This is a genomic window from Comamonas kerstersii (genome assembly GCF_002056725.1).
GTDB classification, from domain to species: domain Bacteria; phylum Pseudomonadota; class Gammaproteobacteria; order Burkholderiales; family Burkholderiaceae_C; genus Comamonas; species Comamonas kerstersii.
The window spans coordinates 2,698,833-2,756,503 of record NZ_CP020121.1 but is presented as its reverse complement, the minus strand read 5'-3'; the positions used below and the strand labels follow the sequence as shown (position 1 = coordinate 2,756,503).

The 57,671-nt window shown below is 58.4% G+C and carries 51 protein-coding genes and 1 other annotated feature; of the genes, 19 read left to right on the top strand and 32 right to left on the bottom strand.

What is annotated here, in order from left to right:
• Nucleotides 1-277: 277 nt before the first annotated feature.
• The 7 genes from B5M06_RS12980 to B5M06_RS12950 form a co-directional block, all read right to left on the bottom strand.
• Entirely contained in the window at nt 278-1,735 is a 1,458-nt protein-coding gene (locus B5M06_RS12980) for an efflux transporter outer membrane subunit (RefSeq protein ID WP_054066319.1), read from the bottom strand.
• Nucleotides 1,732-4,893 (bottom strand): efflux RND transporter permease subunit, encoded by a 3,162-nt coding sequence (locus B5M06_RS12975; RefSeq protein WP_058880585.1) that lies wholly within the window; start codon nt 4,891-4,893, stop codon nt 1,732-1,734. The genes B5M06_RS12980 and B5M06_RS12975 overlap by 4 nt, the downstream gene beginning before the upstream one ends.
• 24 nt (nt 4,894-4,917) lie before the next feature.
• Nucleotides 4,918-6,207, bottom strand: a complete 1,290-nt coding sequence (locus B5M06_RS12970; protein WP_114070914.1) for an efflux RND transporter periplasmic adaptor subunit — start codon at nt 6,205-6,207, stop codon at nt 4,918-4,920.
• A 229-nt stretch (nt 6,208-6,436) separates the two neighbouring features.
• Nucleotides 6,437-7,351, bottom strand: a complete 915-nt coding sequence (locus B5M06_RS12965; protein WP_054066315.1) for an SDR family oxidoreductase — start codon at nt 7,349-7,351, stop codon at nt 6,437-6,439.
• An 83-nt stretch (nt 7,352-7,434) separates the two neighbouring features.
• Nucleotides 7,435-8,451 carry an NADP-dependent oxidoreductase gene (locus B5M06_RS12960; RefSeq protein WP_054066314.1) on the bottom strand — a complete coding sequence of 339 codons (1,017 nt, stop codon included), beginning with the start codon at nt 8,449-8,451 and terminating at the stop codon, nt 7,435-7,437.
• A gap of 96 nt (nt 8,452-8,547) precedes the next feature.
• Nucleotides 8,548-8,988: a PaaI family thioesterase gene (locus tag B5M06_RS12955; protein WP_054066313.1), complete on the bottom strand. Its 441-nt coding sequence runs from the start codon at nt 8,986-8,988 to the stop codon at nt 8,548-8,550.
• A 127-nt stretch (nt 8,989-9,115) separates the two neighbouring features.
• Nucleotides 9,116-9,901, bottom strand: coding sequence for an SDR family oxidoreductase (locus B5M06_RS12950; protein WP_054066312.1), 786 nt, complete (start codon nt 9,899-9,901; stop codon nt 9,116-9,118).
• A gap of 188 nt (nt 9,902-10,089) precedes the next feature.
• On the opposite strand from B5M06_RS12950, the gene B5M06_RS12945 reads away from it, so the two are divergent.
• The gene (locus B5M06_RS12945; RefSeq protein ID WP_054066311.1) at nt 10,090-10,410 is read left to right on the top strand and encodes a hypothetical protein; all 321 of its coding nucleotides are present in this window, start codon (nt 10,090-10,092) and stop codon (nt 10,408-10,410) included.
• A 246-nt stretch (nt 10,411-10,656) separates the two neighbouring features.
• Here the strand turns inward: B5M06_RS12945 and purL are convergent, their stop codons facing one another.
• Nucleotides 10,657-14,667 (bottom strand): phosphoribosylformylglycinamidine synthase, encoded by a 4,011-nt coding sequence (purL, locus tag B5M06_RS12940; RefSeq protein ID WP_054066310.1) that lies wholly within the window; start codon nt 14,665-14,667, stop codon nt 10,657-10,659.
• A 239-nt stretch (nt 14,668-14,906) separates the two neighbouring features.
• Between purL and map the strand changes: the two genes are divergently transcribed.
• The gene (map, locus tag B5M06_RS12935) at nt 14,907-15,722 is read left to right on the top strand and encodes a type I methionyl aminopeptidase (RefSeq protein ID WP_054066309.1); all 816 of its coding nucleotides are present in this window, start codon (nt 14,907-14,909) and stop codon (nt 15,720-15,722) included.
• 326 nt (nt 15,723-16,048) lie between these two features.
• Here map and ompA read toward each other — a convergent pair whose 3' ends face one another.
• Nucleotides 16,049-16,684, bottom strand: coding sequence for an outer membrane protein OmpA (gene ompA, locus B5M06_RS12930; protein ID WP_054066308.1), 636 nt, complete (start codon nt 16,682-16,684; stop codon nt 16,049-16,051).
• Between the two features lie 240 nt (nt 16,685-16,924).
• Here ompA and gyrA point away from each other — a divergent pair, with 240 nt between their 5' ends.
• The 10 genes from gyrA to B5M06_RS12880 all read left to right on the top strand — a co-directional run bounded on the left by gyrA (nt 16,925) and on the right by B5M06_RS12880 (nt 29,427).
• Nucleotides 16,925-19,606 carry a DNA gyrase subunit A gene (gene gyrA / locus B5M06_RS12925; protein WP_054066307.1) on the top strand — a complete coding sequence of 894 codons (2,682 nt, stop codon included), beginning with the start codon at nt 16,925-16,927 and terminating at the stop codon, nt 19,604-19,606.
• 118 nt (nt 19,607-19,724) lie between these two features.
• Nucleotides 19,725-20,831, top strand: a complete 1,107-nt coding sequence (gene serC, locus B5M06_RS12920; RefSeq protein ID WP_054066306.1) for a 3-phosphoserine/phosphohydroxythreonine transaminase — start codon at nt 19,725-19,727, stop codon at nt 20,829-20,831.
• 120 nt (nt 20,832-20,951) lie between these two features.
• Nucleotides 20,952-22,055: a prephenate dehydratase gene (pheA, locus tag B5M06_RS12915; RefSeq protein WP_054066305.1), complete on the top strand. Its 1,104-nt coding sequence runs from the start codon at nt 20,952-20,954 to the stop codon at nt 22,053-22,055.
• A 9-nt stretch (nt 22,056-22,064) separates the two neighbouring features.
• Nucleotides 22,065-22,961, top strand: coding sequence for a prephenate dehydrogenase (locus tag B5M06_RS12910; RefSeq protein ID WP_054066304.1), 897 nt, complete (start codon nt 22,065-22,067; stop codon nt 22,959-22,961).
• Nucleotides 22,962-22,972: 11 nt separating this feature from the next.
• Nucleotides 22,973-25,012 (top strand): bifunctional 3-phosphoshikimate 1-carboxyvinyltransferase/cytidylate kinase, encoded by a 2,040-nt coding sequence (locus B5M06_RS12905; RefSeq protein WP_054066303.1) that lies wholly within the window; start codon nt 22,973-22,975, stop codon nt 25,010-25,012.
• A 156-nt stretch (nt 25,013-25,168) separates the two neighbouring features.
• Nucleotides 25,169-26,851, top strand: a complete 1,683-nt coding sequence (gene rpsA / locus B5M06_RS12900) for a 30S ribosomal protein S1 (RefSeq protein ID WP_054066302.1) — start codon at nt 25,169-25,171, stop codon at nt 26,849-26,851.
• Between the two features lie 103 nt (nt 26,852-26,954).
• The gene (locus B5M06_RS12895; RefSeq protein ID WP_077345057.1) at nt 26,955-27,263 is read left to right on the top strand and encodes an integration host factor subunit beta; all 309 of its coding nucleotides are present in this window, start codon (nt 26,955-26,957) and stop codon (nt 27,261-27,263) included.
• 78 nt (nt 27,264-27,341) lie between these two features.
• On the top strand, nt 27,342-27,647 hold the full coding sequence (locus tag B5M06_RS12890; RefSeq protein WP_054066300.1) for a LapA family protein: 306 nt from the start codon (nt 27,342-27,344) through the stop codon (nt 27,645-27,647).
• Nucleotides 27,637-28,794, top strand: coding sequence for a lipopolysaccharide assembly protein LapB (gene lapB, locus B5M06_RS12885; protein ID WP_054066299.1), 1,158 nt, complete (start codon nt 27,637-27,639; stop codon nt 28,792-28,794). Before B5M06_RS12890 ends, lapB begins: the two co-directional genes overlap by 11 nt.
• Before the next feature lie 123 nt (nt 28,795-28,917).
• Nucleotides 28,918-29,427: a flavodoxin family protein gene (locus B5M06_RS12880; protein WP_054066298.1), complete on the top strand. Its 510-nt coding sequence runs from the start codon at nt 28,918-28,920 to the stop codon at nt 29,425-29,427.
• Here the strand turns inward: B5M06_RS12880 and B5M06_RS12875 are convergent.
• Entirely contained in the window at nt 29,424-30,638 is a 1,215-nt protein-coding gene (locus B5M06_RS12875) for an MFS transporter (protein ID WP_054066297.1), read from the bottom strand. The two genes, B5M06_RS12880 and B5M06_RS12875, sit on opposite strands and share 4 nt — an antisense overlap.
• A gap of 172 nt (nt 30,639-30,810) precedes the next feature.
• Between B5M06_RS12875 and B5M06_RS12870 the strand changes: the two genes are divergently transcribed.
• Both B5M06_RS12870 and B5M06_RS12865 read left to right on the top strand, forming a co-directional pair.
• Nucleotides 30,811-31,725 (top strand): DMT family transporter, encoded by a 915-nt coding sequence (locus tag B5M06_RS12870; protein ID WP_054066296.1) that lies wholly within the window; start codon nt 30,811-30,813, stop codon nt 31,723-31,725.
• 131 nt (nt 31,726-31,856) lie between these two features.
• The gene (locus B5M06_RS12865) at nt 31,857-32,234 is read left to right on the top strand and encodes a GntR family transcriptional regulator (protein WP_162777406.1); all 378 of its coding nucleotides are present in this window, start codon (nt 31,857-31,859) and stop codon (nt 32,232-32,234) included.
• Nucleotides 32,235-32,565: 331 nt separating this feature from the next.
• Here the strand turns inward: B5M06_RS12865 and B5M06_RS12860 are convergent, their stop codons facing one another.
• A complete protein-coding gene (locus B5M06_RS12860) occupies nt 32,566-33,123 on the bottom strand; it encodes a hypothetical protein (protein ID WP_162777405.1) in 558 nt (185 codons plus the stop codon).
• A 130-nt stretch (nt 33,124-33,253) separates the two neighbouring features.
• On the opposite strand from B5M06_RS12860, the gene B5M06_RS12855 reads away from it, so the two are divergent.
• Nucleotides 33,254-34,012, top strand: a complete 759-nt coding sequence (locus B5M06_RS12855) for a methyl-accepting chemotaxis protein (protein WP_080025238.1) — start codon at nt 33,254-33,256, stop codon at nt 34,010-34,012.
• A 115-nt stretch (nt 34,013-34,127) separates the two neighbouring features.
• Here the strand turns inward: B5M06_RS12855 and B5M06_RS12850 are convergent, their stop codons facing one another.
• Both B5M06_RS12850 and B5M06_RS12845 read right to left on the bottom strand, forming a co-directional pair.
• A complete protein-coding gene (locus B5M06_RS12850) occupies nt 34,128-34,982 on the bottom strand; it encodes a GNAT family N-acetyltransferase (protein WP_054066292.1) in 855 nt (284 codons plus the stop codon).
• 28 nt (nt 34,983-35,010) lie between these two features.
• Nucleotides 35,011-35,940 (bottom strand): alpha/beta hydrolase, encoded by a 930-nt coding sequence (locus tag B5M06_RS12845; RefSeq protein WP_054066317.1) that lies wholly within the window; start codon nt 35,938-35,940, stop codon nt 35,011-35,013.
• 273 nt (nt 35,941-36,213) lie between these two features.
• Here B5M06_RS12845 and selD point away from each other — a divergent pair, with 273 nt between their 5' ends.
• Together selD and B5M06_RS12835 are read left to right on the top strand one after the other, a co-directional pair.
• Complete coding sequence (gene selD / locus B5M06_RS12840) at nt 36,214-37,290, top strand: selenide, water dikinase SelD (RefSeq protein ID WP_054066291.1); 1,077 nt, start codon at nt 36,214-36,216, stop codon at nt 37,288-37,290.
• Nucleotides 37,291-37,440: 150 nt separating this feature from the next.
• Nucleotides 37,441-37,854 carry a peptidase associated/transthyretin-like domain-containing protein gene (locus B5M06_RS12835; RefSeq protein WP_054066290.1) on the top strand — a complete coding sequence of 138 codons (414 nt, stop codon included), beginning with the start codon at nt 37,441-37,443 and terminating at the stop codon, nt 37,852-37,854.
• A gap of 119 nt (nt 37,855-37,973) precedes the next feature.
• Here the strand turns inward: B5M06_RS12835 and B5M06_RS12830 are convergent, their stop codons facing one another.
• The 18 genes from B5M06_RS12830 to B5M06_RS12745 form a co-directional block, all read right to left on the bottom strand.
• Nucleotides 37,974-39,047, bottom strand: coding sequence for an alkene reductase (locus tag B5M06_RS12830; RefSeq protein WP_054066289.1), 1,074 nt, complete (start codon nt 39,045-39,047; stop codon nt 37,974-37,976).
• A gap of 168 nt (nt 39,048-39,215) precedes the next feature.
• Complete coding sequence (locus B5M06_RS12825) at nt 39,216-39,536, bottom strand: hypothetical protein (protein WP_054066288.1); 321 nt, start codon at nt 39,534-39,536, stop codon at nt 39,216-39,218.
• 281 nt (nt 39,537-39,817) lie between these two features.
• Nucleotides 39,818-41,044, bottom strand: a complete 1,227-nt coding sequence (locus tag B5M06_RS12820) for an IS256 family transposase (protein ID WP_080025237.1) — start codon at nt 41,042-41,044, stop codon at nt 39,818-39,820.
• A 448-nt stretch (nt 41,045-41,492) separates the two neighbouring features.
• On the bottom strand, nt 41,493-42,068 hold the full coding sequence (locus B5M06_RS12810; RefSeq protein WP_054066559.1) for a sigma-70 family RNA polymerase sigma factor: 576 nt from the start codon (nt 42,066-42,068) through the stop codon (nt 41,493-41,495).
• A gap of 11 nt (nt 42,069-42,079) precedes the next feature.
• Complete coding sequence (locus B5M06_RS12805) at nt 42,080-42,592, bottom strand: DoxX family protein (protein WP_077345063.1); 513 nt, start codon at nt 42,590-42,592, stop codon at nt 42,080-42,082.
• Complete coding sequence (locus B5M06_RS12800) at nt 42,543-42,827, bottom strand: HvfC/BufC family peptide modification chaperone (protein WP_077345064.1); 285 nt, start codon at nt 42,825-42,827, stop codon at nt 42,543-42,545. Before B5M06_RS12800 ends, B5M06_RS12805 begins: the two co-directional genes overlap by 50 nt.
• Entirely contained in the window at nt 42,800-43,582 is a 783-nt protein-coding gene (locus tag B5M06_RS12795) for an MbnB/TglH/ChrH family RiPP precursor modification enzyme (RefSeq protein WP_077345067.1), read from the bottom strand. The genes B5M06_RS12800 and B5M06_RS12795 overlap by 28 nt, the downstream gene beginning before the upstream one ends.
• A gap of 12 nt (nt 43,583-43,594) precedes the next feature.
• On the bottom strand, nt 43,595-43,828 hold the full coding sequence (locus tag B5M06_RS12790) for a hypothetical protein (RefSeq protein WP_054066560.1): 234 nt from the start codon (nt 43,826-43,828) through the stop codon (nt 43,595-43,597).
• Between the two features lie 535 nt (nt 43,829-44,363).
• Nucleotides 44,364-44,873 carry a hypothetical protein gene (locus tag B5M06_RS17495; RefSeq protein ID WP_240183926.1) on the bottom strand — a complete coding sequence of 170 codons (510 nt, stop codon included), beginning with the start codon at nt 44,871-44,873 and terminating at the stop codon, nt 44,364-44,366.
• 300 nt (nt 44,874-45,173) lie between these two features.
• Nucleotides 45,174-45,491 carry a hypothetical protein gene (locus B5M06_RS17490; protein ID WP_240183925.1) on the bottom strand — a complete coding sequence of 106 codons (318 nt, stop codon included), beginning with the start codon at nt 45,489-45,491 and terminating at the stop codon, nt 45,174-45,176.
• A 291-nt stretch (nt 45,492-45,782) separates the two neighbouring features.
• Nucleotides 45,783-46,406: a hypothetical protein gene (locus B5M06_RS12780; RefSeq protein WP_054066561.1), complete on the bottom strand. Its 624-nt coding sequence runs from the start codon at nt 46,404-46,406 to the stop codon at nt 45,783-45,785.
• On the bottom strand, nt 46,406-46,753 hold the full coding sequence (locus B5M06_RS12775) for a hypothetical protein (protein ID WP_054066562.1): 348 nt from the start codon (nt 46,751-46,753) through the stop codon (nt 46,406-46,408). The genes B5M06_RS12780 and B5M06_RS12775 overlap by 1 nt, the downstream gene beginning before the upstream one ends.
• A 459-nt stretch (nt 46,754-47,212) precedes the next feature.
• Nucleotides 47,213-48,444, bottom strand: a protein-coding gene (locus tag B5M06_RS12770; RefSeq protein ID WP_114070926.1) for an IS3 family transposase whose coding sequence is annotated in 2 segments (ribosomal slippage) — nt 47,213-48,153 and nt 48,153-48,444 — 1,233 coding nt in all. Because the reading frame shifts where the segments join, the coding sequence is not laid out codon by codon here.
• Nucleotides 48,050-48,166: a sequence feature (AL1L pseudoknot), on the bottom strand. (Overlaps the previous gene by 117 nt.)
• Nucleotides 48,445-48,544: 100 nt before the next feature.
• Nucleotides 48,545-50,332 (bottom strand): sensor histidine kinase, encoded by a 1,788-nt coding sequence (locus tag B5M06_RS12765; protein ID WP_080025236.1) that lies wholly within the window; start codon nt 50,330-50,332, stop codon nt 48,545-48,547.
• Nucleotides 50,329-52,476, bottom strand: coding sequence for a PAS domain-containing sensor histidine kinase (locus tag B5M06_RS12760; RefSeq protein WP_240183924.1), 2,148 nt, complete (start codon nt 52,474-52,476; stop codon nt 50,329-50,331). Before B5M06_RS12760 ends, B5M06_RS12765 begins: the two co-directional genes overlap by 4 nt.
• Nucleotides 52,473-53,282 (bottom strand): ABC transporter substrate-binding protein, encoded by an 810-nt coding sequence (locus B5M06_RS12755; protein WP_054066564.1) that lies wholly within the window; start codon nt 53,280-53,282, stop codon nt 52,473-52,475. The genes B5M06_RS12760 and B5M06_RS12755 overlap by 4 nt, the downstream gene beginning before the upstream one ends.
• Entirely contained in the window at nt 53,279-54,028 is a 750-nt protein-coding gene (locus B5M06_RS12750; protein WP_240183923.1) for an HD-GYP domain-containing protein, read from the bottom strand. Before B5M06_RS12750 ends, B5M06_RS12755 begins: the two co-directional genes overlap by 4 nt.
• Before the next feature lie 8 nt (nt 54,029-54,036).
• Nucleotides 54,037-54,423, bottom strand: coding sequence for a response regulator transcription factor (locus B5M06_RS12745; protein WP_054066566.1), 387 nt, complete (start codon nt 54,421-54,423; stop codon nt 54,037-54,039).
• A 72-nt stretch (nt 54,424-54,495) separates the two neighbouring features.
• Here B5M06_RS12745 and B5M06_RS12740 point away from each other — a divergent pair, with 72 nt between their 5' ends.
• Both B5M06_RS12740 and B5M06_RS12735 read left to right on the top strand, forming a co-directional pair.
• Nucleotides 54,496-55,122 (top strand): response regulator, encoded by a 627-nt coding sequence (locus B5M06_RS12740; protein ID WP_054066567.1) that lies wholly within the window; start codon nt 54,496-54,498, stop codon nt 55,120-55,122.
• Between the two features lie 2 nt (nt 55,123-55,124).
• A complete protein-coding gene (locus tag B5M06_RS12735; RefSeq protein ID WP_054066568.1) occupies nt 55,125-55,865 on the top strand; it encodes an Hpt domain-containing response regulator in 741 nt (246 codons plus the stop codon).
• Nucleotides 55,866-55,887: 22 nt separating this feature from the next.
• On the opposite strand, the gene B5M06_RS12730 is transcribed toward B5M06_RS12735, so the two are convergent.
• Nucleotides 55,888-57,627 (bottom strand): methyl-accepting chemotaxis protein, encoded by a 1,740-nt coding sequence (locus tag B5M06_RS12730; RefSeq protein WP_240183922.1) that lies wholly within the window; start codon nt 57,625-57,627, stop codon nt 55,888-55,890.
• Nucleotides 57,628-57,671 lie beyond the last annotated feature (44 nt).

Here is a 57,671-nt window from a genome sequence, read left to right as displayed (position 1 = left end):
CAGCAGCATTTTTTGCGGCGCAACATGCACACTTACAGCCATGGAAGCAGCGCCTACCGGAGTTGTTGAAAGCCATTTCATCGCCACGGCCGATTACCGTCAGCCCGCAGCCATGTGACCCCAGCCATCGCAAGCTTTATGCAAAAAGGCCGATCTGCCATACCCCCTGCAGATCGGCCTTTTTGTTTGCAACCGGCTACAACGTGCTTGATGCTTCGTTGCCAAGTCTTGGCTCAAACGCCCATCTCCGATGGGCTGTCCGCTGTACACGGTTGTGTTATGAATTGCTGTTGGAAACGACAGCAACCGTCTCCTGCCCGCCCAGCGTCTTCCAGAGCGTGACACGGTTGATCTGCTCTGCCAGTCGCAGCGCAATCAAGTTTTGCTGGGCCGCATACAGGCTGCGCTGGGCGTCAAGCACGGTCAGGTAGTCATCCACACCTGCCTGAAAGCGTGCTTCCGACAGCTCAAACGCTTTTTGTGTGGCTTGCACCATGCCGTACTGGGCCCCCAGGCGGGCGCCCCACTGTGCGCGGTCAGCCAGTGCATCGGCCACTTCCTTGAAAGCGGTTTGCACGGCTTTTTCGTACTGCGCCAGCGCAATGCGCTCATTGGCCTTGGCAACTTCTACCCCTGCGCGCAGGCGACCACCATCAAAGATAGGCAGCTTGATCTGCGGCATAAAGCTCCAGGTGCCAGTGCCACTGCCAAAGAGTTGATCCAGTTCACGGCTGCCAGAGCCCACACTGCCTGTCAGAGAGATGCTGGGGAACAGCGCTGCCCGCGCCGCGCCGATATTGGCATTCATGGCACGCAGGTTGTGCTCTGCAGCTTGTACATCCGGGCGCTGCAGCAGCACGCTGGATGGCAGATTTTCCGGCACAGGCAGCAGGCCCAGATTGCTGGACGTATCCACCATCAGCGTCTGAGCTTCAGGCAGCAGCTCGGCAGGCACACTGCCGCCGACCAGCAACTCCAGCGCATTGCGGCTGCGCTGCACCTGAGAGGTATAGGCCGCCACATCGCCGCGTGCAGTCTCGACAGTCGACAAATTTTGCGCCAGCACCAGCCCGGAAGTGGCGCCCAGCTCATACATCCGCCTGGTCAGTTCATAGGCTTTTTCGCGGCTCTCCAGTGTGCTTTTGGCCAGCGCCAGACGTGCCAGATCAGCCGCCAGATTCAGCCAGGCATTGCTCACCTCGGCAATCAGCCCAATCTGTACATTGCGCTGGTTGGCCTCAGACTGCAAAAAGGCCTGCAGACCTGCTTCACTCAGGTTGCGAATACGGCCCCAGAAATCAATCTCATAGCTGGCAAAGCCCAGCTGTGCGGTGAACTGCTCGCTCACCGTGGATTGACCGTTGCTCAAGTCCGCACTGTTGCGGCTGCGCGTACCTTGCGCCTGTGCGGTAACGCTGGGCAGCAGATCCGCACGCGTAATGCCGTACTGGGCACGCGCCTTCTCCATATTGGCCACGGCCACGCGCAGGTCGCGGTTATGACTCAATGCCAGCGCCACCACCTGTCGCAGCTGTGGGTTAGCCACCCAGTTCAGCGCCTTGGCGGTGTCAAGCGCACTTTCGCTGGCCTCTATGCTGCGAGCAGCACCGGCAGCGATGCTGTCTGGCACAGCCAGTGCAGGCTGCTCATACTTGGGTGCAAGGTTACAGGCAGACAGCCATACAGCTGCCAAGGCAGCGGCCACCACGGGCCGCAGTGTCATTGTCTTCATCATGCGGCTTTTTCCTGTGTGTTGGCGGGAGTGTCATCGTTGCGCGAACGGCTCTTGAACCAGCTGCGAATCAGCAGGAAGAACACGGGCACCATGAACAGGCCCAGCACGGTAGAAGCCACCGTACCACCCAGCACTGCGGTGCCGATGGAATTGCGGCCACCCGCTCCAGCACCCGTACCCAGTGCCAGCGGAATCACACCGAAGCCAAAAGCCAGCGAAGTCATCAGGATAGGACGCAGACGCATGCGCACGGCTTCCACCGTCGCATCAAACAGGTTTTTGCCTTGCTCCTGCAGCTGCACGGCAAACTCCACGATCAGGATGGCGTTCTTGGACGCCAGGCCCACCGTGGTCAGCAAGCCCACCTGGAAGTACACATCGTTGGTCAAGCCACGCGTGTAGGTCGCCAGCAGCGCCCCGACGACACCCAGCGGCACGGCCAGCATGACGGACAGCGGCACGGTCCAGCTTTCGTACAGTGCGGCAAGGCACAGGAATACAAACAGAATCGAGATGGCATACAGCAGCGGAGCCTGTGCACCCGACTGACGCTCCTGCAGCGAAGCACCCGTCCACTCATAGCCAATGCCAGGAGGCATGTCCTTAAGAATGTCTTCCACGATCTGCATGGCCACACCTGAGCTCACCCCCGGCGCTGCATTGCCCACGATTTCAAAGGCTGGAGAGCCGTTGTAGCGCAGCAGCTGCGGAGAGCCATAGGCCCAGTACGTGGTCGAGAAAGCGCTGAAAGGCACCATCTCGCCGTTCTTGTTGCGCACCGTCCATTTCGCAATATCTTGCGGCAGCATGCGGTGTGGCGCATCACCCTGAATGTAGACCCGCTTGACGCGGCCGTTGTTCAGGAAGTCGTTCACATAGGTACCACCCATGGCGCTGGAGAGCACGCTGTTGATGTCGCTGTATGACAGGTTCAGCGCTGCGGCCTTACGGTCATCAATATCCAGGCGCAGCTCTGTGGCGTCGTCCAGATTGGTGGTGCGCACACTGGCCAGCTCCGGATGCTTGCGCGCTTCGGCGAGGAACTGGTCTTTGGCTGCCAGCAAAGCATCATGACCCAGGCCATTCAAGTCCTTGAGCATGAAGTTAAAACCAGCGTTGGAGCCCAGACCGCGCACGGCAGGCGGCAGCATCACAAAAATGCGTGCGTCACGAATCTGGGCAGACAGCTCCTGTGTGGCACGGTGTGCAAAAGCACCTGCGCCCTGCGACTCCAGGGGACGCTGATCCCAGGGCTTCAGGCGTACAAAGCCGCGTGCCGAGCTCTGGTCACCGCTCAGACCAGAAACCTGGTTAAAGCTCACCACATCAGGCTGCGCAGCAAAGTATTCACGCACCTGATCCAGCACTTCCTGCAAACGGGCATCGGCTGCGCCAGCAGGCAGATTCACGTTCACATACACAAAGCCTTGGTCTTCATCGGGCAGGAAGGACGTGGGCAATCGACTCATCAACAGCCACACGGCCGCCAGAATCACCAGAAAAATCAGCATCATGCGCTTGGCTCGGCGCAGCGACCAGGCCACAGCGTTCTGGTAGCGCACGGCGGTCGCATCAAAGTGGTGGTTGAACCAGCGGAAGAACCTGTCATTGATGCCCAGCAGACCACGGCGCACCATCTTCTCACCACCATGATTGGAAGGTGCTTTGAGAATGGTGGCGCACAGTGCAGGCGTGAGCGTCAGCGCTACAAACACTGAGAAAGCCATGGCAGCCACGATGGTGATGGAGAACTGACGGTAAATCACACCGGTGGAGCCGCCGAAAAAGGCCATGGGCACGAATACGGCAGACAGTGTCACACCGATACCAATCAGCGCTGAGGTGATCTCCCGCATGGACTGGCGTGTTGCTTCCTTGGGTGACAAGCCGGTTTCGTGCATCACCCGCTCAACGTTTTCCACCACCACAATGGCGTCATCCACCAGCAGGCCAATGGCCAGCACCATGGCAAACATGGTCAGCGTGTTGATGGAATAGCCCGCAGCAGCCAGCACGCCGAAGGTGCCCAGCAGCACCACAGGCACGGCAATCGCAGGAATCAGCGTGGCACGGAAGTTCTGCAGGAAGATGAACATCACGATCACCACCAGCACCATGGCTTCCACCAGCGCCTTGACCACCTCCTGAATCGATGCACGCACAAAGGGCGTGGAGTCCGAACTCACAAAGTAATCAATCTCATTGGGAAAGAACGGCTTGAGCTCGGCCAGTTTGGCAGATACCGCATCGGCCACATCCATGGCGTTAGCACCGTCAGCCAGCACAATACCCAGGCCTGCACCTGCCATGCCATTGAGCTTGGCTTTGACGGTCAGGTTGTCCGGGCCCAGCTCCACACGCGCCACGTCCTTGATGGTCACCACCGAGCCATCGGGTGAAGCCTTGAGCACCACATCTTCAAACTGCTCCACCGTCTGCAGCTTGGTACGTGCGGTAATGGTGGCATTGAGCTGTTGCCCCTCGACAGCAGGCAGTGCACCCAGCTGGCCGGCAGAAACCTGTGCATTCTGGGCATTGAGCGCCGAGATCAGGTCCGCAGGCATCAGCCCGTACTTTTGCATCAGTGCCGGATCCATCCAGATACGCATGGCGTAACTGGTGCCAAACACATTCACATCACCCACGCCATCAATGCGGCCAATGATGTCCACGATATTGGAGTTCAGATAGTCACCAATATCCACCTGCGTCATCGCAGGGTCAGTGGAATAGAAGCTGTAGGTGACCAGAAAGTCCTGGCCGCCCTTGTTGACGAATACACCACGGCTCTTGACCGCATCTGGCAGCCGGTTCATGGCCGCCTGCAGCTTGTTCTGCACCTGCACCTGGGCCACGTCAATGTCCGTGCCTGGCGCAAAGGTCAGTGTGGTGCGCGAGCGGCCAGAAGCATCCGACGTAGAGCTCATATAGAGCATGTTGTCGATGCCCTTGAGTTGCTGCTCAATGATCTGGGTGACGGAGTTCTCCACCGTCTCAGCCGAGGCCCCCGTGTACTGCGCCGTGATGGTCACGCGTGGCGGGGCAATATCCGGGTATTGCTCCAGCGGCAAGGTAAAGATGGAAAGCGTCCCCGCCAGCATGATGACGATGGCGATCACCCAGGCAAAAATGGGGCGATTGATAAAAAACTGTGCCATAAACTGCAGCCCTTTGTGTCGTGCTTACTTGGGCTGCGCTGCGGCACGCAGGGCAGCAGCCGCGGCTTGCGGATCTACCGGCTTGGCACCGGACTTGGCATTCGGATCCACTTCTACCACCTTGACCGTATCACCAGGTTTGATGCGCTGGAACCCGTCCACAATCACACGCTCACCCGCCTGCAAGCCCTTGTCCAGCAGCCAGTTCGTACCAATGGCGCGCCCCAGCTCCACGGCGCGGCGCTCAACATTGCCATCCGCATTGACAACCATGACATGGGCACGGCCCGTCAAATCGCGCGTCACCGAACGCTGCGGCACCAGAATGGCTTCAGGAGCCAGTCCCGTAGGCAGCTGGGCCTGCACAAACATGCCGGGCAGGAGCACCCCATCAGGGTTGGGCACCACAGCACGCAAGGTCACGGTGCCCATGGTGGCATTGACAATCTGCCCCGAAAAGGCAAGCTTGCCCTCATGGTCATAAGTACTGCCGTCTTCGAGCTGGATACGGACGGGTATCTGATCCCCATCGACCTTCTGGTAGCGCCCTGACGCCCAGTCATTGCGCAACTGCAGCAAATCGGCCGTGGACTGGGTGAAGTCCACATACATGGGGTCCATCTGCACGATTTCCGTCAACGGTGTGGTCTGGTTGGCAGTCACCAGCGCACCGGGGGTCACGTTGGAGATGCTGATGCGCCCGGAAATGGGTGCTTCAATGCGGCTGTAGCGCAGATTGATACGTGCATTGTCCAGCGCGGCTTTGGCCACGGCCACATCTGCTCGAGCCTGTTTGGCTGCTGCTTCGCTCTGCTCAAACGCCTGCTCACTGATGGCCTTGATCTTGACCAGCTCTGCATTGCGGCGTGCCGTGGCTTCTGCCGTCTGCAAATTGGCTTGCGCCTTGGCCAGCGCTGCTTCCGCGCTGGTTTCGGCAGCCTTCAGGCTGGCAGCATCGAGCTGGTACAGGGGCTGCCCCTGCTTGACCATGGCACCTTCGGTGAACAGACGCTTTTGCACAATCCCGCTGACCTGGGGCCGCACTTCCGCACTCAGAAAGGCTGCGGTACGACCAGGCAAGGTGGTATCGAGCTGCTGGCTTTGCTTTTGCAGTATGACCACGCCTACTTCTGGTGCAGCAGCCTGTATCTGCCCTGCTGCTGGGGCATCAGATTCTTGGGCACAGCCCGTGAGCATAGCTACGGCCAGCATGACTGCGGCCATACCTCCGGTTTTTAAACGCTGCTGATGCGGAACAACAAAGCTGCTGGGCAAGCGGTTTCTGGCAGGAGGGCTGGCATGTGCTGAGGTCATGAGAACTTGTTATTGGATGGCAAAACTGACACATTCTCACGCCGTAATGTTGCGTTTCTGTAAAGCCATTCAAGCAAGCCGTAATTCTTGCCATGCTTTCGCAGAAAACGCTCGTCAAAGAAAGCTGCAACGCGAGAAAAAAACTGCCTAAAGGATGGGCTGTGCACCAGAAAAGTTCCCACTGGTAAGCAATTTACATACCCAGCCCTGCCGGGCAGTTCTGTCAGTCTCAAACCGCCTGACGCAGCATCTGGCGCATCTGCTCACCCAGCTCCGGGCGGCTGGCAAAGGCATCGGTAGGATTGCGCAGCTCCAGGAGATCTTCCATGCGCATTTGCACGCCGTCCAGGGCATGGGGGTGGCTAAAGATATAGAACTGGTTATCAGCCATGGCGGCAAACACCTTGCTGGCAATGTCCTTGGCTGAGACCTTGCCCGAGCTGACCGCCTTTTGCATCATGCTGCGCGCCAGCTGCTGACTGGGCGTCAGCGTGGCTGCATCGGGTGCATCAGGCCGGTTGCGCTCGCTGTTGGCTATGCCCGTAGGCACGAAATAAGGACACAGCACACTGCAGTGCACTTGGTCAGTGACCAGCCGCAAATCCTGATACAGGGTTTCGGTCAAGCTCACCACCGCATGCTTGCTGACGTTATAGACCCCCATATTGGGCGGCGACACCAGCCCCGCCATGCTGGCGGTGTTCACCATATGCCCCTGCCAATCCGGGTCCTTGCGCGCAGCCTCCAGCATCATGGGCATAAACAGGCGGACCCCGTGAATCACGCCCCACAGGTTCACTCCCAGCACCCATTCCCAGTCACGCACAGACTGCTCCCACAGCAAACCGCCTGCGCCCCCCACACCCGCATTGTTAAAGACGAAATGCGGTGCACCCAACGTGCTTTGCACCTGGCTGGCCAGCGCCTGCATGGCGGCGGCATCGCTCACATCAACCTGACACGCCATGACCTCGGGGGCCCCCAGCGCGCGCGCCTCGGCCTCCGCACTGGCCAAGGCTTGCGCCTCTACATCCACCAATACCAGCTGCATGCCTGCGCTAGCCGCAATGCGCATGCACTCCAGACCAAAGCCAGAACCTGCACCGGTCAGCACAGCGGTTTTACCTGACAAGCCATTCAACATCGGTGTCTCACTATCGTTATGTACTGGAATACGACCACAGCAAGACTGCTTCAAGCCTTGCTGCATTGAAAGCGTGAACAGGTCTAGATCAGCTGAACCAGCTGCTTGCCAAAGTTCTTGCCCTTGAGCATGCCCAGAAATGCCTCGGGGGCGTTTTCCAGCCCCTGCGCGATGCTCTCGCGGGGACGCAACTGCCCCTGTGCGACCAGGGTTGCCAGCTCCTGCAGGGCCTGGGGCCAGACCTCCATGTGCTCGCTGACGATAAAGCCTTCGATCTTCACGCGGTTGATGAGGATGAGGGCGGGGTTCTGCAGAGGCAGTGGCGCGCCGTCATAGCCTGCGATCATGCCGCACAGCGCCACCCGCGCAAACGCATTGGCACGCAGCAGCACCGCGTCCAGCAGATAGCCCCCCACATTCTCGAAGTAGCCATCAATCCCATTCGGGCAGGCCTGCTTGAGTGCCTGCGACATGGCTTTGAGGTCGCTGTGGGAACGGTAGTCAATACAGGCATCAAAACCCAGTTCATTGACCGCATAGGCGCATTTTTCCGGGCCACCTGCAATACCCACAACACGGCAGCCGCGTGCCTTGGCCAGTGCACCAAAGGCACTGCCCACCGCGCCTGTCGCTGCACTGACCACCACCGTTTCTCCGGGCTTGGGGTTGATGATCTTGACCAGCCCATACCACGCCGTCACGCCGGGCATGCCAACGGCTCCCAGGTAGTAAGACAGTGGCACGTGCGTGGTATCCACCTTGCGCAGCATGCCAGGGGCGTTGCCATCCACCACGCTGTACAGCTGCCAGCCGCCCATACCGACGACCTTGTCCCCTGGCTGGAACTTGGCATGGCGGCTTTCCACCACCTCACCCACCGTGCCACCGAGCATGACTTCGCCCAGCGGCTGGGGCGCGGCATAGCTCTTGCTGTCATTCATGCGGCCACGCATATAGGGGTCCAGGCTCAGGTAATGGTGGCGCACCAGCACCTGGCCTTCCTGCAAGGCAGGAGTTTCCGTTTCCACCAGCTTGAAGTTGCTGACAGCAGCTTCGCCCTCAGGACGGTTGTCCAGCAGAATCTGTTGATTGCGCGGCATGTATATCTCCTTTATTTATAGCTATAAACGCTTGCTACATAAGCGCTAGAGGCCAATTTCACTCATAAAGCAGAACAGCCTGTGCTGTCCTGCCTGTCAGTCTGTGGCAATCACGGTCTGCGCCACCCCACCCTTTTGGCCGGGCTTGACGGTGCGCGGCATGTACTTGAAGGTGCCCGTGGCATGGGTGCACAGGCGGCCTTCGCTGTCATAGACCTTGCCCTCGCAATAGGCCATGGTCTTGGTGCGATGCAGCACCCATCCCTTGGCGACCAGAGGCCCGCGCGCTGCCTGCATGAAGCTGGTCTTCATCTCGATGGTCACGCAGCCAAAGTCATCACTTTCCAGGCTGCGTGCAGCCACGGCCATGGTCACATCCAGCAGCGTCATGCTGGCGCCGCCGTGTGTCACATCAAAAGTGTTCAGATGCTCAGGCCTGGCGGTGTAGTGCAACTCCGACTCACCGTTTTCCATCTTGTGCAAAGTGAATCCCAGGTGGTCCACAAAGGGGATGGGATGTACGCCAAAACTCAACATATCGTGTCTCCGTATACATGCTTGCTGCAATGGGCTGCAAGCATAGCGGCGAGAACACCAAGCCACGCTGAAAAGCTGTCACTTTGGAGTAATGGCGACAATTCCATACGCGCAGGCCTGACTGCGCTTAGCCCAGAATGGCACTCACGCCACCGTCCACCGCCATCCATTGCCCGGTGATGTGCTTGCCTGCATCGCTGGCCAGCAGCACAGTCAGGCCCTTGAGATCTTCGCTGTCTCCCAGGCGGCGCAGCGGCGCGCGGCCTGCCATCTTGTCTTCGCCCATGGTGTCAATCAGCACCTCAGCCATCTTGGTACGGAAAAAACCGGGGCAGATGGCGTTGACCGTAATGCCATGTGGCCCCCACTCAGCCGCCAGCGCGCGCGTGAAATTCAGCACGGCACCCTTGGAGGTGTTGTAGGCAATGGTTTTCATCTCAGTGGGGTTACCGCCCAACCCTGCAATCGAAGCCAGATTGATGATGCGCCCTCCGCGCTCGAGCATGCCCGCCTTGGCCACCGCCTGACTCAGCAAAAAGTAACCACGGACATTGAGGTCCATCACCTTGTCCCAGGCGGAGACTGGGTGGTCTTGCGCAGGCGCGCCCCAGCTGGCTCCCGCGTTGTTGACCAGGATGTCAATGTGGCCCAGCTTTTCGGTGGCCTCTGCCACCAGACGCTGAATGTCGGCCTCATTGGCGCAGTCCGCCGCAATCCACTGTGCGTCAATGCCCTGCGCCTGCAGCTCCTGGGCAGCAGCTTCCAGGTCATGGGCTTTGCGCGAAGTCAGCACCAGCCGCGCTCCGGCCTCTCCCAGCGCCTGCGCCATCTGCCATCCCAGGCCGCGGGAACCTCCCGTTACCAGGGCCGTTTTGCCTTTCAAGTCAAACAGTTGTTGCACGGTGCGTGTCATGTATGGCGTCTCCTGCTCAATGTGTTGCTATACCAGTCCATTGTGCGGTGCACACGGCACAGCCCCTGTCGCCAGCGCGAAGCCTGAAGCTCAGGAAAGCCCTGATACGCAGCACCGCCATCAGCCTCTTGCATGACATGCAAAATTAACTGTATATTTACACAATACTGTTGATTTATACATACCTCATGTTTGCAACTGAATTGACCGAAGCCTCCGCAGCTTTCACCGTTTCCCTGTGCGACTACCCCGGCCTGCCCGAGCAGGAACGCCAACGCGCTGAAACCCGCTACGCACGCACGCTGGCGCGCCAGCTGGGCGGTGAAGCACAGGTCATAGAAACACTTCGATTGCTGGAGCGCCTGGAAGATGCCCCACCTGAAGAGATCACCGAAGAAGCCAAGGCTGCCTACCAGCGCTGGATGAAAGCCGCACGCGCCGCCGCCGAAATGGGCATGCAAGGACTGGGCGGCGAGGAAGGCTGCTACTTCGAAGTCCGCACGCATTGATCGTAAAAACCGTAGCTATCAGCGCTTGCTGCATAAGCCCTGAAGCCTTAAAAGACCAAAAACTCAAGCACAAAAAAGCCCCAAGGCCAAAACCTTGGGGCTTTTTGATACGTAGTGCAACTGCTGGAGACGCTCTCACAAGCCAGCACATCGGAGATATGCGTTTGAGACGAGAAGCGAAGCAGCAGACAGTACAAGTAGTACGGCAAGGCTTCGCGACGAAGTATCAAGGCTTGTGTGAGTGGATCACCCCAGCCACTTGCGGGCGTTGCGCCACACACGCATCCAGGGGCTGAATTCCGACTTATCGCCCGAAGTCCAGCTCATCTGGATGTTGCGGAACACGCGCTCTGGGTGCGGCATCATGGCGGTGAAGCGGCCATCCGCAGTCGTCACCGCCGTCAGGCCACCTTCGGAACCATTGGGGTTGAACGGATACTGCTCGGTCGCATTGCCGTGGTTGTCCACATAGCGCATGGCGCGCAGCACCTGGTCGGCATTGCCACGGAACTTGAAGTTGGCGTAGCCCTCACCGTGCGCCACAGCGATAGGCAGGCGGGAACCCGCCATGCCCTGCAGGAAGATGGAAGGCGACTCCAGCACTTCCACCATGGACAGACGTGCCTCAAAGCGGTTGCTCTGGTTCTGCGTAAAACGTGGCCAGTCCTGCGCACCGGGGATAATGTCCGCCAGTTCAGCAAACATCTGGCAGCCATTGCACACGCCCAGACCAAAGGTGTCGCCGCGGCCAAAGAAGGCCTGGAATTGCTCGGACAGGCGATCATTGAACGTGATCGAGCGTGCCCAGCCAATACCAGCGCCCAGCGTGTCGCCGTAGCTGAAACCACCGCAGGCCACCACACCAGCAAAGTCCTTGAGCTGTGCACGGCCCGACTGCAAGTCCGTCATGTGCACGTCCACGGCTTCAAAACCGGCTTCGGTAAAGGCATAGGCCATTTCCACGTGCGAGTTCACACCCTGCTCACGCAGCACAGCCACGCGGGGCTTGGCCTGCAGGTTCAGGAATGGCGCAGCCACATCTTCCTTGGGATCAAACGTCAGATGCACGTGCATGCCGGGATCGCTTGGCTCACCGGCAGCAGCATGCTCGCTGTCAGCGCAGACAGGGTTGTCACGTTGCTGGCAGATCTTCCAGCTCACAGCGTCCCAGACCTGGTGCAGGTCAGACAGCGAAGCGCCAAACACCTTTTGCGCATCGCGCCAGACTTGCAGTTCGCCCTTGCCAGCATCGACGGGCGACGATACAGGACGGGTCTTGCCAATAATGTGGCTGCACTGGATCAGACCGTGCTCGCGCAGCACCTGCATGACTTCGCTGCGGTCTTCGGTACGGATTTGCAGCACCACACCCAGCTCTTCGTTGAACAAAGCACGCAGGGTCTGCTCTTCGCGGCGGCCTGCGACCTGCTGACCCCAGTTCTTGCCTTCACCAGAATCCATGCGACTGTCGGAAATGCCATCACCTTCGGTGATCAGCATGTCCACATTCAGCGCCACGCCCACGTGGCCAGCAAAAGCCATCTCAGCCACAGTAGCCAGCAAGCCACCGTCGCCCTTGTCGTGGTAGGCCAGGATCTTGCCTTGGGCGCGCAGCTGGTTCACGGCATCGACCAGGGCGATCAAGTCCTTGGGGTCGTCCAGATCTGGCGTTTCATTGCCCGCCTGGTTGACCACCTGACCGATGATGGAGCCGCCCATACGCATCTTGCCGCGACCCAGATCAATCAGCACCAGCGAGGAGTCGTCCACTTCAGCATTCAGCTGCGGCGTCAGCGTGCCACGCACATCATCAATAGCGGCAAAGCCGGTGATGATCAGGCTCACAGGCGATGTGACCTTTTTCACCTCGCCGTTTTCGGTCCATTGTGTGCGCATGGACAGGGAGTCCTTGCCTACGGGAATGGAGATATTCAGCGCAGGGCACAGCTCCATGCCCACGGCCTTCACCGTGGCGTACAGCTCGGCGTCTTCACCGGGCTCACCACAGGCAGCCATCCAGTTGGCCGACATCTTGACCTTGGACAGCTCAATGGGCGCAGCCAGCATATTGGTGATGGCTTCGGCCACGGCCATGCGGCCCGAGGCAGGCGCGTTGATGGCAGCCAGCGGTGTGCGCTCGCCCATGGCCATGGCTTCGCCCTTGAAGCCCTGGTAATCAGCCAGTGTCACAGCCACGTCAGCCACGGGAACCTGCCAGGGGCCAACCATCTGGTCACGGTGTGTCAAACCACCCACGGCGCGGTCGCCAATGGTGATCAGGAAACGCTTGGACGCCACCGTGGGGTGGGCCAGCACTTCGATCACGGCCTTTTCCAGGGGCAAGCCGGTCAGGTCCATAGCGGGCAGTTCACGCTGAACCGTCGCCACGTCCTTGGTCATCTTTGGTGGCTTGCCCAGCAGCACGTTCATGGGCATGTTCACGGGGAACTTCTGGTCGCCGGATTCAACGGCGGTGTCTTCCAGAATCAGGTCACGTTCTTCGGTGGCCACACCTATCACGGCGAAGGGGCAACGCTCGCGTTCACAGAAAGCGGTGAACTCATCCAGAGATTCAGGAGCAATCGCCAGCACATAGCGCTCTTGCGATTCGTTGGACCAGATTTCCTTGGGTGCCAGGCCCGACTCTTCCAGCTTGACCTTGCGCAGGTCAAAACGTGCGCCACGACCTGCATCGTTGGTCAACTCAGGGAAAGCATTGGACAAGCCGCCTGCACCCACGTCATGGATGGCCAGAATGGGGTTCTTGTCGCCCTGGGCCCAGCAGTGGTTAATGACTTCCTGCGCACGGCGCTCGATTTCGGGGTTGCCGCGCTGCACGGAGTCAAAGTCCAGCTCAGCCGCATTGGTGCCGGTTGCCATAGAGCTGGCCGCACCACCACCCATGCCAATACGCATGCCGGGTCCGCCCAGCTGAATCAGCAGCGTTCCTGCGGGGAATTCGATCTTCTTGGTCAGATCCGCATCGATCACGCCCAGACCACCGGCGATCATGATGGGCTTGTGGTAGCCGCGGGTGATGTCACCCACTTGCTGTTCGTATTCGCGGAAGTAGCCTGTCAGGTTAGGACGGCCAAACTCGTTGTTGAACGCCGCGCCACCCAGGGGGCCTTCAATCATGATTTGCAGCGGGCTGGCAATGTGCTCGGGCTTGCCCACTTCGCTGCCCCACAGCTTGGAGACCGTAAAGCCCGTCAGACCTGCCTTGGGCTTGGATCCGCGGCCGGTTGCGCCTTCGTCGCGGATTTCACCGCCTGCGCCGGTGGATGCACCGGGGAAAGGCGAAATCGCGGTGGGGTGGTTGTGCGTTTCCACCTTCATCAGCACATGGTTGACAGCCTTCTGCTTTTGATAGCTAGGAGCGCTTGCTGCATCTGCCTTGGCATCAAATTTCGCTACAAAGCGCTCAACCTCATGGCCTTCCATGATGGAAGCGTTGTCCGCATAGGCCACGATGGTGTGCTGGGGCGAGACGGCTTCGGTATTGCGGATCATGCCGAACAGCGACTTGTCTTGCGCCACGCCATCGATGATGAAGTTGGCGTTAAAGATCTTGTGGCGGCAGTGCTCGGAGTTGGCCTGCGCGAACATCATCAGCTCTACGTCCGAAGGGTTGCGCCCCAGACCGTTGAAGGCATTGACCAGGTATTCGATCTCGTCGTCTGCCAGCGCCAGGCCCCACTGCTTGTTGGCAGCTTCCAGCGCAGCGCGACCACCGCCCAGCACATCCACAAACTCCATGGGCTGTGCGGCCAGTGTGGTGAACAACTTTTCTGCTTCTGCACGCGTAGCAAACACCGACTCGGTCATGCGGTCATGCAGCAGTGCGGCGATCTGGCCCAGCTGCTCGCTGCTCAGTTCAGGCGTGCCGCCAAGCAGGCCAGACTTGAGGCTGATGCGATATTCCGTGATGCGCTCGACGCGAAACACATCCAGGCCGCAGTTGCGCGCAATGTCTGTGGCCTTGGAAGCCCAGGGCGAGATCGTGCCCATTCGGGGGGTGACGACCAGCGCCACACCTTCGCCACTGCCTTCATACGGATCACCATACGTCAACAAGGCCGCCAGACGCTGAGATTGTTCAGCAGTCACAGCGGCCTCGGTGGCAACAAGATGTACAAAGCGGGCGTCAATGCCCGTGATCTTCGGATGGATAGCGACCAGATCGGTCAGGAGTTGCTGGGCGCGGAACGAGCTCAGGGCGTTTCCACCCTCAAACTGAGTCAAATGCAAGGTCACGAGGCGGCCTGTTTATGTGAAGGCTGGTGAAAAGCATCCACACCCTGCAGGCAAGGCAACAGCGTGTGGATGCTGAATCGAGAGAAGGTCTATTTTACCGGGACGAATACTCCCTATATGGAAAGCAATATGAGCAAGCGACATAGATACATGAGTGAAGCACAGGCTTCAGGACTCTGCTAGGGGCAAAAAGTGCATTGTGTGAGCGATGGAAGCGCTGCAGTGGAATAATTGACGGCATGAGCATCACCATCAAAACCCCCGAAGAAATCGAACGCATGCGTATTGCAGGCCGTTTGGCTTCGGAAGTGCTGGACTACATCACCCCCTTCATCAAGCCCGGCATCACCACTGCAGAAATCGACCGCCTAGGCGCAGAATGCATGGCCAAGCAAGGCACACGCTCTGCGACGATTGGCTACCAGCCCCCCGGCTACCCCCCCTACCCCGGTCATCTGTGCACCTCTCCCAACCATGTGGTGTGCCACGGCATTCCCAACGACAAGCCCCTGAAGAAGGGAGACATCCTGAACGTGGACGTGACTGTCATCACCGAAGATGGCTGGTATGGCGACAACAGCCGCATGTTCATGATTGGTGAAGGCACCATTGCAGGCAAGCGCCTGTCCAAGCTCACCTTTGAAGCCATGTGGCTGGGCATTCAGCAAGTCAAGCCCGGAGCCACCTTGGGCGATATTGGCCACGCCATCCAGACTTACGCAGAAAAGCACAACCTTTCTGTGGTGCGCGAATACTGCGGCCACGGCATTGGACAGAAGTTCCACGAAGAGCCCCAGGTACTGCACTATGGCAAGCCCGGCACTGGCGTTGTCCTCGAAGAAGGCATGGTCTTCACCATTGAACCCATGCTCAATCTGGGCAAACGTGAGGTCAAGGAACTGGGCCAGGACGGCTGGACCATCATCACCAAGGACCGCAGCCTGTCTGCCCAATGGGAACTGATGCTGGCTGTCACCAAGACCGGCTATGACATCCTGACCTGGTCGGACGGCTCACCCACACCTCCCGATTTCATCCAGAGCATTCGTACCTGATACGCAAAGCGACTCAGGGCTGAATGCATCTCTGAGCTGAAATCATCGCCACGGCCCTCATCAGGGCCGTTGCTGCTTGATGGGCGGGAAAAAACGACGAGAAATCTCGGCATCGTTCGCTGCTACCTGCGGCTGACAGATGGCTGTGCGGCTGATGTTTGATTCGGGAGTAGCTCTCCCCACACCCTCTTTTCCATCATTGACCGAAAAGTGAAGCACCCATGAAAAAAGGCAACGTGCCAAACACGTTGCCTTTTTAATGTGCATGCCAGCTGTTACGGCTGGCATGGCTCCATGACTGGAGCGCTTGCAATCTTCAGAGAAGATTACTTGCGTGTACCAACCACCTCGATGTCCACGCGACGGTTCTTCGCACGGCCTTCGGCAGTCTTGTTGGAAGCGATAGGCTGAGCTTCACCCTTGCCTTCGGTGTAGATGCGGCTTGCATCGATGCCCTTGGACACCAGGTAAGCCTTCACAGCTTGAGCGCGACGCTCAGACAGCTTCAGGTTGTAAGCTTCTGTACCGATGGAGTCGGTGTGACCCACAGCCACAACCACTTCCAGGTTGATGTCCTTGATCAGCTGAGCCAGCTCGTCCAGAGTAGCCTTGCCAGCAGGCTTCAGCACGGACTTGTCAAAGTCGAAGAAGGTGTCAGCAGCAAAGCTCACCTTGGAAGCTGTAGGAGCAGGTGCAGGAGCTACAACAACTTCTTCAACCTTTTCTACCACTTCAACCACAGGAACCAGAGCACCGTCGCAGCCAGCAGCTGCAGTAGCGGGTGTCCAGTTGGCATCGCGCCAGCACAGTTCGTTGGTGCCGTTCTTCCACACCAGCTCGCCGGAGCCGTTTTGCCAGTTATCGATGGTCTTGCCACCGTCGGCAGCTGTCACTTGTGCGCCGGCAGCAGTTGCCAGAGCTGCAGTTGCAAACAGGATCGCTACTTTGTTCAGTTTCTTCATGGTTCTCCTCTTGGGGATTAAGCCGCAGTGCATGCACTACGAAATTCATGGACGTCATTAGTGACCATCACCAAGAACGCTGGAAATCATTGTGCCACACGGATTCTTCGAATGCTTGGCTGCGCAAGACTCTGGTGGTAGGACAAATGCGGAATGCAGATCAGATGTTGCCTGTCAGCAACAACGCATTGCATCTAAAATGGCCTCCATCGTCGTCATTGCATAACCCCGCACAACTACATGACCCAGTTCGCTAAAGAAACTTTGCCTATCAGCCTCGAAGAGGAAATGCGCCGCAGTTACCTCGATTACGCGATGAGCGTGATTGTGGGCCGCGCCCTTCCCGATGCGCGTGATGGCTTAAAGCCTGTGCATCGTCGCGTGCTGTATGCAATGCACGAGCTCAACAACGATTGGAATCGCCCCTACAAGAAGTCTGCCCGTATCGTGGGTGACGTAATTGGTAAGTACCACCCACACGGCGACATCGCGGTATACGACACCATCGTGCGCATGGCCCAGGACTTCTCGCTGCGCCACATGCTGGTGGACGGCCAGGGTAACTTCGGATCGGTGGACGGCGACAGCGCAGCGGCCATGCGATACACCGAAATTCGCCTGTCCAAGATTGCCCACGAAATGCTGGCTGACATCGACAAGGAAACCGTCGATTTCGGCCCCAACTATGACGGCTCCGAACAGGAACCCCTGACACTGCCTACACGCCTGCCCAACCTGCTGGTCAATGGCTCTGCTGGCATTGCCGTGGGTATGGCGACCAATATTCCTCCGCACAACTTGAATGAAGTGGTGGACGCCTGCCTGCACCTGCTGCGCAACCCTGAAGCCGGTGTGGATGAACTGATGGACATCATCCCTGCGCCTGACTTCCCAACTGCCGGCATCATCTACGGCATCAACGGTGTCAAGGAAGCCTATCGCACCGGCCGTGGCCGCATCGTGATGCGCGCCAAGGTGCACTTTGAAGATATCGACCGTGGCCAGCGCCAAGCCATCATCGTCGATGAGCTCCCCTACCAGGTCAACAAGAAGACCCTGCAAGAGCGCATGGCTGAGCTGGTGCACGAAAAGCGCATTGAAGGCATCAGCCACATCCAGGACGAGTCCGACAAGTCCGGCATGCGCCTGGTGATCGAGCTCAAGCGCGGCGAAGTGCCAGAAGTGGTGCTGAACAACCTGTACAAGCAGACTCAGCTGCAGGACACCTTTGGTGTGAACATGGTGGCACTGGTCGATGGCCAGCCCAAGCTATGCAACCTCAAGGATCTGATCCAGGTCTTCCTGCAGCACCGCCGCGAAGTGGTGACTCGCCGTACCGTGTTTGAGCTGCGCAAGGCACGCGACCGCGGTCACATTCTGGAAGGTCTGGCCGTTGCACTAGCCAATATTGACGACTTCATCGCCATCATCCGCAACGCCCCCACGCCACCTGTGGCCAAGGCCGAGCTGATGAACCGCACCTGGGACAGCAAGCTGGTGCGCGAGATGCTGACCCGCACCCGCGAAGATGGCTCTGCAGTCAATGCCGACGACTACCGCCCCGAGTCGCTGGAAAAAGAATTCGGTCTGGGTCAGGACGGCCTGTACCGTCTGTCCGAGACACAGGCGCAGGAAATTCTGCAAATGCGCCTGCAGCGCCTGACTGGTCTGGAGCAGGACAAGATCGTCGCCGAATACCGCGACATCATGGCCGCCATCGAAGACCTGCTGGACATCCTGGCCAAGCCTGAGCGCGTGTCCGTCATCATTGGCGACGAGTTAACCCAACTCAAGGCTGAATTTGGTCAGAACAAGATTGGCGCTCGCCGCTCGACCATCGAGTACAGCGCACAGGACCTGTCCACCGAAGACCTGATCACCCCCACCGACATGGTGGTGACGCTCTCGCACACCGGCTACATCAAGAGCCAGCCTTTGTCTGAATACCGCGCCCAAAAGCGTGGTGGCCGCGGCAAGCAGGCCACACAGACCAAGGAAGACGACTGGATTGACCAGCTGTTCATTGCGAACACGCACGACTACCTGCTGTGCTTCTCCAACCGTGGCCGCATGTACTGGCTCAAGGTCTGGGAAGTTCCCTCGGGTTCGCGCAACTCGCGTGGCCGCCCCATCGTCAACATGTTCCCGCTGCAGGAAGGCGAAAAGATCAACGTGGTGCTGCCGCTCACGGGTGATAACCGCAGCTTCCCTGAAGACCACTACGTCTTCATGGCCACCAGCATGGGCACCGTGAAGAAGACCGCTTTGAACGAATTCAGCAACCCTCGCAAGGCCGGCATCATTGCCGTGGGCCTGGACGAAGGCGACTACCTGATTGGCGCAGCGCTGACCGACGGCAAGCACGACGTGATGCTGTTCTCTGACGCAGGCAAGGCCGTGCGCTTTGACGAAAACGATGTGCGCCCCATGGGCCGCAATGCACGTGGCGTGCGCGGCATGAACCTGGAAGATGGCCAGAGTGTGATTGCCATGCTGGTGGCCGACGCTGAAGGCCTGGATGGCGGCGACCACTCTGTGGCCCAGAGCGTGCTGACCGCCACTGAAAACGGCTACGGCAAGCGCACCCACATCAGCGAATACACCCGCCACGGCCGTGGCACCAAAGGCATGATTGCCATCCAACAGTCCGAGCGCAACGGTAAGGTGGTCGCAGCCACCCTGGTTGCACCTGAAGACGAAATCATGCTGATCACCGACAAGGGCGTGCTGGTGCGCACCCGTGTGGCAGAGATCCGCGAGATGGGTCGTGCAACGCAAGGCGTGACACTGATCAGCTTGGACGAAGGCGCCAAGCTCAGCGGCCTGCAACGCATTGCCGAAAACGATGCGAATGGCAATGAGAGCGACGGTGATGGTGAGGCGGCCGACAGCGGCGCAGCACCAGACGCCGCTGCCGAGTAAGAAAAGAACGACACCCCATAGCGCAAGCCGTGGGGTGTTTTTTCATCTAAGATCGATTTTTTTGATAGCTGCTGGCGCACACCCATGCTGCGCCAGTCGTGATTTGACTGTAAGAACGATGAGCCGCCCTTTCAATTTCTCCGCCGGTCCTGCCGCCATTCCTGAAGAAGTTCTGCAACAAGCTGCCAACGAAATGCTCAACTGGGGCAATTCCGGCATGGGCGTAATGGAGATGAGCCACCGCGGCAAGGAGTTCATCAGCATTTACGAAGCTGCAGAAGCCGACCTGCGCGAGCTGCTGGCCGTGCCTGCCAACTTCAAGATTCTGTTCATGCAAGGCGGCGGTCTGGCAGAGAACGCCATTGTTCCGCTGAACCTGTCCAAGGGCGGCACGGCCGACTTTGTGGTCACCGGCAGCTGGAGCCAGAAATCCTTCAAGGAAGCCGCCAAGTACGCCCACAACCACCTGGCCGCCAGCGGCGAAGCCAGCAGCTACACCTCCATTCCTGATGCAGCCAGCTGGCAGCTGTCCAGCGATGCGCAGTACGTGCACATCTGCAGCAACGAAACCATCCATGGCGTGGAATACCAGGAACTGCCCGACCTGAAGGCACTGGGTTGCGATGCACCTCTGGTGATTGATTTCTCTTCCAACGTGGCCTCCCGCCCACTGGACTGGAGCCGCGTAGGCCTGGCCTTTGGTGGCGCGCAAAAGAACATTGGCCCTGCGGGCCTGACCATCGTCATCGTGCGTGAAGACCTGCTGGGCCATGCGCTGGACATCTGTCCCTCGGCCTTTAACTACAAGACCGTGGCAGACAACAACTCCATGTTCAACACCCCACCCACCTGGGGCATCTACATGGCTGGCCTGACCTTCCAGTGGCTCAAGCGCCAGCGTGAAGGCGAGTTGACCGGCGTGGCCGCCATGGAAGCGCGCAACAAGGCCAAGGCCGATTTTTTCTACGACTATCTGGACCACTCACAGCTATACGTGAACAAGGTGGACAAGGCCTGCCGCTCGCGCATGAACATCCCCTTCTTCCTGCGTGACGAAAGCCGCAACGAAGCCTTCCTGGCCGCTGCCAAGGAGCGCGGCCTGCTGCAGCTCAAGGGCCACAAGTCCGTGGGCGGCATGCGCGCCAGCATCTACAACGCCATGCCGATGGAAGGTGTGCGCGCACTGGTCGACTTCATGCAGGATTTCGAACGCACCAGCGCCTGATTCGTCCACAAGAATTTAAAAATAAGAGCTGCTAGCGCTCTCTAAATAAGGGATTCAGAATGATTTCATATTGAAACCCTTGCTGGACCAGCGCTAGCTGCTTCTCTTTTCGAGGAAGCCATGAGCACAGAACCCCAAGCCAGCCCTGAACTGCTGCAGCTGCGCAATCAGATTGACAGCCTGGACCGCCAAATGTTGGAGCTGGTCAACCAGCGCGCCAAAGTCGCGGAGCAAGTGGGTGAGCTGAAGAAAAAAGAAGGCTCGGCCTTCTTCCGCCCTGACCGCGTCGCGCAGGTGATCGAAAAGATCAAGGCCAGCAACCCCGGCCCACTCAAGGGCGCGCATGTGGCCGCCATCTGGCGCGAAATCATGTCGGCCTGCCTGGCGCTCGAATCTCCCCAGCGCGTGGCCGTGCTCGGCCCCGCAGGCACGTTCTGTGAAGAAGCCGCCGTGCAGTACTTTGGCGGCGCAGCCGACTTCCTCTACTGCAACACCTTTGAAGAAGTGTTCCACGCCACGGCCGCAGGCAGCGCGCAGTACGGCGTGGTCGGCGTGGAAAACTCCACCGAAGGCGTGGTCAACCGCACGCTGGACATGTTCCGCCACACACCCTGCCACATCGTGGGCGAGGTCAGCATGCTGATTCGCCACAACCTGCTGCGCACCAGCAACTCCATCGATGGCATCGAGGTCGTGGCCGCCCACCCACAGGCCCTGGCGCAGTGCCACGCCTGGCTGTCCAAGCACCTGCCGCATGCGGAGCGCCGCCCGGTCGAGAGCAACGCCGAAGGTGCGCGTCTGGCTGCACTGAACCCCACATGGGCGGGCATCAGCAGCGAACGCGCCGCTCAGCAGTTTGGCCTGCATATCGTCAGCCATGCGATTCAGGACGATGCCTACAACCGCACGCGGTTTGCCATCATCTGCCTGCCCCATACGCTGCCAACCCCTGCGCCCACGGGCAAGGACTCGACCAGCCTGGTACTCTCCGTCAACAACCGCCCAGGTGCGGTACACGACCTGCTGGTGCCACTGAAAAAGCACGGCGTGTCGATGACGCGCATCGAATCGCGCCCTGCCCGCACTGGCCAGTGGGAGTATTACTTCTACATCGACATCGAAGGCCACCCCGCGCAGGACAACGTTGCCAAGGCGCTTCAGGAGCTGCAGGATCTGTCAGCCTTCTACAAAGTGCTGGGCACCTACCCCACCCCTGCGGAATAAGGCTGCGCCATGTTTGAACAACTCGGACTCATTGGCTGCGGTCTCATGGGAGGCTCTTTTGCGCTGGCACTCAAAAAAGCCGGACTGGTCAAGCGCGTGGTCGGCTACAGCAAGTCCCCCACCACCACGGCACGCGCCCTGCAGATGGGCGTGATTGATGTGGAAGCCCCTTCCGCACTGCTGGCCGCAGCGGGCGCGGATCTGGTGCTGCTGGCCGTGCCCGTGGGTGCGACCGAAGCCACACTCAAATCCATCAAGCACCTGGTCACCCCAGAGATGCTGATCATGGACGTAGGCTCCACCAAGGGCGACGTGGTGCAGGCTGCACGCCATGCGCTGGGCAACCAGCTGGCCAGCTTTGTGCCTGCACACCCCAATACTGGCAAGGAAGTCGCGGGCGTGGCTCATGCGGATGCCGACCTGTACCAGGGCGCCAAAGTCATACTCACGCCCACCGAACGCACGCTGACCCAGCACCTGCACAAGGCGCAGGCGCTGTGGACCGCGCTGGGCTGCGAGGTACGCGTGATGGCGCCCGAGACACACGACGCGGCTTTTGCCGCCATCAGCCACCTGCCCCACATGCTGGCATTTGCCATGATGCAAAGCGTGATGCGCCAGGAGCAGGCCGACGCTTTCCTGAGCGTGGCGGGCCCCGGTTTTCGGGACTTCACCCGCATTGCCGCTGGCGACCCCAAAATGTGGCGCGACATTCTGCTGGCCAACAAGGCCGAGGTACTGGCCCAGGCGCAGCACTTCAAACAGGCTGTACAAGCCTTTGAAGACGTGCTGCAGGCTGGCAATGCCCAGGCCCTTGAAGACCTGATCACCCTGGCCAGCGCCGCACGCGCCCAGTGCCGCTTTAACCAGCCAGCTTCCGCTGCCGAACCTGCCCTCACCGCTTGAGTTGCTTGCGCATGTACACCACCGCTTTTCTTGACCTTCCTCATCTGGCCACTGCCAGCGGTAGCGTGCAGCTGCCAGGCTCCAAGAGCATTTCCAACCGCGTGCTGCTGCTGGCAGCGCTGAGTCAGGGCTCGACCACCATCCACGACCTGCTGGATTCGGACGACACCCGCGTCATGCTGCAGGCCCTGCAGCAGATCGGCTGCGTGGTCGAGCCTGCCGCCGTTGTACCCGGTCAGCCGCTGCGCATCACAGGCCTGGGCGGCAAGCTCCCCAGCACTGATCTGCACCAGCTCTTCCTCGGCAACGCTGGCACAGCCATGCGCCCCTTGACGGCGGCGCTATCGCTGCTGGGCGGCAATTTTGAGATGAGCGGTGTGCCGCGCATGCACGAGCGTCCCATTGGCGACCTGGTCGATGCCCTGCGCCAGCTGGGCTGCCAGATTGATTACCTGGGCAACGAAGGCTATCCCCCGCTGCGCATTGCACCCGCAGACTTGTCACAACTGGACCGCAGCCAGCCCATTCGTGTGCGTGGCGATGTCTCCAGCCAGTTTCTGACCGCGCTGCTCATGGCCCTGCCGCTGATTGCCCAGCAGCAAGCCGTGCACATCGAAGTCGTGGGCGAGCTGATCTCCAAGCCCTACATCCACATCACGCTGGAGCTGCTGGCGCGCTTTGGCATTGTGGTGGCCAACGACAACTGGCAGCGCTTTACCATCCCCGCAGGCAGCCGCTACCAGTCGCCCGGCGAGGTATACGTAGAGGCAGATGCCTCATCCGCTAGCTACTTCATAGCGCTTGGCGCAATATCCACGGGCGCTAGAGGCCAAAATGGCATTAAAGTGCTGGGCGTAGGCAAAGACTCTATCCAGGGCGATATCCGCTTTGTGGAGGCCGCCCAGGCCATGGGCGCCGTGGTGGAAAGCGGCCCCAACTGGCTGCATATTTCACGCGGCAGCTGGCCCCTGAAGGCCATTGATCTGGACTGCAACCATATTCCAGACGCTGCCATGACCCTGGCCACCATGGCGCTGTATGCCACAGGCAGCACCACGCTGCGCAATATTGCTAGCTGGCGCGTCAAGGAAACCGACCGCATCGCTGCCATGGCCTGCGAACTGCGCAAGCTGGGTGCCACGGTGGAAGAAGGCCCAGACTTCATCCGCATTACGCCGCCCGCCCAGCCGTCTGACTGGAAAGCTGCCAGCATTCACACCTATGACGACCACCGCGTGGCCATGTGCTTTTCACTGGCCGCGTTCAACCCGGCGGGTCTGCCCGTGCGCATTGAAGACCCCAAGTGCGTGGGCAAGACCTTCCCCGATTATTTCGAAGCATTTTTCAGCGTGACCCAAGCTTCCCAACCCGCTCCCGTGATCTGTATTGATGGCCCCACCGCCTCGGGCAAAGGCACGGTCGCTTCTCTGGTGGCCGAGCGACTCGGCTTTCACCTGCTCGACTCTGGAGCGCTCTACCGCATCACCGGCCTGGCGGCTTCGCGCGCAGGTATGGCCCTGACCGAAGACAACGCCCAGGCCATTGCCAACCTTATTCTCAGCAAGGCCATTTGCTTCACACCCGACCAGCGTGTGCTGCTGGACGGCGAAGACGTGTCGCTGGCCATCCGCACCGAAGCAGCAGGCATGAATGCCTCCAAGGTCTCGGCTTTGCCCGCCGTGCGTGAGGCGCTGCTGCAGGTGCAGCGCGACTTTCGCAAGCTGCCCGGCCTGGTGGCCGACGGCCGCGACATGGGCACCACCATCTTCCCTGACGCCCCTTTGAAGGTCTATTTGACGGCCAGCGTGCAGTGCCGCGCTGAGCGCCGTTACAAGCAATTGATTTCCAAAGGACTTTCTGCTAATATGTCAGACCTTTATGCCGACCTTGAGGCGCGCGACGCACGCGACATGAATCGCGCCGCATCGCCCTTGAAGCCTGCTGAAGACGCTTTGCACTGGGACAACTCCGAAAGCACGATTGAACAAGCCGTGCAGCAGGTACTGGACTGGTGGCAAGCACGCCAGCCTTTTGCGCCAGCACAGGGCTGACACCCCAGGCCCGTCAGCCACATCCGCGCTACACGCGCACTGGCCAGAACGGTTCTCAACCTTTAACCCGCAGGAATTTCCTGCACCCTCCGATTGCAGTCATAAAAACGTGTGGCAATGGTGCCGCCGGAAACCTGCATTCGGTCAAGGAACTACATGTCTGAATCTTTTGCCGCCCTTTTTGAAGAATCGTTGCAACGCACTGAAATGCGTCCCGGCGAAGTTATCACTGCTGAAGTCGTGCGCGTTGAGCACAACTTCGTGGTGGTGAACGCTGGCTTGAAGTCTGAAGCCTATGTGCCAATCGACGAGTTCAAGAACGACCAGGGCGAAATCGAAGTTCAAGTTGGTGACTTCGTGTCCGTGGCCATCGGCTCGATCGAAAACGGCTACGGCGACACCATCCTGTCCCGTGACACCGCTAAGCGTCTGGCTTCCTGGCTGTCGCTGGAGCAAGCTCTGGAATCCGGCGAATTCGTGACCGGCACCACTTCTGGCAAGGTCAAGGGCGGCCTGACTGTTCTGGTCAACGGCATCCGTGCATTCCTGCCCGGTTCGCTGATCGACACACGTCCCGTTAAGGACCTGACTCCTTACGAAAACAAGACCATGGAATTCAAGGTCATCAAGCTGGACCGCAAGCGCAACAACGTTGTGCTGAGCCGTCGCGCTGTGGTGGAAGCCTCCATGGGCGAAGAGCGCGCCAAGCTGATGGAAACCCTGAAGGAAGGCGCTATCGTTCAGGGCGTGGTGAAGAACATCACCGAATACGGTGCGTTCGTTGACCTGGGCGGCATCGACGGTCTGCTGCACATCACCGACATGGCATGGCGTCGCGTACGTCACCCATCCGAAGTGGTGACAGCTGGCCAGGAAATCACTGCCAAGATCCTGAAGTTCGACACCGACAAGAACCGCGTGTCTCTGGGTCTGAAGCAAATGGGCGACGACCCATGGATGGGCGTTTCCCGCCGTTATCCTTCGGGCACACGTCTGTTCGGCAAGGTGACCAACATTGCCGACTACGGCGCATTCGTGGAACTGGAACCCGGCATCGAAGGCCTGGTGCACGTTTCCGAAATGGACTGGACCAACAAGAACGTTGCTCCTTCCAAGCTGGTTGCCCTGGGCGACGAAGTCGAAGTGATGGTTCTGGAAATCGACGAAGACAAGCGTCGTATCTCCCTGGGCATGAAGCAGTGCAAGGCTAACCCCTGGCAAGAATTCGCTCAGAACACCAAGCGCGGCGACAAGGTGAAGGGCCCCATCAAGTCCATCACTGACTTCGGCGTGTTCGTGGGTCTGCCTTCCGGCATCGATGGCCTGGTGCACCTGTCTGACCTGTCCTGGAACGAAACTGGCGAAGCCGCCGTTCGTAACTACAAGAAGGGCCAGGAAGTGGAAGCCATCGTTCTGGGCGTTGACGTCGAGCGCGAGCGCATCTCCCTGGGCATCAAGCAGCTGGACAGCGATCCTTTCACCACATTCGTGACAGTGAACGACAAGGGCTCCATCGTGACCGGTAAGGTCAAGACTGTGGACGCCAAGGGCGCTGAAATCGACCTGGGTGACGACATCGTTGGCTACCTGCGCGTTTCCGAAATCTCCGTTGAGCGCGTGGAAGACGCACGCAACGTGCTGAAGGAAGGCGACGAAGTGACTGCTGTGGTGACCAACGTGGACCGCAAGTCCCGCAACATCCAGCTGTCCATCAAGCAGAAGGACCACGTGGAACAGCAAGAAGCCATGGCTTCCCTGTCTGCGCAAGCTTCCAAGGAAAATGCCGGTACAACTAGCCTGGGTGCTCTGCTGCGCGCCAAGCTGGACGCCGACAAGTAATCAGCTTGTTGCCAACTGCTCTCTGAGCAGTTGCTAAGCTATACGGCGGACGCTTTAGGGCGTCCGCTATTTTTTTCCAGGTTTTGCTTGGGATGATTGAGCCATGACACGATCTGATTTAGTTGAAGAGCTGGCAGCACGCTTCGACCAGCTCACCCAGCGTGACGCAGAACATGCTGTAAAAACCATTCAAGACGCGATCTGTGCCGCCCTTGTTCAAGGCCAGCGCATCGAAATCCGCGGTTTTGGCAGTTTCTCTGTCTCCCGCCGCCCCGCTCGCATTGGTCGCAACCCTCGCAGCGGCGAATCCGTACACATTCCCGAAAAGCGCGTACCACATTTCAAGCCTGGCAAGGCTTTGCGTGAAGCCGTCGATTTTCAACCTACCCCCTCTGCTGCGACCGGCAGCTAAAAAGACCGTGCAGGTCTTACAAGCTTGCCCACTGCCCCTCCTATGCCCCTAAAATTCAGGCACTAAGGAAGGGCTCGCATGAAATACCTGCTGTGGCTGCTCAAGGCAGCCATTTTTTTCACCCTGTTTGCCTTTGCGCTGAACAATCAGCAAACCGTCACCGTGCACTTTTTCTTTGGCACGTACTGGCTGGCCCCGCTCGTGCTCGTCGTGCTGGCCGCTTTCGTGGCCGGGCTGATTGCAGGCATGCTGGTGATGGTGCCCCGCTGGTGGAAGCAGCGCAGCACAGCGGCCAAGCTCAGCAAGACAGAAGCTGCCGCTGACAACCAGGCGGCAGACTCCGCATCTCCAGACCCTATTCCTCCCACCATCCATGGACTTTGATCTCAGCTGGATTCTCCTGGGCCTGCCCCTTGCCTTTGGGCTGGGCTGGCTGGCCTCCCGCATGGACTTGCGCCAGGTGCGCCAGGACAACCGTCAGGCACCCAAGGCTTACTTCAAGGGCTTGAACTTTCTGCTCAACGAACAGCAGGACAAAGCCATTGATGCCTTTATCGAAGCCATCCAGAACGACCCGGAAACTGCAGACCTGCACTTTGCACTGGGCAATCTGTTCCGCCGCCGTGGCGAATATCACCGCGCCGTGCGCGTGCACGAGCATCTGCTCTCGCGCGCCGACCTGTCCAAGGAAGACCGCGAACGTGCCCAGCATGGCCTCGCACAGGACTTTCTGAAAGCCGGTCTGCTGGACCGCGCCGAAGAAGCCCTGCGCCGCCTGGAAGGCTCGGCCTATGAAGCTGAAGCCCGCCTGGCACTGCTGGCGATTTACGAGCGCTCTCGCGACTGGGCACAGGCTGCAGACATCGTGCGCCGCATGCAGCAAGCCCATCAGGGCGACTTCAGCGGGCGCCTGGCGCATTACCTGTGCGAACAGGCTGCCGAACAAGCCAGCCACGCACAGCTGGACGCCGCACACCAGCTGCTGCAAGAAGCCGTGCGCACAGCGCCACAAAGCCCACGCCCACGCATTGAACTGGCACGCATTCAGCACCGCCTGAACCAGTCGCAACAGGCGTGGAAGACATTGCAGGACCTGGCCAATACCGCCCCGCAAGGCCTGCCACTGGCAGCGCCCCTGCTGCTGGAAGTGGCTACTGCGACCGAGCAACAGGCCGCAGCCGCCCAGCTGCTGCGCAGCCGCTACGAGCAAATGCCTTCGCTGGATTTGCTCGATGCCCTGGTGGCCCTGGGCACCTCGCCTGTCGAAGGCCAGGGCGAGAGCCGCGACTGGTATGTGCAGCACCTGGCCAAGGAGCCATCGCTTGTTGCCACCACCAAGTGGCTGGCAGGTGAGCAGCTCGCGCATGAAGAGCATCACCCTGCCGTGCAGAAGGCGCTGGAGCACGCCAGCAAGCCGCTGAGCCGCTACCGCTGTGCCGCCTGCGGCTTTGAAGCCCGCCAGCACTTCTGGCATTGCCCCGGCTGCCAGAGCTGGGACAGCTACCCAGCACGCCGCGTGGAAGAGCTGTAAGCACCACGCTTTCAAAACAGAAGCTGCCAGCGCTCGCCAATCAATGATTTCAGATATAAAAGTATTTGAAATCAAGCATTGGAAAGCGCTGGCAGCTTTTCTTTTAGGAGCAATCCCGTGTCTATGACCACTTCCGCTATCCACCAGACCCTGCTGATCGTCTACCACTCCAGCACAGGCGGTGCAGCGCAAATGGCACAGGCCGTACTGGCTGGTGCACAGCTGGAGCCACAGATACAGACACGGCTGCTGCACGCCAGCCAGGCACAGCCACAGGACGTGCTCGACGCCGATGGTTATGTCTTTGTTACGCCCGAATATCTGGCCGCCATCAGCGGGCTGATGAAGGATTTTTTTGACCGCTGCTATTACCCGGCACTGGAGCGCATTCAGGGCCGCCCCTATGCCAGCCTGATCTGTGCAGGCAGTGACGGCAGCAATGCCGCCCGCCAGATCGCGCGCATTGCCACAGGCTGGCGGCTCAAGGCAGTGTCAGAACCCCTGATCGTCTGCACCCATGCACAAAGCCCGGAGGCCATTGCAGCCCCCAAGCACATTCCGCAGCAGGATCTGGACCGCTGTAGCGAACTGGGTCAAGCGCTGGCCAGCGGCCTGCAGCAGGGCATCTTTTAGCGCTGCGGACCGGTGATGACTTCCCGCACGCGCACCGGCTGCGGGCGGAACCAGAACGTCAGCACCAGTGCTGCGCAGCAGGCAAACAGCACCGGCACCATGGCCAGACGCAGCCCCCAGATTTCGCCAATAAAACCCAGCGCTGGCGGCCCCACCAGAATGGCCACATAGCCCAGCACGGCGACTGCACCCACACGCTGCGCGCTGTTGCCCTCGCCTTCTGCCGCAGCAGACAGCGCCAGCGGAAAACCCAGGGCCGAGCCCAGCCCCCACAGCACCACGGCCACGCCGCCCCAGAGGGCATTCTGTGCGCAGATCACCATCAGCAGCCCCACGCCGCCGAGCACAGCACTGGCACGCATCAGCTGCAGGCGGGTCAAGCGCTGCAGCAGCCACTGCCCACTCAGGCGCGCCACAGTCACGCCGATCGTGAACAGCAAATAGATCAAGGTGCCCTGCGCGCTGCTGAACTGGTAGCCATCCACCATGAGCAGCGGCAGCCAGTCATGGGCCGCACCTTCAGCCAGAGCCAGCCCCAGCGCAAACAGCCCAATCAACAGCACACGCGAGTCTTTGAACGCCATGAGCACAAAGCCCGGTTTTTCGTCTTGCGTGCCGGATGCCGTCTGAGCCTGGGCGCTCAGGTTATCCACGTGGCGCAACAGGGGCACAGTCAGCACCGCAGCCATCACCGCCAGCCCCAGCAGATGCCACAGCACGGGCACATGCAACCAGGCCATGCCTGTGCCCAGCAAGGCACCCAGCACGCAGCCCAGGCTAAAACTGCCATGCAGCGTCGTCATCAGCGTGCGTTGTTGCTGCCGCTCCAGCGCCCCGGCTTCCACATTCACCGCAATGTCGGCCCAGCCCATGCCCACGCCAAACAGCATGAAGCCCGCCACGACCACGGGGATGCTGGCCATCCCTGCCCCCACAGCCAGCAATGCCACGCCCAGCAGATTCACGCTCATGCCAGCACCCGCCGCACGGCGGGCATGCAGACGCTCCACCAGCAAGTTGGCCGAAAGAATGCCCAGCATGGAACCCGTGGAAAAGCCGAACAGAATCAGGCCCATCTGCTCCGTGCTGGCCTGCAGTCCATCGCGCAATGCAGGCGTGCGCGACACCCAGCTGGACGTCACCATGCCCAGCAATACGAACAGCGCATACAAGGCCCTGCGCTGCACGCGCTCCTGTTTGTTTTCCAACATCTCACACCTTTAATCAGGCACGCATGCTAGCGGCGAACCGTCTGGCCTGCCGCATCAGCCAGCCTCTCTGAGCAAAGCCTGGGCCTATCCATGCATCAGCACGGCACGCTTTGGGGTTTTCATGCGCACACATGAGCTGCAGTGCCATACGCCTGAGGCATAGTCATGCCCCATGCATACCAATTCACAAATTCATGCCCACCTGCGGCTCGTTGGCATGGCCGTTCTGTGGGGCGCATCCTGGCCTGCTGGCCGCATCATTGCCCAATCCATGCCGCCGCTGGCAGGTGCCTGCCTGCGCTTTGCGCTGGCCGCCATGGCGTTGATTCCCTGGCTGTACTGGGCAGGCGGCATGCAGCAGCTCAAAAGCTGGAGTGTGCAGCGCTGGCTGGGCATGACTGCCGCTGGCGCCACCGGTGTGTTTGGCTACGCGGCGTTTTTCCTGTCTGGCCTGCAGCATCTGCCTGCGGGCAAAGCCGCACTGGTGATTACGCTCAACCCGGTCATGACGCTGCTCATTGCCGCATGGCTGTTCAAGGAAAGGCTGAACACCATCATCGGCCTGGGCATGCTGCTGGCCTTTATCGGTGCTGTGGCGGTGCTCTCGCACGGCCAGCCACTGGCGCTGCTGCAAGGCGGCATGGGGGTAGGCGAACTCCTGATTCTGGGCTGCGTGGTCTGCTGGGTGCTCTACACCCTGATTGGCCGCTGGATGCTCACGGGCGTAGATGCGCTCTCTACCACCACCGTCACCAGTTCTATTGGTGCCTTGCTGCTGCTTATCGCCAGCCTGTGCATCGAAGGCCCTGCTGCGTTCGATGCTGCCATCCACAGTGGCCGCACGGCCTGGATGGCGCTGCTGTTTCTGGCCTTTGGTGCCACAGCACTGGCTTATGCCTGGTACTTTGATGGCGTCAAGGCACTGGGCGCCGGCGCTGCTTCCGGCTATATCACCCTGGTGCCGCTGTTTGGTGTGCTGATCTCTGCCTGGCTGCTGGGTGAAGCCATAGACCTACCCATGGTGGTGGGCGGTGCCATGGCCATTGGCGGCACAGCCATCATGAACTGGGGGCGCATGCGCGCCTGATTGTTCAGTCGCGCCCGCAGAAACTACACGCCGGGCCATACCATTGGAGCCAGCCCCCATCGCTGCGCAGAGGCTGGCGGACAATGGCCGCTTTTCATTGCCGCAGTGCCGTTGCACTGCATGACCGTCTCATGTCCGTCAGTTTTACCCCGCAGCCTCAGACATTGAGCGCTGCCATTGCCGATCGTCTGCGCCAGGAAGTGTTACAGGGGCAATGGTCACCGGGTGAAACCATCAACGATGGCATGCTGGCCGCGCGCTATGGCGTTCAGCGGGCCCCCGTACGTGAGGCCATGCAGCAACTGTCCCAGGAAGGTCTGCTGTGCGCCTGCACGCCGCATGGCATGACGCTGGCTAGCCCCAGCCCGGCGCAGATTGCGGAGGCCCAGGAACTGCAGGCACTGCTGCAGCACTATCTGAACCAGCACCAGGCTGTAGACGATGGGCTGGCGCAGCGCATGCTGACGATGGCCAGCCAGCGCATGCAGCTGGCTGCACTGCATGCCTAGCCCGGTTGCCGCGCACCCTGTCTGTACTGTCAACCTGCATTTTTTCGGCCAAGTTTAGGTTCTCATAATACAAATAAAGAAAATCTGCAGGATTAACAAAGGTTCACAATGCGACCATGAAATATCGTCGCCTTTATTGGGGTTGCACATTCACCCTTTCAGCATCTTGATAGAATCAAGCAATTATTCGGCAAGTCTTTAATAATATCTTCTATTATTCCAGTCTGTGTTTTTCGTTGGATTTCAAGGCTCTGCGCTCTCTCATCGCACAATTCACCATTTAGCTCCGATTGCATATTGGATTTTTCGCATGAGCGCGTCTGCTTTTTCTTCATCTATTACGAGCGCGCACAGCCACGCCGGCAACACACTGAGCGTACAGAGTGCCATGGACCACGTCAGCCTGCAGGCTGACCGCCTGATGCTCGCCCTCGTCGCCATCGCCTCCATTCTGGCTTTCCCGATTGGCTGGCACTACTCCAACATGGATATCGCCACCTGGGCAGCACCTTTGCTGATCGCTGTGGCGGCTGGTCTGTATGCCTGCTGTGCTGGCACGGCAGTCACACGCTATGCCCTGCCCTTGATTCTGTGCGCCGCCGTGGCACTGCAGATCCAGGTATCGCTGGGCACCCTGGAATTTCACTTCGGAGTGTTCGTGACCCTGGCCCTGGTCATGGTCTACCGCGAGTGGCGCGTGGTGGTGGCATGTGCAGCTTTTTTTGCCATACACCATATTCTGTTTGACCGCTTGCAGGCCTGGGGCTATGACATTTACTGCACCAGCGCAGCTGATTTTCAGAAAATTCTGCTGCATGCCATTTTCGTGGTACTGCAAACAGCGGTAGAGATATTTATGCTCCTGAGAATATCCAGTTCTTTCAAACAAGGCATTGAATTAAAGGCCTTGGTGAATACCATTCATGATGGCGACCGATTTAATCCGCATATTTCCAGCGAAAATGTGCAGACCCCGCTGACCCTTGATCTGAAGCAATTGATTATGAAGCTGGACAGCATTGTGCGCACCGTCACCGACAGCGTCGGCCCAGCTGCATGCCACCACCCAGTCCATCCAGAGCGGCAGCAGCGATTTGTCGGTACGCACGGAAACTGCCTGCAGCGCGCTGGAAGAAACCGCCAACGCTGCCGCCCGTGTGCTCAGCATCGTGGAGCAGGCCCGCAGCCTGGCGCAAGATGCCGATCGCGTGACGCACGACGCTGCGCATGCGGCCCAGCAAAGCCATACACTTGTGGAACAGCTCACACAGAGCATGAGTGCCATCAACCAGCAGTCCGAGCAGATTGCAGACATTGCCACCGTCGTGGACGGTCTGGCCTTCCAGACCAATCTGCTCGCACTGAACGCGGCGGTGGAAGCTGCCCGTGCCGGTGAACATGGCCGTGGCTTTGCCGTGGTGGCAGAAGAAGTGCGTCACCTGGCGCTGCGCTCCGCAGACTCTGCCAAGCAGATTCGTGAGCTGATTCAGACATCCGTGCAGACCGTCGGTGTCGGCAGTGCGCAGAGCAAAGACGCGCTGAACGCCATCGGCACCCTTTCTCGCATGGCACATGACATTACCAGCCGCATGCAGGATATTGCCAGCGCCACCCACTCGCAGACGGAGGCCATGTCTGACATTACCCAGGCCATCCACCAGCTGGAAAGCACCATGTCGCAGAACGCTGCGCTGGCAGAGCAGTCCAGCGCCTTTGCCGCCAGCCTGCAAAGGCAGACGGTCCACCTGGCAGACAGTGTGCAAGCTTTTAAAAATTAATAGCTGTCAGCGCAGATAAACAAAAGGGTTGAGATAGATATCTATCTCAACCCTTTGTTTTTTGGGCGCAAAGCGCTTTCAGTTTCAGAGCAATATGTGTGCCGCTACCTGCAGCTCATAGCACTTTGCGCATGGTGATATGGTCAATGCCCGCCTCGTCGTAGACCTCGCCTTCCGCCACAAAGCCTGCGCGGGCGTAAAAGCGCTGGGCATGCAGCTGGGCGTGGAGTACGACTTCCTTGTCGCCACGGTCACGGGCGGCCTGGATCAGGGTGTCCAGCACCTGGCGACCCAGCGCGCCACCACGCATTTCGCGCGCTACGGCCATGCGGCCGATGCGGCCTACGCCGGGCGCATCGCTGACCAGACGGCCTGTGGCCACGGGATGCCCCAGACGGTTCACGGCCACCACATGGCGGCAGATGGGATCAAACTCGTCAATCTCGATCTCGCGCGGCACGCCCTGCTCTTTGACGAAGACTTCCATGCGCAGGCGCTCGGCCAGACGCCCCAGATCGTTCCAGTTACCTGAGCGCAGCTCGACCATGTCCTCCCCCGCCTCATAGGCGGTGAGCATGTCGCGCAACTGCTGCGGCACGGGCTGGGGCTCGCGCTCTTCATTGGCGAACACATAGACCAGCTCTACGGTGTTGAGCAGCTGCTGGCCGCGGAAGATACCTGCCTCAAACTGCAGCGAGGTATTGCCCTGCTTCACGCAGCGAATGCCAACGTCCAGCACATCCCCCATCTGGGCAGAGGCGTGGTAGGTCACCGACGCCTTTTTCACGAACAGCTCGCCGCCCAGGCTGGCCCAGCTTTGCGTATAGGGCATGGCCATCTGCTTCCAGTATTCGGTGATGGCCACATCGGCATACATCAGATAGTGGGCGTTGAACACAATCTTCTGGGCATCGACTTCTGCCCAGCGCACGCTCAGGCGGTGGTGGCAGCGGAAATCCTGTGGTTGCATGGGTGCTTTGCTTCTTTCTTTGAATGTGTCAGAGGTTTACAGTGGTTCCAAGCGCTGCACGCAGCGCGGCGGCCATGTCTGCATGGGCCTGGCGGGCTTCGGCAATGGCACGGCCCATTTTGACGAATTCGTGCGTCACGCCCTTGTAGATTTCCAGCTCCACCGGCACACCGGCCATGCGCAGCATGTCCGCGTACTGCACGCCTTCATCCACCAGCGGATCGAGTTCAGCCAGGCAGAAAAAGGCCGGGGCCACACCTTCCACATCGGGAGCGAGCAGCGGGGCAAAGCGCCAGTCCTCGCGGTCCGCCGCATCACGCACATAGTGGTTGAAGAACCAGTGAATGCCTTCGCGCTCCAGCACCAGGCCGGTAGCGTAGCGTAGGTGCGAGTCCGTGTCCTGGTGCGCGCAGGTGCCGGGGTAGATCAGCAGCTGCAGCTGCAAGGGCAGCCCGGCATCGCGTGCCAGCAGCGCACAGGCAGCTGCCAGCGTGCCACCGGCGCTGTCGCCGCCCACGGCCATGCAGCTGCTGTCCAGCCCCAGCGTCTGGCCTTGCTGGTGCAGCCACTGCAGCGCATCCCAGGCGTCGTTGATGGCGGTGGGGAACTTGTGCTCCGGCGCAAGCCGGTAGTCCAGCGACACCACGGCGCAACCTGCCTGAAACGCCAGCTCACGGCACAGGGTGTCGTGCGTGGCCACGCTGCCAATGGTGAAGCCACCGCCATGCAGATACAGCAGCACAGGCAGTGGCTGCGCGGTACTTGGTGCATACAGGCGCGCATGCAGCTGCGTGCCATCGCGTGCAGGAATCGCAATGTCTTCCACGCGGGGCAATGCTTTGCTGGCAATTTCCAGCACCCCTGCGCCTGCCTCGTAGGCCGCACGCGCCTGCTCGGGCGTGAGCGTATGCAGATGGGGACGGTTGGCACGCGCCATGCGGCGCAGCACATCGCGCATGGCAGGGGTCAATGGGTGGTTCAGTTCGTGTGGTTCAGTCACGGCGCACAGGCAGCAATCACAAAGCCGCACATCATGCAGCAATCAGATACCGATTGCAGTCACAACAGCACAGACTGTGGGGCTTGCGATGCACGTCCTCGCACACGCCGCAAGCCCGCACACCACGGTCACGTGCAGAACTGGCGCACAATGTGCGCTGAATGCCACACAGGGCATATCTTCTTTTTCTGTGAGCCACTTAACTGTGCTGCGTGCAGCCATTGAACCAACATGACACAAGCTCCCAACTCCACGCCTGCTGCCAATTTGACGCCCCGCCTGACTTCCCTGTCCCACGGCGGTGGTTGCGGCTGCAAGATTGCCCCCGGCGTTCTGGCCAAGCTGATTGGCCAGAGCACCCTGCCCAAGCAGTTCTTTGCCGACCTGCTGGTAGGCACGGAAACGGCAGACGATGCTGCCGTGTACCGCATCAACGATGAGCAGGCCATTGTCGCCACGACCGACTTTTTCATGCCCATCGTGGACAACCCACGTGACTTTGGCCGCATTGCTGCCACCAACGCCCTGTCGGACATCTACGCCATGGGCGGCACACCGCTGATGGCGCTGGCCATTGTGGGCATGCCTATCAATGTGCTGCCCCACGAAACCATTGCAGAAATTCTGGATGGCGGCGCATCCATCTGCCAGGAAGCTGGCATTCCGCTGGCCGGCGGCCACTCCATCGACTCCGTAGAGCCTATCTACGGTCTGGTGGGCATTGGCATCGTCAACCCCAAGCAGCTCAAGCGCAATGCCGACGCCAAGGCAGGCGACGTGCTGGTGCTGGGCAAGCCACTGGGCGTGGGTATCTACTCCGCAGCACTGAAGAAGAACCTGCTGGACGAAGCGGGCTACGCTGCCATGGTGGGTGCAACCACCAAGCTCAACCGCCCCGGTGCAGACCTGTCCAAACTCGACGGCGTGCATGCCTTGACGGACGTGACCGGCTTTGGCCTGCTGGGCCACAGTCTGGAACTGGCACGCGGCGCCAAGCTGACAGCCCACATTGACCTGAATGCCCTGCCCATCCTGCCCGGCGTGATGGAGCTGGCCGAGCAAGGCATCTTCACCGGTGCTTCTGGCCGTAACTGGACGTCCTACGGCGAAGCCATCCGCCTGCCCGAAAACATCACCGATGCCCAGCGCGCCTTGCTGACCGACCCACAAACCTCCGGCGGCCTGCTGGTGTCCTGCACGCCAGACACTGTGGACGAAGTGCTGCGTACCTTCCAGCAACACGGCTTTGCCGATGCCTGCGTGATTGGCCGTATGGAAGCTGGCGAACCCGAAGTGCGCGTGGCCTGAGCGCCCTTCACGCCTCTTCACAAAAACGCCCGTGCACCAACGCCTGGCGTTTTTTCTTACATGGCTTGCGCATGCGCACTGGCATATGGAGACAAGCGCTGCGCACACAGTACAAGACTCCTCATCCCAAGCTGTTGAAAGAAGTTCTCCATGCTGCAATTGAATGCCAAGCTGCTCGCCCTGCTGGCCTGTGCTTCGCTGGCTCCACATGCCTTCGCACAAGGCAATACCGGTGCCATTCCCGCTTTCGTCACCCAAGGTGCGCTGTCATACAGCTGTGGCGGTATTGGAGAGACCCAGTCCAGCGCCATGACGCAGGCTCAAAGTCAGTTTCCTCTGTCCTTGCTGTTTGTGGCCAAGGGGGGCGCGTATCTGGCCAATGTGAATGTGAGCGTCACCAATGCGCAGAACGCCACCGAGCAGTTCAATGCCGGTGGCCCCATCTGCCTGCTGAAGCTGCCTGCAGGCAATTACACCGTGAGCGCCACAGCACCAGATGGCAGCACCCAGACCAAGACCGTGACGGTAGACAGCACCAGCAAGACGCTGGAGTTTGTGTATTGATGCCTGCACCTGCCTGCGCTGCGTAGCAGGTGCGCATGAAAAAGGGTTGTGCCAAGCACAACCCTTAAAAATGGCGCTAAGGCTTATGCTGCAAGCGCAGGCAGCTATCAAAAGCGCAATTACTTCGCCTGCAGCTGCTCCAGCGTGGGGTAGTCGTTATAGCCCGTAGCATCCGGGCTATAGATGGTCGAAGCATTGAGTTCGTTCCACGCCGCACCCTTGGCAATGCGCTCTGGCAGATCAGGGTTGGCGATAAAGGCACGGCCAAAGGCCACGGCATCCGCCGCACCGCTGGCAACCACGGCCTGGGCCTGCTCTGCCGTAAAGCCATCGTTGGCAATGAATGCGCCCTTGAACACCTGGCGCATGTGCTGGCCAATGGGCAGCACGCCATCCTTGAGTTCTTCGCGCGAGAAGATAAAGCCCAGCTTGCGTGCCTGCAGCTGCTCCGCCACATAGGTAAACAGCGCCACAGGGTTGCTGTCGCTCATGCTGTGCGTATTGCTCATGGGGTTCAGGTGCACGCCAATGCGCTCGGCGGGCCACTCCTTGAGCAAGGCATCCACCGTCTCCAGCAGGAAGCGCGCACGATTTTCAATGCTGCCGCCGTACTGGTCGGTACGCTGGTTGCTGCCTTCGTGCAGGAACTGGTCAAACAGATAGCCGTTGGCAGCATGCACTTCAATAAAGTCAAAACCTGCCTCTTTCGCATTGCGGGCGGCTTGCACAAAGTCCTGCACGATGCCTGCAATCTCCGCCGTTTCCAGCGCGCGAGGCACGGCATAGGGGCGCTTGGGACGCAACACACTCACATCGCCTTCAGCGGCAATCGCACTGGGGGCCACTGGCAGCTGGCCATCAAGCAATTCAGGGTCAGAAATACGGCCCACATGCCACAGCTGCACGGCAATATGGCCACCTGCGGCATGGACTGCATCGGTTACGCGTTTCCAGCCAGCCACCTGCTGGGCCGACCAGATACCGGGGGTGTTCGGATAGCCCACGCCCATGGGGCATACGGAAGTGGCCTCCGTCAAAATCAGGCCCGCCGTGGCACGCTGGCGGTAATGCTCTACCTGCAAGTCACCCACGCTGCGCTGCTCAAAGGCGCGCATGCGGGTCAAGGGAGCCATGAAGATTCGGTTGGGCAGCTGCACGCTACCGATTTGCAAGGGGGTATGTAACTGCGACATCAATGACTTTCTTCAGGCCAGCAACACCTCATCAGGTGTCTGGCAATTGCACAACAGGCTTGCTAGATGCAGCCTGCTACAGGAAATACAAGAGCAAGCACTATCAAAAAAATCGCCATGCATCGCAGGGGGCCATCAAGTGCCACCACACGCGCAGCGCCAGCTTGCTCAGATCTTCCACCAGCCCACCATGCCCAGTGCAGACAGCGCCCACATCAGCATCAGCGCGTGGCGCTGCCACTGCACACGCTGGCGCAGCCATGTGAAATAGACCACGGCCGTCACCCCTGCAATTGCCAGTGCCATCAGTGGCAGGCTGGTCATCAAGGCGCTGGCGCGTGCGCCTTCTTCCAGCGGCACATGCATGGTAGCCAACAAGGCCAGTGGCAGGCAGCCCGTCACAGTCAGCGTGAAAGCCGCCAGCGCATAAGACCAGCCAAAGCTCAGGCCCAGAAACGAGTGGAATACGGGAGGAGTTGGCATGGACATAGGTACCACAGAGAAAACAGAAAAAGGGGCTCGGATTGTAGAGCCGGGGCCACACCAGTGATGGCAACAGGCTCTTGGCCCAAAGGCCAGGGAGCCCGTCCCCACCAAAGCACAGCCTGAATCGTTGTCTGCCGACTGCGCCCAAGCATTCTGACTACGGTGCTGCACTGAACAGGCTTGCAGTGCTTATGCAGTCAGCACTGCAAGCTATAAAAACCAATGAAGCCAGCAACTCCAGGTTTCAGGAGGGTGTCCGAATTTTTGTGTAAACGGTTCGGACGTCAGTTCGCGGAGAGTCCGTCTCCAAACTCGATCGTAAACCGATTCAGAGCTGCCTTCCAATCTCGGATGGGCATCGTCCACTTGCGGCTGATGTTGTGCAGTGCCAAGTAAAACAGCTTGAGCAGTGCCTCATCGCTGGGGAATGAGCCGCGGCTTTTGGTGATCTTTCTCAAGCTCATGTTCACCGATTCAATGGCATTGGTGGTGTAGATCAGCTTGCGTATCTCAGCCGGATAGTCAAAGAACGGCGTCAGGCGAGCCCAGTTCTTGCGCCAAGACTGGATGATGCTGGGGTAAGTATCTGCCCATTTAGCCTCGAACTCCTGCAAGCATTGTTGGGCCTCTTGCACGGTTGCCGACTGGTAAATGCGGCGCAGATCGGCTGCTACTTGAGCTCGCTGCTTCCAGGGCGCGTAGTTCAGGCTGTGGCGCACCATGTGGACAATGCACAGTTGCACCACGGTCTGTGGAAACACCGCTTCAATGGCCTCAGGAAAGCCTTTGAGCCCATCGACGCAGGCGATGAAGATGTCTTGCGCGCCCCGGTTGCGTAGTTCCGTGACGACCTGCAGCCAGAACTTGGCACCTTCCGTCTGCGACAGCCACAGCCCCAGCACTTCTTTTTCTCCCTGCAAGTTGACGCCAATGGCCAGGTACACGGCCTTGACCCGGACCGCTCCTTCTCGCACTTTGACGTGAATGCAGTCCAGATAGACGATGGGGTAAATCGCATGCAGCGGCCTGGCTTGCCAGGCTTTGACTTCCTCGCTGACAGCATCAGTTACCAAAGAGATCAGGCTGGGCGAGACCTCGGTGCCGTACATCTCTTCAAGATGTGCCTGAATCTCCCGCACTGTCATGCCCCGGGCATACAGCGAGATGATTTTGTCATCAACGCCCGTCCAGCGGGTCTGGTGCTTGGCAACCAACTGGGGCTCGAAGCTGCCATGGCAATCACGGGGAACGTTAATGAGCAACTCACCAAAATCGCCCTTGAGCGTCTTCTGGCTGGAGCCATTGCGGCTGTTGCGAGCGCCGTTGGTGATGGTCTCATGGCGTTCATGACCGAGGTGCTCAGTCAATTCCGCCTGCAAGGCTTTCTCGACCACGGCTTTGGTCAGTTGCTTGAGCAGACCGTTCTCGCCAATGAGGTCTTCGGGCTTTTTGTAATCGGCCAGCAGAGCGCTGAGCAACGCTTCAGGAATGTCGTGTTGTACAGATGTCATTGCGTTTACGGGTTTGCAGATCCAAGTCTGCGGGTTATGGGCCATTTACACAAAATTCTGTACACCCTCTTACATGGGCTGCTGCCATGCTCGAAACAGGCAAATGAGGTGGCTACTCAGGTCTGTAGGGTTTCCCCAGACAGGCTGGCCGTCTGGAATCTACTTTGCAGCGACAGCGTTCTGTGGACTGACGACAGGTTTGGCCGATCAGAGAGACAGCTGCTGACCCAGCAATTCATAAAAACAAATCAGCGCTTCACTGATTTATCGGGATCAAGAATGTTTTCCCGATAGTCTTTGAGGATTGTCGAAAGCTGCTGATCGTTGCGGGTGAAACTCCGGCAGCGATGACAAATAAGCCGGTGCTGAGCAGCCCAGAAACGGTCGATAGCGCCTGCTTCCTCGGATTGCCCCGATGTGATGTGAAAGATGTATTGCTTGCAATTCATCATTGACTGGCACCTCCGAACCATTTCTGGCTCAAGCACAGCTGTATTTGTTTGCGGGCCCGGCTCATGCATTGCCAGTAATCGGTTTTGCTCAAGCCCAGAGTGGTGCAGATTTCATCGGCATCGCACTCCAAAAACACCTTCATGCTGAACACCTGGGCAGGTTTGGTCGGTAAGTTGTGCACGCACAAATCGACCACGGCAAAAAACTGATCTGTTTGCAGCCGTTCGTCTGGCCTGTGCCAGCCTGCAGGAGCGACGCCTTCTATCCAATGGCTGCGCTCATTGAACAAATAAACATCCAGATCGTCCGAAAACGCTTCGCAGTAGCTGACCTCCCCGCTATAGCGCTTGCGTAGCCGATCTGTGATTTTGTTCTTGAGAATTCCGAACAAGTAGCGCTTGGGGTCTACAGCTTGCAGCTTGTCGAAATCGATCTCCAACAATGCAATCAACGCATCTTGCACTGCGTCCTCAGCTTCCTCGCGTGGGCTTAGATGCAGGCAAGCAAATCGAAGCATGGGCCCACGCCATTGGCATATCCACTGCGACCTGTCGTCGATCACGAGACTCATACGGTGTATTGCTAGGTAGAGGAAACTCGCTTGGATGCGCCCTGATTGGACTTTGGCGACATGCTTGCTTGCGCTGCATCCAGAGAAAATCGCCCAGGTCCTTGGGTCAGCACGGCAAACAGCATCAGTCCCAGCATGAGAGGAACCTTAAACCCCAGGCCTTCATCGGTTTCAATCGCCCGCCAACCTGCCCAGCCCAGATCAAAGTGCACGGTATAGACAGCGACGTAGGTGATATAAATCAGGCCCAATGCCGCGAATCGGCCCTTGTACCCCAGTAGCAGCAAAAAGCCCAGCACGACCTCGCCAATACCGGCTGCCAGCCAGTTCAGTTGTGCTCCCAGGAACTGATGGGGGAAAGGAAAGTCCAGACCTGCAAACCATGCAGGAGCAGAGCCGCCAGCGCTCAATTTGGTCCAGCCGGCGAACAAAAACTCTTGCGCTGCCCATATTCTGAGTCCCAGCAGTCCCAGGTCACGCATGTGTGTCTGTGCTTTCTCGCCCCAGATAAGCAATAAATTCATGACGCAAATCTCCGTAATACGGTGATGTCCAAGCGGATTGCCGCACGAACCCTTCAATCAGCAGGCGCCACGCCTGCTCTCCCAATTGCTCTCGCAGGGATGGGAAATTGGCCTCCACCATCTGGCTGGCGCCCAGATACACCAGATACCGGTATGCACGAAGTCCTGCCAGGGTGTACCCTGCCGGCACTGTCTCGCTGCGCCCCCTCACGTAGTCATAAAAGGCGTTAGACATATGAGTTCCTGGTTGAGTGTGTCCATAGACGGCACATCGTTATCCCACTCCAGCAGCACTTGTAGGCCATGGGTGCGCTGAAGTTGGCGGGCCATGGTCATGGTTTGCTCTTCCACGGTCTCGCTGTGGGTGTCAATGAACAGGCCAAAACGAGTATCGAACTCATGGCCAGCCACATGGATGTAACTGACTCGCGTCAGATCCACACGCGCAACAAACTCCTGCAGACTGTGTTGCCCATGGTTCTTGTAATTGACCATGATGTTGTTGAGATCCAGCAGCACACCACAGTCGCCCCATTCGGCGACAGCGCCCAAGAAGTCGGGCTCAGGGATGTCACCAATATTGGTGTACCAAGTGCTGTTCTCGATCGCAATTTGCTGCCCCAGGATGTCCTGCACCTGGCGGATACGGTCTCCCACCCGCTTGACCTCTTGCTTGGTGAAGGGGATGGGGAACAGGTCATACAGCTGATGGGCGTCTCCACTGGCCGCCAAGTGGTCTGAATACCTGATGGTCCCCAGCTCATCCATCAAGGCGCGGACATCCCGTAAAAAACTGTGATCAATTGCACTGTCTCCGCCCAAGTTCAGAGACACACCGTGCAGGTGCACAGGCCGGCCGGATGCTCGCAGCCTGTGCAAAGGGCTGCGATCACGTCGTATCCAGTTCTCGGGGGCAACTTCAAAGAAGTCAGCCAGAACCAGCGACATGTCCCAGTCGGCCATTTCGCGGCGATAACCCAATCCGGCCATAGTCATGCTCCTTCACTTCTTGGAACAAGCAGCGTCTTTTTTGGAGCAGGCCGCATCTTTCTTGCTGCACGCACTGTCTTTTTTGCTGCACGATGCATCGCACTGGGCACCAGGTTTGCAGGTCGTTTCCTTCTTGCCGCAGGTTCCCGCGCCGCACTTTTGCTCAGCAGCGCCTGCAGCCCAGGCCGAAGAAGCAATAAGAGCAGCAGCAATCGTTGCAACAGATTTGATGTTCAGGGCGGACATGTTTGACTCCTAGAAAATGGCATGCACAAGACGTGCACGGAGATCTAGTCGTACCGAGATGCGGATTCCTGACAGAGTTGAGAAAAAAATTCGAGCGCTTTGTCCACCGAGGAAGGTGCGGCGGATCAATGAGAAACATGCCAACCCTCACTGATCCTAAGCTTCGGCCAGCAATCGACGAACTCCTGTCGTACGAGTCCCATCAAGCAAAGTCTGCTGTGCAGAGGTTGCGGTTCTTGGAGTTTCCAAGTTCACCCTCCTCCCTGAGACTTCCAGCAAGTGCGATGCACAAAAGCAAAAAGCCCCGCAAATCATTGATTTGCAGGGCTTTTATTGTTGAGCTGCTAGGCAGTTCTCAACGCGGGATTACTCCCACTCAATTGTCAACCGATCGGAAATCAAGTCGCTATTGAACGAAGCTACACGTTGTTGCATATGATTTGGCCTTGCTAGAAAAGACCATACCGTCACTTTTACCGTCAAAGCAATTGGTTGTCTCTGGGCGTTACTGGACGTTGAGCGAAACCGATACAAGCTAGCGCGACAACACCGTTGCAGCCGTAGCTTTCCAAGCTAGCATCCCCCTGAGCATCAGCACATATTCCATCACCTGCAGCGCCGTGTCGATGGCCCAAGTCGTAACTTCAGCATGATCAAGGTTTGAAGGCTTCCAAAGCCCATCACACCAGCAGCAGCTGATTTCCCACTTGGTAGCACTGATGCGCTCAAACATGGGCTGCTGCAGTTGCGCTGCTTTCCAGCGCTTGGCGATGTCCAGCTGCAGCTGAGCTGGCAACACGCCTTCGCCTTGCAGCAGCAAGCGTAGCCCCAAACCAGGCCCCCAGCCTTCTTGCCCCAGCTGCACCATGGTCAGGTTGGGCCAGGCAGGTGCCGCACCAAACGCACGGGGCAGCTGAATCGTCAGCATGGGTTGCCCCTGGCGCAGGTGCATGGCCAGCGACAGCGGCAAAGGCTCTTTGACTCCCTGCACTTGCAGTTTGACCGCTGTAGCGTTGGTTAGTTGCGCTTGCAAAGTGCGCTTCACGCATCGCCACCACGCCAGTCGAAATTCGGGCACATCGCCCAAAGCTTGAAACAGCCGCTCATGCCAAGCAATACGCCTGGCTAAAGCCTTGGCACTCAGGTTCATAGCCTCAGCCATTTCTTGCATAGCCAACATGACGTGACCATGCGCAGGAGCCTGCCCCAACACACGTTTGGCAAACATCAGCACCCAGGGCACATCACAGCGCACGCTGTCCAAGTGCCACAGCAAAGCGTTGATCGTTTCTGGTGCCTGATGCGGTGCACCGTGCACAACCGCTTGCGCATCTGCCGAATCCCGTCACTGCAACCAACGGGCTGCATCCGCGATGCCCTGGCTTTGCAAGAATGCGACCAGGCTGCGCAAACGCTGCACGGCCTTGAGTACGGCTGCTTGTTGGGTGGTTTCACCTTGCCACAACAAAAGGGCCAGTTCGGCATCGTCATCAGACCCGTATTGCTGCAGCAGTGCCACCAGCCGTGCAAAGCTGCCCAAGCCCAACTGAGGCACGGCACACCGTGCAAATGCCTGCCATGCAGCGGTGCGCTGGCTGATTGGCTCAACCGACTGCAACGCCGCATCGGCCAGTTCCAGCACCATGGCCGATTGCGGCTCCATGCATGGCCTTGAAGCATGCACATAACGCCCAGCTTCGGCACAGCCATTGAAGCAGCACGGCCACTGCCCACTGAATTCATGCGGAACAGGCGTTGAGATATCCAGTGCAGGCAATGTCATCACCGCCGCCAACAAACGCCGGTAGCGGTACCACCTCAAGTGATAAGGGTGCATGGTCAAACTTTCAAAACAGGCACGCCGCAACGGCACCTGAGTGCATCTTCAAAAGCCAAGCACCAGGCGCACAACGTGCACAAAGGAAATCAGGAAAAGAACGCGAGAAACTGAAACTCAAGCCAGCGCGATGGTCGTGCCACGGCGGCTGCGCAAACCAACTTGCACCACCTTGTCCAAGGTGGCTTTTTCTGACCAGCGGGCGTTGGTGTTGCGCAGCTTTTTGCTGCCCCAATGCTCCAGCAAGGCATTCCAGGGAGTGAGCGGCACACCGTCCATCAAGGGGTCGAGCACCAGCAAGGAATGTGGCTTGCCATCGGCATACATCACACCCACTGCCAGCACCCAATGGCTGTAGCTGGGCGAAGTGAATCGCACCAGGCACACATGGTCAGATTCCAATGCGGCCACCGTGCGGGCCTCGACATTGCGGCGCAGTTGGCGGCACTGCAGTTGCTCAGAAAACGGTGCAAACTGCTCTCTGATGGCTGCGCTGCTACAGCCGCTAAAGTACAGAGCTTGGCCCATGGCACTCACCTCCATCAGGCGTGCGTCAAGGTCGCCTTCATACAGGACATCGCGTGACACCTGACCCAACAGCATCAAAGCCATCAACACGCAGTGGTGCCCGCAAGCCATGTCGTTTTCGCCCTGGCGCAGCAGCAGCTTGTTTTGATAGGCCATTGCACCTGAGCGGCCCACACTCAGCTGCGAGTGCACCACAAAGTGCCGCCCCAGCATCAGTACTCCTCAGGCAATAACAGCGTGGTGCTACTGCGGTCAGCTTCTGTGATGATCCACAGGCGTTCTGCCTTGGAAAGCTCATACACCGACATCAGCCTGTAGCCGTACTGCAAAGCGTCAGCATTACTTTGCCTGTCTTCAGCACAGATATCGCCCCAATCACACGACACATGGCGCAGCACAAACGGCAGTGCTGTCAGTTGATGGGTTTCCAGTAGCTCCAATGCCCCAGGTGTGACCAGTACCTGGCCCAAGGCAAACAAGGGCGTACCAGCAGCAGTCTTGTCATGAGCAGCAGGAGAAGAATCGTTTGGGCATGCGGCGGCCTGACCTGTATCAGTCATAGAAAACTCCAAAAGGGAAAAGTGGGAAAGAAGTGCCCTGTGCTGCCCAACACTTCCCCCAAGGCTCACGACCTCAAATTGACAGGCATGGCTACGCCGCACAAGCGTTCAAAACGCATGCGCGAGCAAACGGCCTGATCAATTCAGGCTGAGGGCAAAAACAAGAGAGGGAAGTGCTCGGGAAACTGAGCGGAGAACGGTACTCGTGAGCCCATGCCAAGGCGGCACGTCACTACCATAACGTACGGTAATTATATCAAATATAACAAAAATACATATTTATTTGATTTTATATTGAAATTAAGAATAAACATGGCGGATTCAAAAGTGAAGTGCAACACCTGCCAACCTGTAAGGTCCGCAGATGCCAAGCGCCTCCTCGCACTATCACCAACTCCAGCCTGAAGACCGCGTCACGATTGAATCGCCCCGGCTTTCAAGGAGGTCGGTTGGTTTAAGTCAGGTCACCACAGCGGTGGCCTGATTGGCAAGTTGCCGATAGTAGTTTGCCTCAGCTTCTGCGGGCGGGATATACCCGATGGGTTCGAGCAGGCGGTGATGGTTAAACCATGACACCCATTCGAGCGTCGCAAACTCCACGGCTTCCTTTGTTTTCCACGGTGCACGGCGATGGATTAACTCGGCCTTGTAGAGGCCGTTGATGGTTTCGGCCAAAGCGTTGTCATAGCTGTCGCCCTTGCTGCCCACGGAAGGCTCTATGCCCGCTTCCGCCAGTCGCTCGGTGTACCGGATGCTGACGTATTGCGAGCCTCTATCGGAGTGACAAACCAAACTGCCATCGCGCTCAGGCTGACGGGCATAGAGGGCTTGCTCCAGGGCGTCGAGAACAAAGTCCGTGCGCATTGAACTGCTCACCCGCCAGCCCACGATACGGCGGGCAAACACGTCAACTACGAAGGCTACGTATAGCCAGCCCTGCCAGGTTGACACGTAGGTGAAGTCCGAGACCCATAGCTGATTGGGCCTATCCGCCTTGAACTGACGGTTGACTCTGTCCAACGGGCATGGCGCTTTGCCATCACTGACGGTGGTTCGCACGACCTTGCCACGCATCACGCCGCGCAGTCCCATGCTGCGCATCAGACGCTCGACCGTACAGCGGGCCACCGTCACGCCTTCGCGGGCCAGTTGGCGCCATACCTTGTCAGCGCCGTAGACCTGCATGTTGGCCTGCCAGACGCGTTGAATCTGAGGCATCAGCACCTCGTCACGCTTGGCTCTGGCGCAGCGTTTGTGAGGCTCGCGCATCAGCGCGGCGTGGCGCCAATACGCCGATGGGGCGACCTGCAAGACCTTGCAGAGCGGCTCGACACCGAAAGCATTGCGCTGCTGGTCGATAAAAGCCTTCAGGACTTGAGTCGGCGGTCGAGCTCCGCCTGGGCGAAAAACGCGCTGGCCAGCTTCAGTATCTCGTTGGCCCGGCGCAGCTCTTTGACCTCGCGCTCCAGCTCCTTGACCCGCAGGGCTTCGGTTGTGGTGACACCTTCTCGCGTGCCTGCATCCACTTCGGCACGTTTGACCCATTCGTTCAAGGTCTGCGGCACGCAGCCTATCTTGGGGGCAATGGATTCGATGGCGGCCCACAGGGATGGGTACTCGCCGAGCTGCTCCTGCACCATTCTCACTGCGCGCTCACGCACTTCAGGCGAGAACTTGTTTGTCTTCTTCATGGCTCAATCCTCTCAGAGTGTTGAGCCTCCGCAAAACCCGGGGCGATTCAAACATCCAAAAAGACAAGCCTAGCTCAACCCTACTTCCAATCCCTAAGTTCTAAGAATTTCCAATCATATCCGAGCGCTCCTTGCGCGTCGGCGATGCAGACAACTGTGAACTAGGTAGAGACAGAGTGAAGCGCGCACCTGCGAGAGAAGGAGACACAACCAGCGTACCTCCTAATAAGCCTGCTAGTGAGCGAGACAGCGACAAGCCAAGACCAGTGCCTCCATACTGATGTCCTATACGTGAATGCCCCTGACGGAATCTCTCGAAAATTCGCTGTTGCAACTCCTCGGGAATTCCCGGACCGGTGTCCGTAACGTGTATCAGCACCTGACGAGTGTTTGGACTCGGCACTACCTCTAGGCTAACATTCCCCTGAGACGTAAACTTGATGGCGTTAGACAGTAAATTACTCAGAATTTGCTTTAATTTAAGTGGATCCGTAACCAGAGGAATGGTGGTTGTCGCGGCAGGAATTAGAAGCTGGAGCGTTAGACCTTTGGTCATGGCGCTGGCGCGAAACAGATCAGTCAAATCACGTAGCAACGTGAGCAACTCCACCGCCTCGGGGTGCGTAGGCATTGCTCCGGCCTCAATCTTGGCAAAGTCCAAGACTTCATTGAGCAATGCGTTTAGATGCTCTGCGCCTTGGCGGATCAGGCTCGACTGCTCCCGCACACGCGCGTCACTGCTGCGCAGCTCCATCAACTCCGCAAACCCCCTGATGCTGGTTAGCGGCGTGCGCAACTCATGCGACATAGCGGCGAGATATTCGCTCTTGGCCTCATTGGCCCGCTGAGCCTCGGCCGCACTGCGAGCCAATGCCGCGTGGCTAGTGGCCATTCGCCTGGTACGTATCACGACGATAGCTACAAACACAATGACGACAAAGCTTAGCAAGCCTGTCAGCAGCAAGACTGTATTGCGGGTGGCGCGCCAAGCCGCGAAGACTTCCTCTTGAGCTGTGCCAATAAGTACGAACAAGGAATAGTCGCCAATCCGGCTGTAGCCGGTAACACGCGGCACTCCGTCTGATGAGGTGGTCAGGGTTGCGCCTGTGACCTCCTTGTAGAGCTTCTGCATAAGCGCTTCTGGAAGCGGCCGCTGCGTTTCGGTGCTGAGGCCACCAATCACACGTACCCGAATCGCACCATCAAGCCCTGCCAGCACAACGCCCCCCCGCTCCCCCAAGCGCACGCCTTGGTAGACATCTGCAAAGTGTCGCTGGTTCAGCGAGGCAACAACTACTCCGAGAGTACGGCCATCACGGGCAATAATCTTGCGCGACAGCTGGATCGTCTTGATGCCCGACACCTTGCCCTGCACAGGGCGGCTGATGAACAAACCATCCTGCAAGTTGCCAGCGGATCTTGGCGCCTCATCGCTACTATCTAGCAGGTGCACGCGGATATGCTCGCGGTCTAGCAAACTGACATGATTGCTACGGGAGCCGTCGGGATCGAGATTACTACTCTGAAAATCACCGGTCTCGTTCACGAAAGACAGCTGGGTCAGGATATGCGGAGTCATCCCGGTTTCGTTGGCAATACGCACAATTTCTTCGCTGCTAAAAGTCCCATCACTCACTCGCTCTTGCAGGCGTCGCATTGCGTGATCGACCGTATCGAAGATGCGCAGCGTGTGCTCCTTCAGCGCCAGAGCCGTATTGGTGTTCTGGCGCATTTCGGATTCCAATGTTTCCTGCCATTGTGAGTGCAGCATCGTTGCGACTGTGGCCCACCCCCCAAACAACACTGCCACGCTGAAAACACAGATACCACTGGCATGCATTAGCGCCTGGTCGGTACGCCAGTGTCGGATATGAGAAAACAGCTTCATGGTGCAGTGGTTACATACTCTGAGTTGGTGAGCTCTGCAGCAGGCAAAATGATATGGAAAATTGCCCCTCCCCCAGGTGCATTGGCTGCATAAATGCTCCCACCGTGAGCAAGCATGATCTTCTGACAGATAGCCAAGCCAAGGCCGGAGCCTCCCGAACCATCACTAGTCTGGCTTGATTGCACAAAAGCCTGAAACACTGTTTCTAGTTCTGCAAGCGGAATGCCTGGCCCCTGGTCGCGCACAGTAAGGTGAATTCTGGAGTTATTCTGTAATGCAGCGGTGATGCAGATAGGCCGGTTTTCCGGGGAGAATTTCACTGCATTCGCGAGCACATTACGCACCACCTGAACAAAACGTACTCGGTCCACTTTGGCAATCAGCGGATCGCTACCCAATTGCAACGCCAACGCCTGGCACTTGCGCTTAAGTTGCGGCTCGAGCTCACTGGCAACTTCCTGAGCAAGCATACGCACATCATGGCGTTCGAATTTAAAGGCTCCGATGGAGATGTCCATTTTGCCTAGATCCAGTAGATTATTGACCAGTGCAAGCATGCGTTCGCCAGCAGCATGAATATCGCCAAACATGTGTGCTAGTTTGTCATACTGATGTGCACGTAACATCCCAAGTTCGGAAAATCCTAGAATCGATTGCAACGGTGTACGTAACTCATGGCTGATATTCGCCACGAACTCGCTCTTCGCGCGAGAAGCCTGCTCAGCCAAGTCACGCGCTGCTAAAAACGCTGTAATGTCCATCTTGACGATCAACAAGCCCAAAGGCTGGCCCTGGTGAGATTCCAAGCGTACCTTGGTCACCTGGACATCACACACACTGCCATCAGGGCGATGCAGACGCTCCTCATAACGTACGTGACCACCAGCAAGAAGCAGCCTTTCATTGTGGGAGTCATAGGCCCTGGCTTCCTGGGGAGGCAAAAATTCACTGTTGCGCAAGCCAAGAACGCGCTCGCGCGGCAATCCCATGAAGTGTTCCCATGCCTGGTTGACGGTCATAAAGCGCCCGTCCATATCAGTCATGCAAATCGGCAACGGATTGGACTCGAGCAGTTGGCTAGTAAGTGCTAATTGCTCTTGCTCGCGCTTTGTCGTGGCTTGTATGACTTCGTTGCGCTCGCTCTGCGCAATTTCACGTGCGCGGGCGTTGCGCCAAGCGATAAAGGTCATCAGCACAATCAGTACCAGCGCTAGAAGCATGAAGATCAGCGGTCCACGCAGCGATGCCCGCCATTCTTGCTGTGTGGCAGCATAAGGTTGCTCGACAAGCGTCACCAAGGGCAAACTGGATGAGCCGTGCCATGCGCCAAGTACCGATTCGTCAAATTTTTTCAAGGGACCATAGCTGCCCTTGCGCGCCGACTGCATTGAGGAAAACAGAACATGCGTTCGTGGATCACTGCCCGCAGGTGATGGATGCTGGCCTACTTGTGATAGCAGACTTCCGTCATTCAGGGACAGTAGCACGTGAGTGCCAGGCCCACTCACTTCCAACAGTTGCTGCTGGTAAGTTGCCAACGCGTCAGGGTTGAGTTGTGCCACCAACACGACACTGCGGTTGGCGTCGAGTTGAACGCGGCGGATCAGGGGAATGAATCCCAGGTGAGAAGGGATGCTTGCAGAAGTGTCTACCTCTACCAACGAACGCCCTTGTATCCACGGACCAATCATGACACGTTGGTCCATAACACCGCCCGGCATCAAACGCTGTAGATCAACAGTGCCACCACGATCACTAGACGTAGTCGAGGCCAACACATGACCCTGGATGCTAACCAGCGCAAGACTGCGCAGAAATGGCAGACTCTGCAAATAATAAGTTTGCTGGGCCTCCAGTGCACTAATAGAAAGTGGTTCCTGCGTCAGGCTCGCTGCCAAATTGTCAAGTGCAAGCAGGCCACTCTCGAACACCTGGGTTGCATGAGCCTCCATAACGCTGGCAAGCATTTCGAGCTGCTGGAGCTTGCGCTGCTGCGCATAGCCCAATTCGCGCCACATCAATCCAATTGCGATAGAGAAAACGACCAGGGTCAGTACGATGCCACTGGCGAGTACGCGGCAACTGGCCAAACGCAGGGCCAAACCCTTTGGGCGTAGAAATATATGCAGTGAGAGAGCGCTCATCTATGCACCACCATGTCCTGCAAGCCATAGCGTCTAGCTGCTGCGTAGAGTCTTCCGTCCTGCTGGATGCGTGCCACAAACGCATTCAGCACAGCCTGCCACTCCAGATCCCCAGGTTTACTAGCATGAGCATACGGTAGCTGGTGAAACGGCTCGGGCGGCGCTAGCAGCAAAGCCCAGTCGGTGTTGTCAGTCAGTGTACGTCCATAGGGGTAGTCAGTCATAAAGACGTCCACGCGACCAGCAAAGAGCTCCCGTTCACGGGTGCGCGGGAGCTCTACGCTCACTAAACGGGCGTAGCGCAGCCGCTGTTGCATCACAGGTTCCATGAAGGTTCCAGCCTGTACACCCACCAGCACGCCCGGCTGATCGATGTCACTCCACTGCCGCACGACACGGCTGGTGCGTGTACTAATAGCGTAGATATCGCTTTGCAGATAAGGGGTGGCAAACAGCAGCTTGTCCATACGCTGACGCAGCATCGCGATGCCAAACATAGCCACATCACAACGGTCATCAAGCAGATCCTGTATCAGCGAAGGAAAGGAAGAGTTTATGAATTGCAGTGTCAGCCGCAAATCGGACGCAAGGCCCCTCGCCAGATCAATGTCTAGACCGCTCAGTTGTCCAGAGCGTGGGTCGCGCCAACTGATACCTTGGTAGGCGGGCCAGACACAGACTTTGAGTTCACCACTCGCCTGGACGCGCTCAAGTACTTCGCCTGCGTGCGCACCCTGACTGCTCCAGGCGCTAACCAAGCACAGCAAGAGCCTAGTAATACCAATTCGGACGCTATGCCACGTCATGGAATGGAATGTTCAGCGTTGACTAAGTCAGCAAAAGTCATTCGGCGCTCCGCAATCCGTTGACGTACAGCACGCAGCGTTCCATGATTACGAGCGAAGCAATCCACTACGTCCGGATCGTAAGCTGTGGCACGTTGCGCGATGATCATTTCCAGTGCTTCTTCGTGCGAAAAGGCTGGACGATAGACACGGTCCATAGTCAGCGCGTCATAACAGTCCACTACCGCAACAATCCGACCAGACAAGGGAATGTCCGTGCCGCTAAGTTGCTTGGGATAACCTGTCCCATCCCAGCGCTCATGGTGTGTAAGTGCTACTTCGGCTGCTAGCTGGAATAACGCGATGCGAGACTTTCCTAGTATGTCTGCCCCAATGCTGGGGTGGCTGTTCATGATCTCTCGCTCTTCGGACGTGAATGGGCCCGGCTTTTTCAGAACCCTGTCAGGGATGCCAATCTTGCCGACGTCGTGCATTGGCGCTGCTTTGCGAAGTAGCTCTGCATAGGTCTTGCTCTGACCGAGCAGCAGTGCGAGTGCTTCAGCCAGAAAGCCAATCCGCACAATGTGCACGCCCGTATCGTCGTCCTTGTATTCAGCAGCCAGGGTTAGCAAAAATAAGGCTTCGTGATGGGCGCGGGCAACTTCTTGGAGGGCTTCGTTGCGCTCCTGGTACATCCGCCCCAGATCGGAGATGATCTTCTCCATCTGCACTACCGCTGCAGGATCAAACTGCGTGGTCTCAGTCATAAGTTGGCTCATGACAGATCGGTGTCGGAAAAACTCAGACGCTCAATGGTTTCGATCAGCTTGAGCGGGCTGAAAGGCTTGAGCAAATATGCGTCGGCGCCAGCATGCATCCCGGCCTCTATATCCTGACTCTGCCCACGCGCAGTCAACAACACGACCTGTGGTGCACCTAAAGCAGGATCACTCTTTACGCGGCGACACAGATCAAGACCATTCATTGCGCCAGGCATCATCACATCCAGCAGCAGCAACTGAGGGCGCAGGCGCTGCGTCGCCTCCAAACCCTCTTGTGCGCTCGATGCCTCATGAATTTCGTAGTTTTCGAACTCCAGCGTCATGTGGATCAGCTTACGGATATCCGCGTGATCTTCGACGATCAGTATGCGTGTACTCATATCGGAGCGTGGTGGTGATTAGATGAATCAATTGTATCATTTTTATCTTTTTAACAATGATAAAATTTGGCAATGGAAAATGATTTGTTAAAGTCCCTGCCCGACGAATGCAGCACACGGGATGTAGCGCGAGTTTTGGGCTTGGCTGTGCGGTCCGTACAGCTCATGGTGGATCGTGGCGAGCTAGACGCCTGGAAGACGCCAGGTGGCCACAGGCGCATCGCACGCTCGTCGGTCGAGCGCTGGCTTACACGTCATCAGGATTCCAGCCAGACACAGAGCGCACAACCAGCGCCAGCGCCCTCAGTGGACGCGCACGCCCGACCACGGGTCTTACTCATCGAAGACTCCGCGCATTTTCAGAACTTGGTGCGATTGTTGATGGCACACGATTTTCCCGGGGTCGATCTTCATGTCGCCGAAGACGGCATCGTCGGCCTAGCAATGGCGGGAGAGTTGCAACCCGATGTACTCATCGTCGATATCCTGCTGCCGGGCATCGACGGCGCCACCCTGATTGCCCGGATGCGCTCGCACCCTCAGTTTGAGCGCAGTCACCTGATTGTGCTGACATCCCTGGATGAAACACAGCGCAGTGCTTATGCTTTCGCATTGACAGGTTTGCCTGTGGTGCACAAGCCGCGCATAGTTCAAGAGCTGCCAACCTTGCTGTCAGCCGCTTTGCACCAGGAAGATTGAGCATGCTCGACATACCCCGACCACGTATTCTGCTGCTGGAAGACGATGCAGGTGTGCGCCGGTTTATACAACTGGCGCTGGAAAATGAAACAGTAGAGCTTATCGCCTGCTCCCGCCTGTCCGAAGCCTTGCAGGTGCTGGCAGACACACCAGTGGGGCTTGTGTTCACCGATCTACACTTGCCTGATGGTTCCGGGCTGGATTTGCTGGAATGGCTACAGCGCCAGAAAACGTTAGCAGCCTGCCGCACCGTGGTTTTCAGCGGCAGCATCGATGGCACTGTGCAGCAACAGTTGCAGGATTTGCATGTCTGGCGGGTACTGCACAAGCCGGTGAGGCTGGATCGACTTCACGAATGCGTGCGCGAGGCATTCAGCTATCAAGACAGCACCGCACTGATCAGCTGTGCTTTGCCTGCAGAGCTAGAAACTGATCCAGTGGCAGAGTTCTTTGGAGGCAATCAGGGAATATACGAAGCGTATCGTAGTACCTGTCTAGCGCAGCTTCCCAAAGATATAGAAGAAGGAGATCAGACTGCACGTGCAGGCGATGCTCCTGCTCTACGGCGAGTTGCACACAACCTCAAGTCAGCACTATCTATGTTGGGCTGGGAGCATGCCGCTCAGCTGGCTCGCAGTACCGAAGACCAGGCGGCACAAGGCATGACTGACCTGATGCGGTCATCCTGGCAGCGACTGCGCCAACAGGTTCGCGCCTGCATCGTAGAACAACAGCAAGGCTGATGCTGCACTTAGTTAAGACTTTTTAAAAAGATTCCCAATCGACGTCAGGCATCGCTTTTGCGGGAAGGGGCTGCGCAGCACGCGGAGTCACTGTATTGACTGCCGCAGTAACTTTAGACGTGCGTACAACTGGTGCTGCAGCCTCCTGCGATGCTGGCTGGGCCGCACTGGCGTGCTTGGAGCCCCTGTGCTTGACGTTTAAAGTCACTGCCGTGGCGTCCAACTGGAACAATTCCACTGTGACGAGGAGTTCTTGCGCTTGCATGCTCAGACTGGAAGCGGCCGCAGCCATCTCCTCAACCAGCGCAGCATTCTGCTGGGTTACGTGATCCATCTGGGTCACAGCTTCACCCATCTGCGCCACGCCTTGGCTCTGCTCTGAGCTGGCAGCGCTGATTTCACCCATGATGTCAGTCACACGCTGTATGGCATTAACCACTTTGGCCATGGTCTTACCAGCTTGATCTGCGAGTGACGTGCCGCTTTCCACGCGATCAACACTGATGCCAATCAAATCTTTGATCTCTCGCGCTGCTTGTGCCGCACGGCCAGCAAGGCTGCGCACCTCAGTGGCAACAACTGCAAAGCCTCGACCTTGCTCTCCCGCACGCGCCGCTTCGACGGCGGCATTGAGCGCCAAGATATTGGTCTGAAAGGCGATCGAGTCGATGACACCAATAATGTCAGCGATCCGGGTGGAGCTGTCATTGATCTCCCGCATGATACGCACTACATCAGCAACCACTTCGCCTCCCTCTGCAGCCACGGCAGAGGCGCTCAGTGCAAGCTGGTTGGCTTGCTGTGCATTATCTGCATTCTGGCGCACGGTAGAGTTGAGCTCCTCCATAGAGGCTGCGGTTTGCTGCAAAGCACTAGCTTGACTTTCTGTGCGCGAGGATAGATCTTGATTGCCATGGGCTATCTGCTCACTGGCGGTCGCCACGCTTTCCGAACCCTCACGCACCTTGCTAACCACCTGCACCAGACCCTGCTGCATGCTTTTGAGAGCTTGCATCAGTTGGGCAGTTTCATCAGAACCGTGGATTTTGATGGAGTTGTTAAGTTTGCCCGCAGCGACGGCATTAGCCACTTGCACGGCCTGTCCAATTGGACGAGTTATCGAGCGAATGATCCACAGTGCCATGAACACAGAGATGATCAATGCGCTGCTGGTACCCAGCAGGATCGCAATCTGGATGCTGCGCACGGCGTCAGCAGCGCGTGTGATAGAGGCGTCCATCAGATGGTTCTGATAGGCAATCACATTGTCAAGCGCTTGATGGTAACTGGCGCGCGCGGTGGAAAAGTCTTGGAGCAGCAGGCTACGGGCATCTTGCGTGCGGCCAGCCGTAACCGCATCCATGTAGCGATTTTGCACGGCAATGTACTTAGCCCCATGCTCCTTGAATGCTTCCAGGGCGGCCTTCCCACGATCTGTAGTGATTTGTCCTTCTAACTGCTTCAGCAAACCGCTTATCTGCTGGCGTGTCTGCTGGACCATAGCAGCCTCTTTGGCGACGCTAGCGCTGTCGTCCTGATGGTGCAGCATGCTGTTAAGGGCAACCTCATTGATGCCCAGTAGATCCTTGATGGCGTGCAGTTCGCTGATCTTCGGATACTGGTCATAGACAACAGCACGGAAATCACGATGCAAATGGCTGGTTTCCCACAGTGCCACTGAGCTTTTGATCACTATCAGCAGGGCTACGACACCAAAGCCTGACGCAAGGCGTGCCCAGATTTTCATATTTTGGAAGTTCATAAGGTCTTCTCGATCAAGAAGGAAATGACACAAAGCGCAAAGCA

Excerpts from the sequence above, each read along its gene's own strand:
- B5M06_RS12835 (WP_054066290.1), top strand. The coding sequence starts at position 37,441 with ATGCTGCAATTGAATGCCAAGCTGCTCGCCCTGCTGGCCTGTGCTTCG.
- B5M06_RS12965 (WP_054066315.1), bottom strand. The coding sequence starts at position 7,351 with ATGTTGAATGGCTTGTCAGGTAAAACCGCTGTGCTGACCGGTGCAGGT.
- B5M06_RS12910 (WP_054066304.1), top strand. The coding sequence starts at position 22,065 with ATGTTTGAACAACTCGGACTCATTGGCTGCGGTCTCATGGGAGGCTCT.
- gyrA (WP_054066307.1), top strand. The coding sequence starts at position 16,925 with ATGACCCAGTTCGCTAAAGAAACTTTGCCTATCAGCCTCGAAGAGGAA.
- B5M06_RS12740 (WP_054066567.1), top strand. The coding sequence starts at position 54,496 with ATGGAAAATGATTTGTTAAAGTCCCTGCCCGACGAATGCAGCACACGG.
- B5M06_RS12820 (WP_080025237.1), bottom strand. The coding sequence starts at position 41,044 with ATGACATCTGTACAACACGACATTCCTGAAGCGTTGCTCAGCGCTCTG.
- B5M06_RS12905 (WP_054066303.1), top strand. The coding sequence starts at position 22,973 with ATGTACACCACCGCTTTTCTTGACCTTCCTCATCTGGCCACTGCCAGC.
- B5M06_RS12975 (WP_058880585.1), bottom strand. The coding sequence starts at position 4,893 with ATGGCACAGTTTTTTATCAATCGCCCCATTTTTGCCTGGGTGATCGCC.
- B5M06_RS12845 (WP_054066317.1), bottom strand. The coding sequence starts at position 35,940 with ATGCGCGATGTGCTGCGCCGCATGGCGCGTGCCAACCGTCCCCATCTG.
- B5M06_RS12750 (WP_240183923.1), bottom strand. The coding sequence starts at position 54,028 with ATGACTGAGACCACGCAGTTTGATCCTGCAGCGGTAGTGCAGATGGAG.
- B5M06_RS12825 (WP_054066288.1), bottom strand. The coding sequence starts at position 39,536 with ATGTCCATGCCAACTCCTCCCGTATTCCACTCGTTTCTGGGCCTGAGC.
- B5M06_RS12880 (WP_054066298.1), top strand. The coding sequence starts at position 28,918 with ATGACCACTTCCGCTATCCACCAGACCCTGCTGATCGTCTACCACTCC.
- ompA (WP_054066308.1), bottom strand. The coding sequence starts at position 16,684 with ATGAAGAAACTGAACAAAGTAGCGATCCTGTTTGCAACTGCAGCTCTG.
- selD (WP_054066291.1), top strand. The coding sequence starts at position 36,214 with ATGACACAAGCTCCCAACTCCACGCCTGCTGCCAATTTGACGCCCCGC.
- B5M06_RS12830 (WP_054066289.1), bottom strand. The coding sequence starts at position 39,047 with ATGTCGCAGTTACATACCCCCTTGCAAATCGGTAGCGTGCAGCTGCCC.
- B5M06_RS12895 (WP_077345057.1), top strand. The coding sequence starts at position 26,955 with ATGACACGATCTGATTTAGTTGAAGAGCTGGCAGCACGCTTCGACCAG.
- lapB (WP_054066299.1), top strand. The coding sequence starts at position 27,637 with ATGGACTTTGATCTCAGCTGGATTCTCCTGGGCCTGCCCCTTGCCTTT.
- B5M06_RS12780 (WP_054066561.1), bottom strand. The coding sequence starts at position 46,406 with ATGCTGGGGCGGCACTTTGTGGTGCACTCGCAGCTGAGTGTGGGCCGC.
- B5M06_RS12805 (WP_077345063.1), bottom strand. The coding sequence starts at position 42,592 with ATGAATTTATTGCTTATCTGGGGCGAGAAAGCACAGACACACATGCGT.
- B5M06_RS12735 (WP_054066568.1), top strand. The coding sequence starts at position 55,125 with ATGCTCGACATACCCCGACCACGTATTCTGCTGCTGGAAGACGATGCA.
- B5M06_RS12950 (WP_054066312.1), bottom strand. The coding sequence starts at position 9,901 with ATGACACGCACCGTGCAACAACTGTTTGACTTGAAAGGCAAAACGGCC.
- pheA (WP_054066305.1), top strand. The coding sequence starts at position 20,952 with ATGAGCACAGAACCCCAAGCCAGCCCTGAACTGCTGCAGCTGCGCAAT.
- B5M06_RS17490 (WP_240183925.1), bottom strand. The coding sequence starts at position 45,491 with ATGGAGCCGCAATCGGCCATGGTGCTGGAACTGGCCGATGCGGCGTTG.
- B5M06_RS12775 (WP_054066562.1), bottom strand. The coding sequence starts at position 46,753 with ATGACTGATACAGGTCAGGCCGCCGCATGCCCAAACGATTCTTCTCCT.
- B5M06_RS12970 (WP_114070914.1), bottom strand. The coding sequence starts at position 6,207 with ATGACCTCAGCACATGCCAGCCCTCCTGCCAGAAACCGCTTGCCCAGC.
- B5M06_RS12850 (WP_054066292.1), bottom strand. The coding sequence starts at position 34,982 with ATGCAACCACAGGATTTCCGCTGCCACCACCGCCTGAGCGTGCGCTGG.
- B5M06_RS12980 (WP_054066319.1), bottom strand. The coding sequence starts at position 1,735 with ATGATGAAGACAATGACACTGCGGCCCGTGGTGGCCGCTGCCTTGGCA.
- B5M06_RS12760 (WP_240183924.1), bottom strand. The coding sequence starts at position 52,476 with ATGAGCGCTCTCTCACTGCATATATTTCTACGCCCAAAGGGTTTGGCC.
- B5M06_RS12955 (WP_054066313.1), bottom strand. The coding sequence starts at position 8,988 with ATGTTGAGTTTTGGCGTACATCCCATCCCCTTTGTGGACCACCTGGGA.
- map (WP_054066309.1), top strand. The coding sequence starts at position 14,907 with ATGAGCATCACCATCAAAACCCCCGAAGAAATCGAACGCATGCGTATT.
- B5M06_RS12730 (WP_240183922.1), bottom strand. The coding sequence starts at position 57,627 with ATGAACTTCCAAAATATGAAAATCTGGGCACGCCTTGCGTCAGGCTTT.
- serC (WP_054066306.1), top strand. The coding sequence starts at position 19,725 with ATGAGCCGCCCTTTCAATTTCTCCGCCGGTCCTGCCGCCATTCCTGAA.
- B5M06_RS12790 (WP_054066560.1), bottom strand. The coding sequence starts at position 43,828 with ATGTCCGCCCTGAACATCAAATCTGTTGCAACGATTGCTGCTGCTCTT.
- B5M06_RS12875 (WP_054066297.1), bottom strand. The coding sequence starts at position 30,638 with ATGTTGGAAAACAAACAGGAGCGCGTGCAGCGCAGGGCCTTGTATGCG.
- B5M06_RS12755 (WP_054066564.1), bottom strand. The coding sequence starts at position 53,282 with ATGACGTGGCATAGCGTCCGAATTGGTATTACTAGGCTCTTGCTGTGC.
- B5M06_RS12745 (WP_054066566.1), bottom strand. The coding sequence starts at position 54,423 with ATGAGTACACGCATACTGATCGTCGAAGATCACGCGGATATCCGTAAG.
- B5M06_RS12795 (WP_077345067.1), bottom strand. The coding sequence starts at position 43,582 with ATGGCCGGATTGGGTTATCGCCGCGAAATGGCCGACTGGGACATGTCG.
- B5M06_RS12800 (WP_077345064.1), bottom strand. The coding sequence starts at position 42,827 with ATGTCTAACGCCTTTTATGACTACGTGAGGGGGCGCAGCGAGACAGTG.
- B5M06_RS12865 (WP_162777406.1), top strand. The coding sequence starts at position 31,857 with ATGTCCGTCAGTTTTACCCCGCAGCCTCAGACATTGAGCGCTGCCATT.
- B5M06_RS12765 (WP_080025236.1), bottom strand. The coding sequence starts at position 50,332 with ATGAAGCTGTTTTCTCATATCCGACACTGGCGTACCGACCAGGCGCTA.
- B5M06_RS12890 (WP_054066300.1), top strand. The coding sequence starts at position 27,342 with ATGAAATACCTGCTGTGGCTGCTCAAGGCAGCCATTTTTTTCACCCTG.
- B5M06_RS12960 (WP_054066314.1), bottom strand. The coding sequence starts at position 8,451 with ATGCCGCGCAATCAACAGATTCTGCTGGACAACCGTCCTGAGGGCGAA.
- B5M06_RS12810 (WP_054066559.1), bottom strand. The coding sequence starts at position 42,068 with ATGAGTCTCGTGATCGACGACAGGTCGCAGTGGATATGCCAATGGCGT.
- B5M06_RS12945 (WP_054066311.1), top strand. The coding sequence starts at position 10,090 with ATGTTTGCAACTGAATTGACCGAAGCCTCCGCAGCTTTCACCGTTTCC.
- rpsA (WP_054066302.1), top strand. The coding sequence starts at position 25,169 with ATGTCTGAATCTTTTGCCGCCCTTTTTGAAGAATCGTTGCAACGCACT.
- B5M06_RS12870 (WP_054066296.1), top strand. The coding sequence starts at position 30,811 with ATGCATACCAATTCACAAATTCATGCCCACCTGCGGCTCGTTGGCATG.